Here is a 57,671-nt window from a genome sequence, read left to right on the forward strand (position 1 = left end):
TAGCACCAGCACCGGCGGCTAAAAAGCCAGCGCCAGTGCCACATCATCCACAAGTGGGTCTAACCAATGCGGGTGCTATTTATACTTCACCTTCAATTCGTCGTTTAGCACGTGAATTTGGTGTTGATTTATCATTAGTTAAAGGTACTGGTCGTAAAAAGCGTATTTTAAAAGAAGATGTGCAGTCATATGTTAAATATGAATTGTCTCGTCCAAAAGCAAATGCGGGTAGTTCAGTAGCGGCTGGAGAAGGTGGTTTACAAGTTGTTAGCGCGAAACAAATTGATTTCTCTAAGTTTGGTGAAGTTGAAACAAAAGCACTAACACGTATTCAGAAAATCTCTGGACCATTTTTACATCGTAACTGGGTGACTATTCCACATGTAACCCAATTTGATGAAGCTGATATCACGAATGTTGAAGCCTTCCGCAAAGAGCAAAACGTTATTTGTGAAAAGCAAAAGCTGGGTTTTAAAATTACGCCACTGGTGTTTATTTTAAAAGCGGCGGCAGATGCATTGCGTACTTTCCCAGTATTTAACTCTAGTTTGAGTGCCGATGGTGAAAGCTTGATCCTTAAAAAGTATATTCACATTGGTGTGGCAGTTGATACACCTAATGGCTTGGTTGTGCCCGTGGTACGTGATGTTGATCAAAAAGGTATTCACCAGTTATCACGTGAATTACTTGAAATCAGCATGAAAGCACGTGACGGCAAGCTAAAAGCAAATGATATGCAAGGCGGTTGTTTTACTATTTCAAGCCTTGGCGGTATTGGTGGTACAGCATTTACGCCAATTGTTAACGCGCCAGAAGTAGCAATTTTAGGTGTTTCTAAATCAGAAATGAAACCTAAGTGGAATGGTAAAGACTTTGAGCCTAAGTTAATGTTGCCATTGTCTATGTCCTACGACCATCGTGTAATTGACGGCGCGTTAGCGGCGCGGTTTACTGTGCACCTAGCGGGCGTAATGAGTGACATCAGAAAACTCATTTTATAAGTTACCTGAATAAGTCAGTGAGATAAGATAAAGTGGGTAAAGTAATTAATTTTCACTTTACCCATTTTTTGCACATATTTACTGATTTAAAGATGGCGATCTTTGTGCGCTTTAAGTAAGATCGCAAACAAGTACAATAGAGTAATATGCTGAAAATATTAATGGTTAATGCTGTTAATAAAAGCTCGGCAAATATAGGCTGGCAACACCAGCAATAAACACATAAATTTTTGAGGTTAGCATGAGTAACGATATTAAAACTCAAGTAGTAGTTTTAGGTGCAGGTCCTGGCGGCTATTCAGCAGCATTTCGCGCAGCAGATTTAGGTTTAGACGTAGTGATAGTTGAAAACCGTGAAACGCTTGGTGGCGTGTGTTTGAATGTGGGTTGTATCCCATCAAAAGCACTTTTACACGTAGCTAAAGTTATTGACGATGCAGCAGCAATGGCATCTCATGGCGTTACTTTTGGTGCACCTAAAATTGATTTAGACAAAATTCGTGGCTGGAAAGAAAGTGTTGTTGGTCAATTAACTGGTGGTTTAGGCGGTATGGCTAAAGCACGTAAAGTTAAAACGGTATTTGGTTACGGTAAATTTACTTCAGATAAAACCGTTGAAGTAGAAGGCGCTGATGGCAAAACGACGATCACTTTTGATAATGCGATTATTGCCGCAGGTTCATCAGTAGTTAATTTACCTTTCGTACCTACTGAAGACCCACGTGTTATCGACTCAACCGGTGCTTTAGAGCTGAAAGATATACCCGGTGAAATGTTAGTACTTGGTGGTGGCATTATTGGCCTAGAAATGGGTACAGTTTATAGAGCCTTAGGCTCAAATGTTTCAGTGGTAGAGTTTGCTGATCAGTTAGTCCCAGCTGCCGATAAAGATATTGTTCAAGCTTACACTAAGTTTAACAGTAAAAAATTCAACATCATGTTGTCAACCAAAGTGGTTGCTGTTGACGCGAAAGATGACGGCTTATATGTTACTTTTGAAGGTAAAAATGCCCCGAAAGAACCAGTACGTTACGACAAAATTTTAATGGCTGTTGGCCGTAAGCCAAACGGTCACTTAGTTGCTGCAGATAAAGCGGGTGTTAATGTTGATGAACGTGGCTTTATCAACGTAACTAATGAGTTACGTACTAACGTTGCTCATATCTTCGCTATTGGTGATGTTATTGGCCAACCTATGCTTGCGCATAAAGCGGTACATGAAGGGCATTGCGCTGCTGAAGTTATCTCTGGTAAGAAACATACTTTTGAACCGCGTTGTATTCCATCAGTGGCTTATACCGACCCAGAAATGGCTTGGGCTGGCGTAACAGAGCGTGAAGCAAAAGAGCAAGGTTTAAATGTTGAAGTGTCTAACTTCCCTTGGGCTGCTTCTGGACGTGCTATTGCTTCTGCGCGCACTGAAGGTAAAACTAAGATGATTTTCGACAAAGAAACTGGCCGTGTTTTAGGTGGTGCTATTGTCGGTATCAACGCCGGTGAAATGCTAGGCGAAATTTGTTTAGCGATTGAAATGGGCGCAGATGCTGAAGATGTTGGTTTAACTATTCATGCTCACCCAACCTTAAATGAATCAATCGGCCTAGCGGCAGAGATTTTTGAAGGTTCAATCACTGATTTACCGAATGCGAAAGCAGTGAAAAAGAAAAAATAATTAGTTAATGTAAGCTTTAACTTAACTGTTAAGTGCATTAATTGAAAAGCCAGCAACACTGCTGGCTTTTTTGTGTTTTAATTTTGGCTATAGCCATAGGCTTTATCTGTGATTATACTTACGATGTTTTTACTTAAAAATACACTAGCCTGCATTTTTAAGTGGAACAGGTATTACGGCTGAGGCTAAAATTAATTTTTATTTATAAGGAGATTTAGATGATGAAAAAATCAATGTGCCTATTGTTAGCTCTGTTGTTAACGGCATGTGCGAACAATATTAATACCCCCAACGGCGCCTCTCAGTGGGACTTTGACCATCAAGTACAATTTAAACAAACTGACTTAAAAAATGGTAAATACCACCTACAAGTCATCACCAAACAGAGTACAGAATTTAGTAAATTAGCCACTTTTCTTATGCGCCAATCATTACGACTATGCAAAAGTTATGGTTTTAAAATTGAAGTGCTAGAAGGTGTTGAGCGCTTTGATGATAAATTGTCATTTCCTAATATGATCATGCCGTCTTTATCAGCTAATATTGAATGTCCTGCTTCATAATATAGTCTTACCAATATCACTAATTTTAGGATTATTTTACTGGGTTAAAATAACGCACTACTGCGTTATTTTTTTAATAATTAGAACAACTCGTGAGTACCGTAAATAGCTTATATTGGGTTGTTTTCGCTGCCTATAAAGTAGAGCAGATAATGAATGAAACTGGTGTTAGCAAATAATAATTACTGAATAGACATAAAAAAAGGGCTACTTTACCGCATGGTAAACTAGCCCTTTTGCTTAATCGTTTTTAGCTATTTGCTTTCAGCTCTTAAAAGGTATGAGCCTAGCTAGGATCAGCAATTTTAACAGCAACTGATGCTGGCGTTGTTAATGCTTCAAGCGGCGGAGCAAAGTCTGTTAGGTTAATACCGTCTACAGCGCTTTTGTACTCGGCCAAGGTAGGGAAACGACCCAGCATAGACGACAGTACAACTAACGGCGTAGAACCTAATAATGACTCACCTTTTTTCTCAGTAGTATCGGCTACAACACGACCTTGGAACAAACGTGTTGACGTTGCAATAACGGTATCACCAGGTTCAGCTTTCTCTTGGTTACCCATACATAAGTTACAACCAGGACGTTCTAAGTACATAATGTTTTCATACTTAGTACGGGCGGTATTTTTAGGCACAGCATCGTTAAATTCGAAACCAGAATACTTCTGTAGTATTTCCCAGTCACCTTCCGCTTTAAGCTCATCAACAATGTTGTATGTTGGTGGCGCGATAACTAAAGGTACTTTGAATTCAATTTTGCCATTTTGCTTTTCAATATTACGGAACATTTGCGCGATAATTTGCATATCACCTTTATGTACCATACAAGAACCCACAAAAGCTAAATCAACCGTTTTATCCTTGTAGAACGAAACAGGGCGAATAACGTCATGCGTGTAACGCTTAGACACATCGTCGTTATTTACATCTGGATCGGCAATCATAGGCTCGTCAATCAGGTCTAAATCAACAACGACTTCGGCGTAATATTTAGCATTTTCATCTGGTGTTAATGCTGGTGTTTCGCCAGATTTAATACCAGCAATACGTTGGTCAGCTAAAGCGATTAAACCGTTAAGGGTTTTCGCTGCGTTTTCCATACCTTTGTCGATCATGATTTGGATGCGTTTTTTCGCTAATTCAAGTGAACCAATTAAGGTGTCATCTTGAGAAATACAGATTGAAGCTTTTGCTTTCATTTCTGCAGTCCAATCGGTAAAAGTAAAAGCTTGGTCAGCTAATAAAGTACCAATATGTACTTCAATAACACGACCTTGGAAAACGTTGTCGCCAAATTGCTTAAGCATTTGCGCTTGCGTTGAATGCACAACGTCACGGAAATCCATGTATTTTTTCATGTGACCTTTAAAAGTCACTTTTACTGACTCAGGGATTGGCATAGACGCTTCACCTGTAGCAAGTGCCAGTGCAACAGTACCTGAATCGGCACCGAAGGCTACACCTTTTGACATACGCGTATGTGAGTCACCGCCAATGATAATGGCGCGGTCATCAACCGTGATATCATTTAACACTTTGTGAATAACGTCAGTCATTGCATGGTATTCACCTTTCGGGTCACGCGCAGTGATAAGGCCAAAAGCATTCATAAAGCTCATCAGCTTAGGAATATTAGCTTTTGCTTTACTATCCCAAACAGACGCTGTGTGACAACCTGATTGGTAAGCACCGTCTACGATTGGAGAAATAGTTGACGCTGCCATTGCTTCTAGCTCTTGGCATGTCATTGGGCCTGTTGTGTCTTGAGAGCCAACAATATTGACTTTAACACGAACATCAGAGCCTGCATGTAAGGCATTTTTAGAGGTTACACCGACCGCGTTTCTATTGAATATTTTTTCAACTGCCGTTAAGCCTTGACCTTCAATTGACATTTCTTTGGCAAGTGCAAAAACTGCTGGCGCTGTAATACCTAAGGTTTCAGCGGCGAAAGTTTGAAGTTTTTTACCAAAGACAACGGCGTAAGAACCGCCTGCTTTCATAAATTCTACTTTCTGCGGTGTAAACGCTGAAGATACATCAACAAGCTCTTTGTCGCCGTTGTATAGCTTCATCGCTTTAGTATCGATAGTTAATACCGTGCCGGTCGCTACTGAGTAAGCTTGTTCTAGTACAGAATCGCCATTTTCGTCAACAACAGCTTTGCCACTTGCATCGACTTTCTTAACCCAGTTTTTAAGATCAAGACCAATGCCGCCAGTGACATCTACTGTCGTTAAGAAAATGGGAGAAATACCATTAGTACCAGCAACCACAGGGGCAATATTAATAAAAGGTACGTATGGACTGCCTTGTTTACCTGCCAACAGTGCCACGTTGTTAACACCCGACATACGAGATGAACCAACACCCATAGTGCCTTTTTCTGCGATAAGCATGACTTTCGCGCTAGGGTATTTAGTTTGTAATGCTTTTATTTCTTCTTGAGCTTCTGGAGTGCTCATGCATTGGCCGTGCAATTCACGGTCAGCACGAGAGTGAGCCTGATGGCCAGGAGATAATAAATCTGTTGAGATATCACCTTCACCAGCAATATAAGTCACTAGGTCAATTTTTTCTGCGATTTCTGGTAACTTTGTAAAGAACTCAGCTTTTGCATAGCTTTCAAGAATGTCTTTGGCAATGGCATTATTGGCTTTAAATGCTTCTTCAAGACGAGCAGTATCTGCTTCATATAAAAACACTTGGGTTTTTAATACTTCTGCTGCAGGTTTTGCCACTGATAAGTCGTCAGAAAATGCTAAGCTAAGTAGCACTTCTACTGAAGGACCACCTTTCATGTGAGAAAGTAATTCAAAAGCAAAGGGTACTGAGATTTCAGCAACAACAAATTCACCCAGAATGATTTCTTTTAAGAACTTGGCTTTTTCACCCGCGGCACTTGTGGTACCTGGCAAGGTATTATAGATAAAGAAATTAAGTGAATCAGCTCTGTGCTCATTATCTTGATCTTTAATTTGTTCGATAATTTCAGCTAATAACTCAGCACCATCTATAGGCTTAGGTGCTAGTGCTAATTCGTTTTTACGATTTTCAATCTCTGCTATATATTCTAGATACAGGCTCATTAAATTCTCTCTTCTTTAGCGATATTATTGCTAATAACATTTGTTAATCATTGTTATTAGCAGGACAAATTATACCCCCTAGTTTACCTGATTTTATGCTGACTACGAATCATTAGATTAAATAAGCATTATTCATCACTGTTATAGTTAATAGAAGATATAGTTATATTGCTTATGTTGGTGTTGTTATTAGTTATTATCTGTTGTTAGCAGGATAAAAAAGCACGGCAATTGTATTACTTAGTAGAAAAGTCTAATTTGCTAGCGGCTGATAATTTCCTATATTAGAGGTTAGTTATAGTAAGCATCTATTGACGCTGTTTAATTTTGACCTAACCATCAATAGATAGAACATCAATAGATAGAACATTAAATTTTAATCTCAGATACTTAACAGTGCTGTCCTAGCCTTGATAATCAAATTATCGAGTCCAACCAAAAGTCATATTAAGTATCACTTATCTTATTAGGTGAATATCGTGCTTCAAGAATATCGCAACCATATAGCAGAACGTGCCGCTGAAGGTCTTGTACCTAAAGCGTTAGATGCGGAACAAACCGCAGCATTAGTCGAATTAATTAAAAATCCACCCACAGGTGAAGCCGCATTTCTTATCGACTTATTAACCAACCACATACCCGCCGGTGTTGATGACGCGGCTTATGTCAAGGCCGGTTTTTTAGCGGCGGTTACTCGCGGTGAAGTGACTTCAGCAATTTTAAGCTCTGAACAAGCAACACAATTATTAGGCACCATGTTGGGCGGTTATAATATTCAACCCCTGATTGAGCTTTTAGACCATGATAAATTGTCGGCCACTGCGGCGAAAGGTTTATCCCATACCTTATTAATGTTTGATGCATTTCATGACGTGCAAGAAAAAGCTGAAGCGGGCAATGCGGCGGCCAAGCAAGTGATGCAGTCTTGGGCTGATGCCGAATGGTTTACCAGTAAAGAAAAAGTAGCGGAAAAAATTACCGTTAAAGTTTTTAAAGTCACCGGTGAAACTAACACCGATGATTTGTCACCGGCACCTGATGCTTGGTCTCGCCCTGACATTCCATTACATGCTAAAGCCATGCTTAAAATTGAGCGTGAAGGTATTACACCTGACGAAGATGGTGTGGTGGGTCCTATCGCGCAACTGGCAGAAATGCAAAAAGACGGCATTCCATTGGCTTATGTTGGTGATGTTGTCGGTACGGGCTCTTCACGTAAGTCGGCCGCCAACTCAGTGCTCTGGTTTATGGGCGACGATATCGCCTATATTCCAAACAAGCGCAGTGGTGGTATTTGTTTAGGCGGTAAAATTGCCCCTATTTTTTATAACACCATGGAAGACTCAGGTGCCTTGCCGATTGAATTAGACGTGCAAAAAATGCATATGGGTGATGTGATAGACATTTATCCTTATGAAGGCGTAGTTAAAAATGCCGCTGGTGAGGTAATTTCAACATTTACATTAAGCGCAGTATTGTTAGATGAAGTGCGCGCTGGTGGACGTATTCCTTTGATTATTGGTCGTGGTTTAACCGGCCGTGCGCGTGAAGCATTAGGTTTGGAGATAACAGATTTATTTGCCACACCCGTTGACCCTGCTGTTTCGACTAAAGGTTATACTTTAGCGCAGAAAATGGTTGGCAAAGCGTGTGGTGTTACTGGTGTTCGCGCGGGTCAATACTGTGAGCCTAAAATGACGACCGTAGGCTCGCAAGATACTACTGGGCCAATGACCCGTGATGAGTTAAAAGATTTAGCCTGTTTGGGCTTTGCTGCCGATTTAACCATGCAGTCTTTTTGTCATACCTCGGCTTACCCTAAACCGGTTGATGTGGTGACTCATCACACCTTACCTGATTTTATGATGAATCGTGGTGGTGTCTCGCTTCGCCCGGGTGACGGCGTTATTCACTCGTGGTTAAACCGTATGTTGCTGCCTGATACTGTCGGTACAGGTGGTGATTCTCATACCCGTTTCCCCTTAGGTATTTCATTTCCTGCCGGCTCTGGCTTAGTGGCATTTGCGGCGGCAACCGGTGTTATGCCATTGGATATGCCTGAGTCAGTTTTAGTGCGTTTTAAAGGTGAAATGCAACCTGGTATTACCTTACGTGACTTAGTGCACGCCATTCCTTATTACGGTATTAAAAAGGGGTTATTAACCGTTGCAAAAGCCGGTAAAATTAATGAATTCTCTGGTCGCGTTTTAGAAATTGAAGGGCTTAAAGGCTTATCGGTTGAGCAAGCCTTTGAATTGTCAGATGCCTCAGCTGAGCGTTCAGCGGGCGGTTGTTCTATCAAGCTAGAAGAGGCCGCGGTTAGCGAGTATTTAAACTCTAATATTGTGATGTTGAAGTGGATGATCAGTGAAGGTTACGGTGATGTTCGCACCATTACGCGTCGTATTAAAGGCATGGAAGCTTGGTTAGCTAATCCTTCATTAATGGCAGCAGATAGTGATGCTGAATATGCGCACATTATTGACATTGATTTAGCCGATATTAAAGAGCCTATTGTATGTTGTCCCAATGATCCTGATGATGCGAGATTATTATCAGAAGTGGCGGGAGTTGCCATTGATGAAGTTTTCATCGGCTCATGTATGACCAACATTGGCCATTTTCGCGCGGCAGGTAAACTGATTGAGAAATTTGGCAAAACCTTACCGACCCGTTTATGGGTGGCTCCGCCAACGAAAATGGATAGAGACCAACTTACGGCTGAAGGTTACTATAGTATTTATGGTAAAGCCGGCGCACGGATGGAAACGCCAGGTTGCTCACTGTGTATGGGTAACCAAGCACGGGTTGAAGAAAAATCAACTGTGCTTTCAACCTCGACACGTAACTTCCCTAACCGTTTAGGTAATGGCGCTAATGTTTATTTAACCTCGGCAGAATTAGCCGGTGTGGGGGCAATTTTAGGTAAGCTACCTTCGGTTGAAGAGTACATGCAATACGCGTCACAAATTGATGCAACAGCTGCTGATACTTATCGTTACTTGAACTTTCATCAAATGGAAAGTTATACGAGTAAAGCCGATAAAGTTATTTTACAAGTAGAAGCCTAATTTGATACCTGCTTGTGATATCAATAAATAATGGCGTGAGCAGTGCTTATCTCGTACTCGTACCAATATAAGTAATACCAATTTTATTAATTAGGTGGTCTACTTTATACGCAGGAAAAATGGCCAAATATAAGGTATTTATTTTAATAACTAGTTGTTCTGATTATTAAATAAATAACGCAGTAGTGGGTTATTTTAACCAGTAAAAATGATCAGATAATTAGTGAGATTGGTATAAGCTAGGCTCTACGCTTTTACTGAGTTATTTCACCCATAGCTTATATCTTATAGTAAAAAGCTAATGCAAACCCCTGTTGATGATTATAATCAACAGGGGTTTTTTTATTGATAGCTTAAGTTGATCAGTTGATAGATTTATCGCTAATCTAGGGTCTTTTTAAATCGCAGTACCGCCGCCATTAAGCCTAGCAGGGTAAAGCCCATTAGCCATAACATGTCAAAAGTCATATCTACTACCGCAACATCACGTAAAACTACCCCACGAATTAATCGAATGAAGTGCGTGGCAGGTAAACCCTCAGCGATATATTGCGCTACTTCTGGCATACCTTCGTAAGGAAACATAAAACCGGATAATAATATCGAAGGCAGTAAAATAAACACCGTCATTTGCATCGATTGCAGTTGGTTTTTTGCCAAGGTAGAAATAACTAATCCTAACACCAAGCTAGCGCAAATAAAGAGTAAAGTGGCGAAGGTTAATTGCCATAAACTGCCATTAATAGGCACGTTAAAAAAGAAATGTCCTAAGCCTAAAATAATGCTCACTTGAATAGCGCCAATAAAAATATAAGGAAATATTTTCCCTATCATGAGCTCAATCGAGGCTAAGGGTGTGGTAATTAATAGCTCCATATTACCGCGCTCTCGCTCTCGTACAATCGCGGCTGAGGTGAACATGATCATGGTCATGGTGAGTATAATCGCCACCAAACCAGGCACAGTATTGACCACACTACGTTGTTCAGGATTATATAATAAAGTGACTTCAAAGGTCGGGACATTACGATTCACCGGCTTGTCTAATAACCCGGCTAAGGGCATGTTGCGTAAACTTTTTATGCTGCTAGCAATTGCGGTGTCAGCGCCATCAACTAACCACTGGGCAATAGGGCGGCTGGTTTCTTCATCGCTTGCGGGGGGTAATCCAAAGCCAATGCTAGTATGGCGAACTAAGCGCTGAGCAACATCTTTGGGGATAATTAATACCGCCCGCACATCGCCTCGGTCAATGGCGGCTTGCGCTTGGGGTAACGAATGATAATGGCGGATAAAATTAACCATACTCGTCGCGGCAACGGTTTGTTGTAAGACACGACTTAAGGCAGTTTGGCTTTGATCGACTATGCCGGCGGGGATATGGCGAATATTGGTATTAATGGCAAAAGCAAATAATAACAATTGCACTAAGGGGATCATGATCACCATGCCAAAGGTCATTCGATCACGTCTAAGTTGAATTAATTCTTTGATAACAATGGCTTGAATTCTCAATAAGGACATCATAACTGAGCCTTACTGACCTGTGATGCTGGCATAAGCTTGTTGCTTGTTGATAAGACAAAAACATCTTCAAGACTGGCTCTAACGATGTTGAGTTCTGCCTTGCTAGACATAATACGGCTATGCTTTAAAAAGGCGATAGGGTCAACAATGCTTTTATTGATTAATACCCGTAAATGAGCGCCAATCTGTGATGCAGAAACTACCTCAGGTAAGGCAATTAATTGTTGTTTTAGTTGCCTAAGATTGTCGGTTGATATTTCAATCACATTAGCCGGCATGTCAGCCATTAATTGTGCCGGTGAATCATCAGCGCGTTTAATGCCATTGTCTAAAATAGCTAATTTATGGCAACGTTCAGCTTCATCCATATAATGGGTTGATACTAAAATAGTGATGCCTTGATCGCATAAATCAAATAACTGCTCCCAAAATTCACGACGATTTTCAGGGTCTACCGCAGATGTTGGTTCATCTAAAAATAATAACTTAGGTTTATGCATTACCGCACACGCCAGTGCTAAGCGTTGTTTTTGTCCGCCACTTAAGCTGCCGGCTAATTGCTTTTTAAGTTTTTCTAATTGATAAATACTGATGAGTTCATCGAGGCGAGCTTTTTGTTCTTTGGGGGGTAAACCGTAAACGCGAGCAATAAACTGCATGTTTTCCTTGATGGTTAAATCATCATACAAAGAAAATTTTTGTGTCATGTAGCCTATTTGTCGACGTAAGCTTTCGGTATCTTTAGGTAAATGACAACCTAAGACGTTAACTGTGCCAGCACTAGGTTTCAATAAACCGGTAAATAAACGAATCGCGGTGGTTTTTCCTGAGCCATTGGGACCAAGAAAGCCATAAATACGTTGCTTTTCTACCTGTAAATTCAATGAAGAAACCGCGGTCACAGAGCCAAATTTATGGGTTAAATTATTGGCATCAATCGCTAACTCAGCCATTAGCGCTCACTTAGGGAGGTTTTTTGTCGTGAAACTTTACTGGGTAAGACTACTTGTGCAGGAATGCCACTAGGTAAATCAGCGGCGTTGTCAGGCAGTATAATTTCAGCCAAGTACATTAAGTTAGCGCGCTCGGCTTGATTAAGTGCGTAATAGGGGGTGAATGCTGGCTCAGTAGCTACCCAGCGAACATGACCCAGTAGCGGTTGCGCTAAACCGTCAACGTAGACAGATAATTCATCACCAATATGGACATGAACGCGGTAAGGCTCAGGAATATAAACGCGCGCAAAAGGTGCTTTACCCGCAAGCACAATAGCCACTGGGCTACCTACAGTGACGCGTTCACCTAAGTTCCACGGTAAGTTATCTAAAATACCATCACGTTTTGCGGTAATGGTTAAATTACTGAGATTTTTTTGTTCGCTGGTTAACATCGCAATATTACTTGCTAACACAGCTTCAGCAATGGCTAAATCTTCAATGCGGGTACCATTAACTAATTGTAGTAATTGCTCTTTGGCACTGTTAAGCCTAGCTAAACTTTCATCGCGCAACGCTAGATCATTATCAAGCGTCGCTTGACTGGTTAAATTAGACTTTATCAGGCTTTGTGTTCTGGTGTAATTTGCCTTACTTTGTATTAATGCCGCTTTAGCGCCAGCCACATTAGCTTGTGCCGCAGCAACTTCTTCTGCACGAGCACCATTATGCGCTTTGTTTAAATTTGCTTGTGCTTGTTGCACCTGTGCTTGTGCTTTGGCAACTAACGCTTTTTGTAAGTCATCATCAAGCTTTACCAGTATCATGCCTTTAGTGACCTGACTACCTGCGCTAACAGGTAAGTCGGTGATCACTTCACTAACGGTGGCGGTATGAGCAATGCGGTCGCGTTCTAATGTACCTAATGCGACATTTTTTCGATCGTTGTTACATGCGATTAAAAGTAAAAAAACAAAACTGACTAGTATTTTATTAGACATGGCTATTATCTTCCTGAAACAGCTGATAAATTTGGTGATGGATATTTAGTCTACGCCGTAACCTGCTAAGTTTAAGGACTTATTGTTTAAGGATTTATTTCGGAGCTACTTTTAAGTGTAACTGTGATTAAAAATTGTGCACCATAAAAATTTGGTTTGATTTTTACTGGCTGTGAAAAGTTTTGTTTGGGGGGGAATTCGATTGTGACAGCTAAGTTGATAAAATTACCTAGCTTGCTATCTACCTAGCTTATTTCTTATTTAGTTTAATCCTTAGTTAGCGCTTAGTTAGCGCTTAGTTAGCAATTAGTTAGAAATTAGATAGCCTATTTTTTACCTAGTTTAGCCTTGACTTTTTTCATGTGCTCGCGAAAGCTTGTATCAAATTTTGACTCCCCACAGCTAAAAAACTGTGTTGATGAGCCTTCGCTTAGGCCGTAGGCGCTCAAATCCTGAGTTATCGAGCATCTGCCGTCATCACCCTTGGTAATGGCTATACCTGCGCCCATATTTTTAGTATTTTTTTCACGTGTTTGTGCTTCATCTTTTAACGGTACTGAATGAGGCACCGTCTTTACGTCGTTATTAAAGATAGAAGGCGGTTGCTCGCTTTGATAAGGATTATCGGTATTGGACACTGAGTTTTGATTAAGTTTACTGCGCAGCCTTTGTAATTGCATGAAACTATCTAGCTTGCTTCTCGTTGGCTCTGGTAACGGCTTTGGTTGTGACGTTTTAGGCCGCGCTTTAGGTAATTCGCTTACCTGGCTTATTGTATCGTTAAAGGGTTTTTTGAGTGCTTTATTGAGTGTTTTATCAAGTGCTTTATCGATGAGTTTTTCTGTGTTTTTAGGTTTTGATGCCTGTTTCATTTTCGCATTTTCATGGTTTTTTTTTACCGTAGGCAGGTCTTCAATGGGTATTTCTTTTGCTAGCGGTTTTGTTTTAATGGCCTTTAGCTCGGTTTTGTCTAACTTGGGTGCATAATAGATGAAGCTTTTTATTGGCGCATGCTTCGAGGGTGATTTTACTATTTTTTGTTGGCCGGGCTGGGTTACGAACATAACGAAAAGTATTAAGCTATGCACAATTAGCGATAATAAAACGGCGGTGAAAGTTCCTTTTTTCACAAGGATATAACGATCAGATAAATAGACAGGTAATTTATAGACGTTGTAACCCAATTTAAGTTCAATGGTCATTTACCCGAGTGACTGGTTTCTAATATAGGGGCTAGGTGTATCCGATTGAACCATAGATGATAAAAATATCATTGCTAGCACATGTGTTTTAGCTCATGGCAGCTTTACCAAAGAGATATAGTCGTCTATAGCACTCATCTGTACTAATTATACTGAGTTGAGGTTGGTTGAATTGCCATTTTTAATGTGAGGATAAAAAATAGTAAACAAGTGCGCGTAATCTCGTGTTAAAAACTATGATTTTGCTACAATTAAGCTGCGACAGCAATTCGCTAAACATCGTAAAGCTAAGCTGTAGATTTTCTTGAAAACATGGTGACTATTTTATTAATAGCACTGGTGTTCTAAGCCTAATGTTAAGCCTAATGTTAAGCACTGCTGCTGTCGCAAAGTAACAATTACCCGTCTTAATACTAAATTGGCTTTAATTATTCTCGCTAAGTGGCTAGTGATATAATCCGTTTAGTATAAATAGGGCTTTCCCAAAGATTTTTCAAAATGAGGTATGTATGGAATATCAATTTATAAACGATCCAATAACCGGTGGCGCCATAGCTAAGTTTTCACTTGAGCATGAAGTTATCGGACCTTGGTTAGAGGTTGAAGTGGGCGCTGACCCGGTAAAGTTGGCAAATTTATTATCTGCAATTTCCGAGATTGAACAAGAGAAAAAATTGGAGATCACCATAACGGGTAGTGAATATACCGTGGTTTTTAATCGTGGCGATGTCACAGTGCAAACCAATGCCAGTATGAATGGGGTCGAGGTCTTGCCAGAGGATCTGATGGAAGAAGACATTGATTTTGATCAACATGACTCATCGTCTTGTGGGCGTGAAGATTTTCGTGAAATATTATTGTCTTGGGCAAAGTTTCTTAATAAATAGTTATCACTTAGCCTGGTTGACTTATCAGGCTAAGTGATTATTACTCTCTTATTAAGAGAGTTATTATTATCTTATTAAGAGAGTAATAATTAAGATATAAACGTCCTTGGCATAGCCTTTATTAAGCTTTAATTGAGAATTTATTGAGAATTGATGATGAACTCTGCGCTTGAAAATAACCACAAAAAAAACCAACGCATGATCCCACTACGCTTCGTAGTAGCCCCCATCGCTATCATTTTAGTCGCTGTTATCGGCTTAATTATTTTTACGGTTTTGTCACCTAAACCGGCGAAAAAACCTGTCATTATTAAAGCGCCGCTGGTGGAAGTTAAAAAGATTGCCAGACAAGATGTTGGTTTTGTTATTGCCAGCCAAGGTAGTGTTTTACCTAGTACACAAACTCAGTTAATTTCGGAGGTTTCTGGACAAATAACCTTCGTCAACGAGAAGTTTAATGTCGGTGGTTTTTTTACTCAAGGTGAAGTGTTATTGAGTATTGATGACATTAATTACCAAGTGGCATTATTACAAGCACAGTCGCAATTAGATGCCGCTAAAGCGCTGTTGATTGAAGAGCAAGCGAAAAAAGATCAGGCAGAAGAGCAATGGTTGTTAACCAAAAGAGCTTTGTCTGAAGCGCCAGTACTTGCTTTACGCTTACCGCAATTACAAAAAGCGAAAGCTGATATCAAAGCAGCAAAAGCCAATGTTATTGGTGCAGAAGTCAAGTTAGCGCGTACTAAAATAATCATACCTTATGATGCAATAGTAAAAGAAAAACAAGTAGATATAGGTCAATATGTCTCTATGGGCTCGGCTTTAACAACCATATTTGCCGTTGATTATGCTGAAGTTAGGTTACCCATTAAGCCGCGTGATGTCGGCTTTTTGAATTTACCAAAAATTAATGCTCAGCAAAGCAGTCGCTCAACCGTGGATATTTACACTAAAGTTAATGGCACTGAGCATCGTTGGGCGTCAAACTTAACGCGTTATGAAGGCGAAGTGGACAGTCGAAGTCGTGTGCATTATGTCATTGCTCAAATTGACGACCCCTATAGTGTTTTATCATCGAGTAAACACCAAGAGCTGCGCATTGGCAGTTTTGTTAATGCCAAAATTTCAGGCAAAGAAGTTAAAGATATTGTCATTATCCCCCGTGATGCCTTACATGGCGCCAATAGAGTTTACTTAGTAGACAAAGACAATAAACTGCATATTCAAGAAATTAATATCTTACGCAACGATGCTACTTATGTTTATAGCCATGACAGCTTTGGCGCCGGCTTTCGATTGGTTACCACTCAAATGCAAGCGCCTGTCGAGGGCATGGCGCTACGTGTATTAGGAGAGCTAAAAGATACCCCAAAAGCCCCAAGCGAAAATAGCATTACCAAGGTGCAAGGTGACGACGAATGAGCGAGTTGACTCAAGCCCATAACGACGAAAAACACACAGGTATTATTGCTTGGTTTGCGCACAATAGTGTTGCGGCTAATCTCTTGATGGTGTTTATTTTAGTGGCAGGCTACTTTTCTTATCAGGGCATTAATAAAAAAATGTTTCCTGAGTTTAACGCTAATAGTATTCAGGTCATGGTGCCTCATTTAGGTGCCGCACCAGAAGAAGTTGAACAATCAGTCATTTTAAAAGTTGAAGAAGCATTAGAAGATATTGAAGGTATAAAGCGTATTACAGCAACGGCTAGAGAAGGTGTGGGTATTGTCACTATTGAATTGCAATCAGGCTATTCAATGTCAGAAAAACTTGATGAAGTGCAAATGCAAGTTGACGCCATTACCACTTTCCCCGAGCAAGCTGAAAAACCGATAGTCACTAAACAAGAGTTTAAAGGTCAGGTGATGTGGTTGTCGGTTAGCGGCTCAATGGAGCGACGCGCCCGACAAGTGATGGCGCAAAATATTCGTGATGAAATCATGGCATTACCCAGTGTCAACAGCGCTGAAATTGTTGGCAACCGTGACTATGAAATTAGCATCGAAGTGTCTGAAGAAAAACTACAAGAGTACCAACTGACCTTTGACGACATTACTCAGGCGGTGCGTCTTTCATCGTTAGACATGCCCGGTGGCACGATTAAAGCGCGCGGTGGTGATATTTTGCTGCGCACAGAAGGTCAAGCCTACACCGGACATGAATATGGCGACTTAGTGTTGCGAACCCATGTCGACGGTACGCGCTTAGTGCTGTCAGACATTGCTAACATTAACGATGGCTTTGTTGAGCAAGCAGACTTTGCCACCTTTGATGATGAAAACACGTCAAGCATTATGGTGCAGTCAACCGGTGATCAAAATGATTTAGAGATTGCTGCCCAAGTGCGAGGCTACGTTGATGATAAAAATCAGCAATTACCTAAAGGCGCGAGATTAACCGTTTGGGGAGATAGCTCATATTATCTGTCTGAGCGCTTAGACATGATGATTGACAATATGTTGATTGGGGCGTTTTTAGTCTTTATCGTGTTAACACTGTTTTTAAGAATAAAAATCGCTTTTTGGGTGATGTTAGGCATTCCCATTAGCTTTTTTGGTGCCTTGTTAATGATGCCATTATTAGGTGAATGGTCGGTATCAATTAACATGCTGAGCTTATTCGCCTTTATCATGGTACTGGGGATTGTGGTAGACGATGCCATTGTGATTGGTGAAAGTGCTTATGCCGAAATTGAGAAATATGGTCATTCTCGCGATAATATTATTCGCGGCACCATGCGTGTAGCCATGCCAGCAACTTTTGGTGTGCTTACCACCATAGCGGCATTTACACCGTTATTGTTTATTGATGCCACTTTTGCCGCCTTTTTCCGTTCTATTTCTATTGTGGTGAGTTTTTGCTTAATATTTTCACTGATTGAATCAAAGTGGATATTGCCAGCCCATTTATCGCACATGAAATATGTCCCGTTAAGCGCTGAAAATTCAAATTTTCTTGAGCGTTTTCAAATGCGTTTCAAGGAAAAGCTTGAAAAATTTATTCATACTGTTTACCAGCCTTTTCTTGAAAAGGCCTTAATTGCCCGCTACAACACCATGGCAATATTTGTGGCGATTTTAATCTTGTCGATTAGCCTTATTACCGGAGCGTTTGTTAAGTTAGAAGTGTTCCCTAATATTCCAAGCGACTTTATTCAAGGTAATCTTATTATGGTGGACGGCTCTCCTGCGCATCAACGTAATAAAGCGATAGCACAAGTAGAGAAAGCCGTTAAGACTATAGCGAAACAAAATAAGTATAATGGCGTCAGTTTTATTAAGCATAAAATGATCTTCACTAACGGTAATACCGTTGCCAATGTATTGTTAGAATTAGTCAAACCCGATCAACGTGAGCTCGACGCTTATCAAATAGAGAAACTTTGGCGTGATGAAATTGGTGAAATTCCAGGCGCTAAAGAGTTACGCTTTTTTGCTGGCACTAATGCCGGCGGCGGTGCTGCGATTGAATTTCAGTTAACCGGTCAAAATGATACTGAACTTGAAGCGGCAGCTGAGGCTATTCAGGCGCAACTGAATAGTTATGATGGTGTTTACGATGTACGACATTCTTTTAGCCGAGGCAGCCAAGAAATTAAACTTAGTATCAAGCCAGAAGCAGAAGTACTGGGCTTAACCTTGTCGAACTTAGCCAAACAAGTCAGGCAAGCCTTTTATGGTGATGAAGCACAGCGTATTCAACGTGGCCGTGATGAGTTGAAAGTCATGGTGCGTTATCCTGAAGCTAGCCGTTTATCGGTATCTGATCTAGAAGATATGTGGATTAGAACACCTCAAGGTGAAAAAGTGCCATTTTATCAAGTGGCTGATATTGAAATAGGCCAAGGTTTTTCCACGATTACCCGGATTAACCAGAAGCGTTCAATCACCATTTCAGCAGATATTGACAGCGATAAGGTTGAATCAAGAAAAGTGGTCAGTGAAATGAATGATGATTATATTCCTGAAATTTTAGCGGACTATCCCAGTGTGGAATACGGTGTTGAAGGGGCGAGTAAAGATCAAGCTGATTTTTTATCTCAACTCGGCTTTGCTGCCATTGGTGCGATGTTTTTGATTTATGGTTTAATCGCTATTCCAACTAAATCATATAGCCAACCCTTGGTGATTATGTCGGTTATTCCTTTTGGTATTATCGGTGCCATTATCGGCCATTGGTTGCTGGGCCGCACGATCAACATGATGTCGATGTTTGGCTTTATTGCTTTAACTGGGGTTGTGGTTAACGACAGTTTAATCATGGTCGACTTTATCAATAAAGCGAAAGGGTCAGGTATGCGAATGTTCGACATTGTGAGTCAAGCGGGTACTCAACGATTTAGGGCGATATTACTCACCTCACTAACCACTTTTTTTGGTGTTTTCCCACTATATTTTGAACAAAGCTTACAAGCTCAGTTTATTATACCGATGGCGATTTCATTAGGTTTTGGTATTGTTTTTGCGACTGTGATCACACTGTTTTTGATCCCAGCGCTTTATTTGATTAAAGAAGATATCGCTAGTCTCTTTAGAAAGCGACCAGAGATCGGGGTTGAAACAAGGCCGAATTAAGAGCTTTTAGCGATAAGTTTAAAGCTGTCAGCTGTCAGACAATGCCAACTTGCCGTTGGTGTTTATTTTTACTGACAGCTTTTTTAGTTCTAAGTTTAAAGCTGTCAGTTGTCAGATAATGCCAACATGCAGTGGTGTTTATTTTTACTGACAGCTCATAACTTCAAACTGACAGCTACTTTTAGCGATAAGTTTAAAGCTGTCAGTTGTCAGACAATGCCAACATGCAGTTGGTGTTTATTTTTACTGACAGCTTATAACTTCAAACTGATAGCTGCTTTTAATTACCAACCCATCGCACTTAGCCAACTGATAATAGCTTTGGTTAAGGTTTGTTTCGGATAGTAACCCGTAGCTTGATTACTTAATTGTCTTTGTCGGTAATATATTTTCATGGCTCTTTGGGCAAAATCCTTTCTCATTTTTGCGCTGGCCAGTACTAAACGGTGATCGCGCTGCAAATATAAATCGAGTATAGGATAATCGCTTAGCGCGAGTTGTTGAGCAATTTTATCGTTTTCGGGCAAGGTCGGCATATAACTACTGAGCATCACTAAAGCACTGGGTTCGGCCACCAATGCTTGTTGATAGATATTCAGTAATACGGCGCTATGATTGCCTTCTGCCACCACAATAATGACGCCTGGGTAGCTTTTCGCTTTTGTAATGACTGCTTGCATAACATCAGCAAATTTTTTCTCATAGTTTGTTAAGGTCTCAATATCTTCAGTGCTACGCTCTTGCGCCGTGAAGGCTTGTGAAGGGTAGCTTTGCGGTTTATGCGGGGGATGCAAGGTAATGGTGGTCCAGCCATGTTGTGGCATATTGCTACTTAGCTGATTGAGTGCATTAGGTGTTGCTATGCTTTGTTGCCAATCAGGAATTAACACCATCACGCCTTTATTAATTGCCGTGGTGTGTTCATTAATGACCGTAAGGTAGCTGTCAGTACCTACCAGTAATGGCACTATTTTTTCTTGCGCTAAGTAGTGTTTAATATCTTGCTGCTGCTGCTCAAAAGCATCAACAGGTGCCTTGATCATGACTTTATTTTGCTGGCTATCTTCTGTGGACTTTGTTGGCGCAGTGCTAGCTTCAGTTTCAGTGTTAGTGTCAGCTTCAGTGCTTTTTGGCGCTGTTGAGCTCGTGTTATCCGTTGGCTTTTCAGGCGGAGCAGTCTCCATTGCCCATGAGTGCGCGCTGTTAACTAATAGACTTAAGGTCGTTAACGCGATGAATAAAAATAGTGGGCGTATGTTTAAGCGCATAAAAAGCAAACTTCCTCAAATGGGTGACTGAGCAATAACTGCACATTGAGTATCAGTAACTGATGGTCGATAACGGATCATTAATAACGGATTATTAAGCGCGACAAAACCGGCTCTAGTGATATTATCGACGCTAGTGGGGCTTTCTTTAATTAGCTTTTAACTAGCTTTTAACTAGCTCTCGCCGCTCTTGGTGTTAATCAAACGGACAGGCTTTTGAAAATGTTAAGGTTTGCGCTGTCACTGGATGGCTTATTTGTAGCATTTGGGCATGCAATTGTAAACGGCTACTCATCGCCAAGGCTTGCTCGTGGGCATAAAGTCGATCACCGAGTATTGGGTGGCCAAGCCACAGCATATGCACGCGCAACTGGTGAGAGCGTCCTGTTATGGGTGTCAGCTCAACTAAGGTGCTAGTTTGACCATCAATATCTTTACGATAACTTAATACCTTATAATGCGTTAATGCCGCTTTACCTTGTTGATGATCTATTTTTTGTTTTGGTCTATTAGGCCAATCACCCATTAGGGGTTGCTCAACAGAGCCTTGCGCTTTTTCAATCTTACCAAAGACCCGAGCAATATAGCTTTTTTGCGTTAAGCGTTTTTCAAACTGGCGACTAATAGCCACATGCGCAGGTTTATTAAGTGCCATCACCATAATACCCGATGTCGCCATGTCTAATCGATGCACAATAGTTGCCGTGGGCAATACTTTGTGCACTCTACTTTCTAAACAGTCTTGATGCTCAGGTAAACGGCCAGATACGGTCAATAAACCACTGGATTTATTGACGACCACAATATCATTGTCGTGATAAATAATATCAAGGTAGGGGCGCATTTGAGGCTGATAAATAAAGTCAGGGTTAGCAGCCATTTTATTGTTTTCCTTTTAAACGCTTGTACTGTTGAAGGTTGTACTTTTTGATGTTGGTAAGCTAGCCATCAGGTGACAGAATATGCCCAGCCTGATGGCTTTTATCAAGAGCTTTTAGTGTTTAGCTTTTAGTCTGTATTGACTTAGTTGCTGACCACAATTAAACGTACCGCTTCAAATTGAATTTTTGCTTTTTCAATATATTCAGCCAAAGCCTTTTTTTGCATAAGAATAAAGTCAATTTCTTGCTGACGCACACTTGGGTTGATCGCTTTTAGCGCGGTTAAGCGTTGATGCTCTTCATCCATAGCTAGGTGCATGGCTTTTAGCGCTTTTTGTTGAATCGAATCAACTTGCTGCTCGGCATGGTCTTCTGCTTTGGCGACTAACGGAGCCACTTGGCTTCTAAGTGCTTTAACTAACTGTAATGCCACTTGCTTTTTAACCGGTGATAATTGTTGATCTAATACGGTTTCGCTAACTTTATCAGCAAGGTTATTGCCATTTTTGTCGACTAATATCCGAATAGGCGTAGTGGGCAAATAACGCCCTAGTTGCAAATTACTCGGTGCGATGGCGGCTAAGGTAAATATGCACTCTAAGAAAAATGTGCCGGTAGGTAGTGCGGGATTTTTCAAAACACCAATACTAGCGTTACCAATTTCATCACAAAGTACCAGTTCCATCGCGCCGCGCACCATAGGATGATCCCAAGTGATCAGCTGATAATTTTCAACCGCTAAGGCGGTGTCACGATTAAAGGTAATGGTGGTACCGTCTTCTGGTAAGCACGGAAAGTTGGCACATAACATATGCTCAGAAGGCTGCAGGGCAATGGCGTTATCGGCTTTATCATCTTGTTGAATACCAAAAACGTCTAGCAGCTGAAACATAAATTGTGGCAAATGAATTTGCTGATCTAATTTTGCTATTTTCTCCACTAAAGCATGGGCTTTACCTTGGCCAGAAGAATGTAACTCAAGCAGTTTATCACGACCGGTTTCTAAATCTTGTTTGATGGTCAGATGCTTTTCATGGCTTTGCTCAATCAAGTTTTGTGCTTCGCTAGAGTCCCAGTTGGCACTAAGTGCAAGCTCAAATAAGCTTTCACCAAAAGCTTTAAACACCGAGTGACCGGTAATGCAGGTATGTTCAAAAGCGTTCAACGCTTGTGTATACCAATTAAACAGTAAGCTCTGCGCTGACTCTTCAAAGTAGGGCACATGGATACGAATAATTTCTGTTTGGCCGATACGGTCTAAACGCCCGATACGTTGTTCAAGTAAATCAGGGTTAAGTGGTAAATCAAATAACACTAAATGATGAGCAAATTGGAAGTTACGTCCTTCACTACCAATTTCAGAACACAGTAGCACTTGGGCGCTATCTTCATCTTGAGCAAAATAAGCGGCCGCACGATCGCGTTCAAAAATACTTAAGCCTTGATGAAATACTGCTGCACGCATACCTTCTTTAACACGTAAGGCGTTTTCCAAGTCAATTGCTGTTTGCGCATGTGCACAAATTACCACCACTTTTTCTTTTTTCAACGACTGTAATAGTGCGATTAAATAGTCAACACGTGGGTCAATATCAGCCCAGTCTTCATGGCTATCTAAGCTGAACAATATTTCGGGCGTAAACAAGAGTTTTGCTTGTGCTTGCGACTTTAAATCTTCAGTTGTGCCCGACAATAATAGTTCATTGATCGAGTCTTGATAGGCTTCTGGCATCACCAGTGGTGTGGCATGTAATTCACGACCTGGAAAACCTTTAATGGTGTTGCGACTATTACGAAATAATATACGGCCAGTGCCATGACGGTCTAAAAGCTGGTCAAGAATGTGCTGGCGAGCATTTTTTTTAGCTGCTTCTTCCAGATGATTTATCGCTGCGATATGTGCGCTAACGTCAGCTTCGTGCAATAAGTTGGTCAAGGTGGTTATTTGTTCAGTCGCTAATGGCTCATCGGTAACCAAAGTATTGGCCGCATTGGCGACTTCGGTATAATGCAGCTCTTCTTCGGTGAATTTTTGATAGTCAAAAAAGCGATCAGGATCAAGCAAACGCAAACGGGCAAAGTGACCTTCATGGCCTAATTGATCGGGTGTTGCTGTTAACAATAACACCCCAGGAATAGTTTGCGCTAACTGTTCAATACATTGGTATTCAATGCTGACATTATCTTGCTGCCAGTTTAAATGGTGCGCCTCATCAACCACCATCAAGTCCCATTCTTCATCCATAATAGCTTCATACCAACGAGGGTTTTTGGTAATAAAACCCAGATTGACCAGCACCAGTTGTTCAGAACTAAAGGGATTTTCCTCTTCGCTGTTAGCGGTGATTTCTTCACAGCGACTTTCATCAAAAATACTAAACGACAAATTAAAGCGGCGTAACATTTCAACCAACCATTGATGCATCAATGACTCTGGTACTATGATCAGCACACGTTTAGCACGCCCTGTGACCAATTGTTGATGAATAATTAAACCCGCTTCGATGGTTTTACCTAAGCCGACTTCATCGGCTAATAAAACCCGTGGCGCAAAACGACTACCAACTTCTTCGGCAATATATAATTGGTGTGGGATCAAGCTCACACGGCCACCGCTAAGGCCAGTTAAATCAGATTGTTGTTGGCTAAATTGATGCTGTAAGCAATCTTTGCGTAAGCGAAACCAATCTAGGCGATCAATTTGGCCGTTCAGTAGACGGTCATGAGGTTTATTGAATTTAATGAAATGATCAATCATCATTTCTTTTATCGAGCAGGCTTCACCTGTGTCTTGTCGAGTACCAAAATAAGTCAGTAAGTTTTTGTCTTCTTGAGAAGATTCGACATTAAGTGACCAGCCTTCATGGCTTGGAATACTATCGCCAGTATTAAAAATGACTCGCGTTAGAGGGGCATTATCTATGGCGTATTGTCTTGCATCCCCTGTAGCCGTAAACACGATAGTAACAAAACGACCTTCGACCGCGGTAACCGTACCTAGTCCTTGATCTGACTCACTATCACTAATCCAGCGTTGTCCAGGGTAAAATGACATAGAAAAAAACTCCAACTCAATAACTCGCGCAAAAAATGCACGCCAAAAAAAGGGCGCTATAGTACCGTTAATCATAGAAGTGATCATTAAATAAATCGGTAAAAGGCGACTTTTTTTGCTTTAAATTTATAGAATTTAGTTTTACTTTTAGTAATAGAGCCTTTTCAGTCCAATAATGATGGATATGACTTAGCGCTTAACCCGCAAAAGCGGCTTGCTTGCGGGAAAGTAAGCTGTCAAAGTGGTTATAAGCTTAATAGCATAAGCTTAATAGCATAAGCTTTATTAGGATTATTTTTATAGTGGCTTTTTATGACGGCTTTTTATCATGGCTTTTTATGACGGTAACGCTATGGTAAAAAAGAACAAGTAATGACATTGTTTTGGTTAGATGAATTATCAATTTTTTGGTTTCTAGCAGCAGTTTTAAGCAAGAATACTGTGCAGCCTTCAACTTGGGAAAGGACTTTCATATGACAGCAAATAAAATTATTTATGTTTTAGACACCAATATATTATTACACGAACCCTTCGCTTTCCTCTCTTTTAAAGAACATGATGTGGTGGTGCCGATGACGGTACTAGAAGAATTAGATTCTATCAAAGACCGCCACAAAGATGTCAGTCGTGATGCGCGAGTAGCGATTAGAGCGCTTGAAGATACCTTAGTTAATGCCACGCCAGAACAAGTACTAGCAGGCGTTAAATTACCGCAAAACGATGACCTACACCCCAGTGGTTGTTTATCTATTTTCAACGATTATGCCTTAGACGAGAGTCAGGTGAAGTTGTCTTTTAATGAAAATGACAATCGCATTATTAGTAGCGCGATTTATTTACAAGCCAAACATCCAGATAATAAAGTGGTGCTAGTCACCAAAGATATTAACATGCGCTTAAAGGCAAAAGGCGCTGGACTTGCTTTTGTTGAAGATTACCGCACAGATCAACTCATTGATGATATTAAGTTTTTAACCAAAGGTTATCATCAATTTCCGGGTGATTTCTGGCAACAGGTTCATGACTGTGAAAGTGAAACAGAGGGCTGTAATACCACGCACTATATCAAGCGTGATTTACTGCCTAATGGCTATATCAATGAATACCTGATTGACGAAGGCGAACACTTCGCAGGTAAAATTACCGGGTTGGACGATGAAAACTTAGCGATAACCGATTTGAGTCGTGAGCGTTTAATGGCAAAACAAGCGTGGGGCATTCATCCAAAAAATATCTATCAGGGTATGGCAATGGATGCCTTGCTTGATCCCATGATTGATTTAGTCATTCTTACCGGCCCAGCTGGGTGTGGAAAAACTTTACTTGCCTTGGCAACCGCGCTAGAGCAAGTGATAGAGCGTGGGCTTTATGATAAAATTATTGTCACCCGCAGCACCCCTGAAATCGCAGAGTCAATCGGCTTTTTACCCGGTACGGAAGAAGAAAAAATGGCACCTTGGTTAGCCGCTATCACCGACTCGTTAGAAGTGTTGCACAAACAAGATGAAAATATGAATGGTAGTCTTAACTATATTATTGATAAAGCGAACATTCAGTTTAAATCAGTCAATTTTATGCGCGGTCGCAGCATTCAAAATACTTTGGTGCTACTTGATGAATGTCAAAACCTCACGGCTTCACAATTGAAAACCATTATTACCCGTTGTGGTGAAGGCACAAAAATAGTGTGTTCAGGTAACTTAGCGCAAATAGATAGTAACTATTTAACCGCAGTAACCTCCGGTTTGACCTACATTGTTGAGCGTTTTAAAAATTTTCCAGGTAGCAGTAACATCAACTTAAATGGTGTTGTGCGTAGTCGTTTAGCGTCATTTGCCGAAGAAAATCTATAAAAATTTAGTGCGGCGGTGATATTATCCATTTGTTACAATATCACCGTTAACCTTTTCAGTGCTGTCCTCAGTCAGTACTTTGATTTAATATTAGGTCATAAAGTTAAAGGTAACTTGCCGATGAGCTAAATTTTAGCGCACTTGCCTCTATATCATTATTAGGACTTGTTAGTGTTAGTAGAAAATTCAAAAGAGCAACTTCTTCAACGCTACAATAAATCAGTCATTGTGGTTTTTTCCAGCATTATGCTGCTGACTTTTATTATCATCTCTTATAATTATTATCTCGCCCGCCAAGATTTTCGAGACTATAAATTAGCTAAGCTGAGTGAATATAGTGCGCAGCTTAATAATAAACTGACCGGTACGGTAGAAACCCTCGCGGGCATACGTGATTTAGCTGAATATTATTTGCGTTTCCCGGCAGAATTACCCAGTCAGCCGCCGTCTTTGCGACAAGAAGGTCAGTACTTTTACCTTGATAAAAATCGACAAAATTTAAGCACTAATCATCATATGATGAGCGGCAATATTACCGGCGTTGGTCGTATTGACACTTTCAATCAATCCTTGCTGCATGAGCTAACGATGGCCAATGCTTTAACGCCGGCATTTGTTACTGCAAAAAAGTCAATCAAAGAAGCTAACTGGCTGTATTACATTTCAATGCAACGCTTTGTTAATTTATATCCTTGGGTACCCAGAAGTATCTGGCAATACAATGATCAAAGTTTAAGTAATGAGTTAATGCTGAAGATAAAAACCTCAAAGCACAAGGATGAAAAGCTTTGGGCACGGCCTTATGTTGACTCGGCGAGTAAAGGTTTAAACACCATGCTAGGTATGGGAGTGTATTTAGACCATGAGATGAAAGGGGCGGTGCTCATTGATATGAATACGGCGGGCTTATATAACTATTTGCCTGAGGTAAGCGAAGTAGAGCACGGCTATATTATTGTTGATAAGCAAAGTCATGTTTTGTTGCATAAAAATAACAGCAATCTTCCGCTAAATGCACAAACCGCTTTTAGTGACACTGCACCGTCGCAATTAAACCAGTTCAGTTATCAATCGTTACTCAATATTATGCCAAGTGCTGAAATTGGTGATTGGGTTGTTCAGCAGCAGAAGTTGGTTATTAATGACTGGATTTTATTGGAGTATCATCACAAAGAAAGTTTCTATACTACGATCAATCAGCGTTTTTTGTCGATACTGATCAGTATTTCTTTTGGCTTTTTAAGTTTATTAGTGGTGGTTTATTACGTTACCTATCGCTTATTTATCGGTCCCTCTAAAAAATTCATTAGGCATATTGAACATTGTTCAGCGGGTGATCCCGGTAAAATAAAACCTTCTGCCGAGTGGCGGCACTGGTTTAAAATTGTCGAAGATTTATTTGGCCAAAATCGCAGTTTAATGCAGCGTTTAAAGGATCAAAACATTGAGCTAGATTCGAGAGTAAAAGAAAAAACTCAAGCGTTATCACATAAAAGTGAGCAACATCAGCGTGACTATGCACTGTTACGCTCAGTGATGGATGCGATTCCAGACTACATTCTATTTAACGATCAACAAGGCGCTTTAATTGGCTGTAATCAGGCCGTTGAAAAACGGGTCTTACGAAAAGAAGTTGATATTTTAGGCGATCAAATTAATGATTTTATTGCGGCTGATATCAGCAAAAAAGTGGCGCAGAATATTAGTCAAAGTCAGCGAGGTCATTCATTTGTGGCGCATCATCAAACGGTGCCGACTGAGCATAATACTTATGAAATTTATCAAGCGCCGTTTTATGGGGTGTTTAATGAATTACTTGGCAGTATTATTTTAATTCGCGATGTGACTGAGCAATTTAAGATTAACCAAGCTCTGCAGCGCGCGAAAAATCAAGCCGAAGAAGCTAACCAAATTAAAAGCCAATTTTTGGCGAATATGAGTCATGAAATTCGTACGCCGATAAATGCCATGCAAGGGATGTTTTTTCTCTTACAACAAACGCGTTTAAATAAGGCTCAGGAGCAATATTTAGGTAATGCTCAAACCGCTTCAAATACTTTGCTTTATTTAGTAAACGAATTGCTTGATTCGGCCAAGGTAGAGTCAGGAAATATGTCTGTACATAAAGAACTGACTGGACTGGAAAGTATTGTATCGCAAGCACTTAATCTTAATATTGGGGCACTCGTTGGCAAAGAGCTAAGTTTAAGTGTTGCCATTGATAGCCAAGTGCCATTAGATATTCATACTGACACTATGCGTTTAGTGCAAGTGCTGAGTAATTTACTTAATAATGCGATTAAATTTACTGAGCGCGGCAAAGTTGCGCTTAGCGTGTCATTATCTTGCCCCACCACCGAACCGGTCGATGCAAAAAATATCGCCGTGTTATTTACCGTGAAAGATACCGGCATAGGTATAGAAAAATCAAAACAAACGGGCTTATTTGAAGCATTTAAACAAGCCGATGAGTCGATGACCCGAGTTTATGGTGGCACAGGGCTAGGGTTATCAATATGCCAACATATTGCGCATTTACTGGGTGGCAAAATCACTATTGACAGTGTTTTAGGCCAGGGCGCTGAATTTACCTTAGCTTTACCTATGGACGCACCCAATATGCCGGTTTGCGATACCGGTTACTCTGCACATTGCTTAACTAAGTTTCGACCGCAATTTTCGACCAGTACTGTGCTGAATTTATCGGTAAATATACCCGAAAAATTACGAGAGAACTTTACTGATATTGCGCAATCTGTGATAGACATCTCAAGTTTTTCAGCGCTAAAAACGGTTGATGCTAAAGCAGATAAAATATTACTTATCGATAGTAGCAAGTATCCGCAAGATTTGTTGAAAAGTGAATTGGATATAATAAAGCAAGAGGTCGCTGTACTGGCGTTATGTCAGCCAATAGCCAGTGTTATTTCAGCTGAGCTACTTGAGCAATTAAACCGCAATAGTATTAATTACTTGTTGCTTGAAATGCCGTTATACCGAAATGTTATTGCTAAGTTGGCCGAGGAGCTTTGTCGGCTCTCATCACATGGCGCCATAATGGATAATAAAATGACGACTAACCGTCATGAGCTAGATGCGGTGCAACCAAAAGTAGGCAGCCTAGCTGGATTGAAAGTATTGTTAGTTGAAGACAATCTGGTTAATCAATTGGTGGCGGTTAAATTATTGCAGTCCATGCAGGCGCAAGTGACTGTTGCACAAAATGGTCAAGAGGCGTTAGAGAAATTACCACTGGAAAATATTGATATTGTTTTGATGGACATTCAAATGCCCATCATGGACGGATTAACCGCCACTAAGCACATTCGCGCTCAACCACAATATAACCGCTTACCCATTATCGCCATGACAGCTCACGCCCGTGAAGAAGACAAACAGCAATGCTTAGCGGCGGGTATGAACTTGCATATTGCTAAGCCAATTAGCCTAAAGGTATTACGCGATAGTATTTTGTCGCAACTGGTCAAAACACCAAAGTAATTGCGCTTATATTAAGTGCTAGGGTCGGCAAAAAAAGCTTCGGCATAATAGCGGCCATTGCGTATGGCAAACTCAGCACTTGCTGATAATTCTCCAATGCGCATCATTGCTGGGCCAGTGGGCTCAGCTAAAATGTAGTCTAGGCCATCGATAGTGATGGTGAGCTCATCGCCTTCGCTTGGGATATTTATCGCGAGTAGGGCATGATTATCGATAAAAACCAACTGCATTTTTATACGTGGCATTAGCGCTCTAAAAATAGCAGCGGTCAGGGTTACTTTACTGTCACAATCACCTTGGTTTTGCCACAGTATTTGCAGCGGCGGATTAAACCCCGCGCCGGTTGATGTGACCCTCGACTCTAACGTAGCATAAGGAATACTTTGGATAAATCCGAGCACATAATTACTGACCTTTCTGACACTTTCCTCACCAACACGGTCTAAAATAAGGCCTTTTAGTACGGATAGATCAGTAAATGACTCTTGTGCGAAGCGAACATGGTCGGGCTTAATGGCTAAGCTGTTATCATAAGTAACAAATTGAGTATAATAGTTACGGGTTAAATGCTCATTCATAAAGTCTTGTTCAAGTTGCGCTATGCTTAGATACGCTTGGTCAAGTGCTGTTTTATTTTCACTGTTGAGTTCCATTTGTAAATTATTACCACGACCTAAAAATGTCACTTTTACATCAGTGATAGGGTGTTGTGTCAGTTGTTTTCTCATTTGCTGATCAACGTATTTGCTAGCGTGGTTGGCTTTATAACTTTTAAAGTTTCTAAAGCGATCAAATAAAGCCACTTTATCAATAGCAAAACTTAACGCTTGTGGTTGCTGAGCTTGGTCTAGCCATTGGTAGTTAAATTGTACATGCCCATCGGTTGTTGTTTTATTAAAATCAAGCTGCTTTGCCGACGTCATAGTCGCAAAGCATAATATTAAAATAACTACTGCCCCAAATAATCTCACCACTCACCTTTATCGCTAAATATTAACGCCTCAAGCTTATACCAATTTCACTAACTTTGTGAGCATTTTTGCTGGTTAACATAAGCCACTATTTTGTTGTTTATTTAATAATTATAACAAGCAGTTATTAAGAAAACCCTTGGTGTTGAGTCATTGTTACTGGCTATAAAGTCGTTGTTCTAAGCAATGAAAAGGCTATGAGGTTGATTTTTAATGACCGACGAATTTATCATTTTACTTTTACTTTTACTGTCTTTGCTATATATTCAAACGAGTGTTTTAATTAATTGTTTAAATTACCTGTTTGGAGAATGTGATGGCTGACTATCAAGTACCTTTAAAAGATATGAATTTTTTGTTATATGACGTATTTAATGCTGATAAATTGTGGCAGTCATTACCGGCATTAGCTGATCGGGTTGACCGAGATACCGCCGAAGCAATTTTAGAAGGTTGTGCAAAAATTGCAGAGCAAGAAATAGCACCATTGTCGCGCAATGGCGATGAAGTAGGGGTTAGTTTCGATGCGGGTAAAGTCACGACAGCACCCGGCTATAAAGAAGCGTTTAAAACTTATGCTGAAGGTGGCTGGACCTCATTAGGCGGAGACCCTGACTTTGGCGGCATGGGCATGCCTAAAATGTTGACCGCATTTCATGAAGAAATGTTATGTTCGGCTGATATTTCATTTTCACTTTACCCAGGCTTAACTGCTGGCGCTGGCTTGTCGTTAGCAAAACATGGTAGTGAAGCATTAAAGAATCGCTATTTAACCCGTATTTATGCCGGCGACTGGTGTGCAAGCATGTGCTTAACTGAAGCTCATGCCGGCACTGATCTAGGCATGATCAGAACGAAAGCGGTACCACAAGCTGATGACAGTTATTTAGTGTCAGGGACAAAAATATTTATTACCGCCGGTGAGCATGATCTGACAGAGAATATTATCCATTTAGTGTTAGCTAAATTACCTGATGCGCCCGCTGGACCTCGTGGAATTTCATTATTCTTGGTACCAAAATTCAATGTTAATGATGATGAGTCCATCGGTGAACAAAACAATGTCAGCTGTGGTTCTATCGAACATAAAATGGGTATTCATGCTTCAGCTACTTGTGTGATGAATTTTGATGGTGCTAAAGGTTATTTAGTTGGTGAGCTCAATAAAGGCTTAGCTTGCATGTTTACTATGATGAACTTTGAGCGAGTTGGTGTAGGTATCCAAGGTTTAGGTGCAGCAGAACGCTCGTATCAAAATGCTTTAGAATATGCCAAAGATAGAATTCAAGGGCGTTCTTTATCTGGTGTTAAGTCACCTGATGCCCAAGCTGATTCGTTATTAGTACATGGTGATGTTCGTCGCATGTTGTTAAACATGAAGGCGTTAAATGAAGGTTCACGTGCCTTATCAACTTATACGGCTATGCAATTAGACATTGCGACTTATGGTTCGGGTGAAGCGCAAGTCAAAGCGGATCAACTTGTTGCTATAATGACTCCGATTGCTAAAGCGTTTTTTACTGATCTTGGCTTTGAAAATACCGTTGCTGGTCAACAAGTTTTCGGTGGTCATGGTTACGTCAGAGAATGGGGACAAGAGCAGTTAGTGCGAGATACCCGTATTGCACAAATTTATGAAGGCACTAACGGTATTCAAGCGATGGATTTGTTAGCCCGTAAAGTGGCCGGTAGTAAAGGCAAATTTGTGGCAGTCTTTCTTGAAGAAGTACGTGACTATATGCAAGCGGATAAAGTTGATGCTATGCAAGAGTTTACTCAACCTTTGGCTAAGGCCACAGATGAACTTGAAGAATTAACGCAATACTTGTTAACCGCAGCACAGACTTCGCCAGAAGAACTGGGTTGTGCGGCCAATGACTATTTACACATATTTGGTTATACGGCGATGGCTTATGTTTGGGCTAGAATGGCAGAAGTTTCACTGGCTGCTAGCGATGATAAAACTTTCCATGAAAGTAAAGTCCGTACCGCTCGTTACTACTTTGCCCGATTATTACCCCGTACTCAGTCGTTGATCGCCTCAGCGAAGTCTGGCCAAAGTGCGATGTTTGATATCGCTGAAGAGCTTTTTTAAAGACCCGCTTTAATCGCCATTAAATACCTAATTTAAAAGCCAATTCAATCACCTTGAATTGGCTTTTAATTTTTAATGGCTTAGATCAACCATCCGTAGTTCAAATCCGCATCAGTAATGTGAGACAATAAGCGACTTTATAGCTATTTGGGATATCTATCATGTAAGATATTCAGTAGCATTTAGTGAGTGAATTAACTATTGATCAGTCTGCACAAAATATCACTGAAGAGTTCACTGATAAAATGATAAGACACTTCACAGCGAATGCTCGACTTTCATAGCCCATTCATTATATTAAGTAAGCACTTAGAAACTGATTGGCATGGCTAGGTTTATGCCTAGGTTCATGGCTAGGTTCATGGGTAAGTTATAGGTGTTTGGTAGATATCAAATTTTAAACACACAGGATTAGGGAGAAACCAGTGCATATTTTTAGTGTTTTACTCATCATAATGCTAGCAGCATGTAGCAGTAAACAAGATGAAGTTGTTGTGAGTAAACCGGTATGCGATTTAGCCTATTCGTCTTATCAAGCCACCGTTACCGGCTACTGCCAAGAAGCGGCTGCTGACCTACCAGAGTCATTAGACATTATTAATAAAAGTATAACGATTAAACCGTTAGATGAAATTTCTGAGGTATTTTGGTTTAACAAAAAAATGAAATACTCGTTAATAAAGCAAGAGGCGAGTGCACCCTTGATTTTTATTATTGCCGGTACTGGAGCGAGCTACGATAGTGTGAAAATGCTCAGCCTGCAAAAAAGTTTTTTTCAACAGGGTTATCATGTCATCTCATTGTCATCGCCCACCTTTGCTAATTTTATTGTTAACTCACCTAACACCCAATATATGCCGGGTGATTTAGCGCATGACGCAGAATATTTATATCAGGTGATGAATTTAGTTTGGGCACAAGTTCAAGCTCAAGACGCCGTAGAGGCATTGTCATTTTCTCTTACGGGTTACAGCTTAGGTGGCGCGCACTCAGCATTCATAGCGCTACTTGATGAAGAAAAACAGGCGTTTAACTTTGAAAAAGTGCTTCTGATTAACCCACCGGTTAGTTTATATAACTCAGTCAGTATTTTAGATAATTATTTTGATCTAGGTGAAAATCGACCCGCGGCGGTTGCTATGTTTGATGATATTTTTTCCCGCTTTTCTATTGCTTACTCAGCACAACGGTCTTCAAAATTTGATCAAGGCTCAATATTCAGTTTATTTAAAAATGTTGCCTTAACTGAAGCCGAATTAAAACTGTTAATTGGCGCCTCGTTTAGAATAGCGTCATCAGATATGATATTTGCCATCGATGTTAGTTTTAACACGGGCGCAATCACCTATAAAAACCACAGGATAAGCAAGCTTGAGAGTTTAACGCATTCACTGCAACGTGCCAGTGATATCACCTTTGGTGATTATTTTGACCGTGCCATGTTACCCAGAGCCCAGCGCGAAGATGCCAGCATCACCAAAGCCGATTTGATCGAACGTTACAGCTTACATGCCATTGAAGATTATTTAACCGCATCTGATAAAATTTATTTGGTCACCAATCAAGACGATATTATTTTACAGGCGGGTGAGGTGGAGTATTTACAGAGCATTTTTACCGATAGGGCAAAAATTTTCCCTCGTGGTGGACACTGTGGCAACCTAGATAGACTCAGTTTTGTTGAGCACCTACAGACCACGTTCCAAGGAGGGCTAAATTAATGTCAATGCTTGCCAATAAGTGTTCTAAGTTATTCGCTATCGCCCTGTGTTTTTTATTGTTAGCCTGCTCCTCACAGCCAAAATTAGAGAGTACGGCCATAACACCGATCATTGCGATACCAGATAATCTGGCAGAACTTGGTGTGATGAGTGCTTATTCCGACCCTTGGGAGGGGTTTAATCGTCGTATGTATTATTTTAATGCTAAAGCCGATGAATACGTTTTATTACCCATAGTGACGGGCTATAAGAAAATCACCCCTGATGTTGTTGAAACTGGGCTGAGTAATTTTTTCAATAATATGGCTGAAATATCAACGTTTATCAATTCGTTATTGCAGTTTAAATTATCAGTGGCGGGCGAAACATTAGGTCGTTTTGCTGTTAATACCAGCTTAGGTTTAGCAGGGTTAATCGACGTTGCAACACCTATGGGCTTAGCCGCGCAAGATGAAGACTTTGGTCAAACACTAGGATTTTGGGGCGTTAAGGCCGGACCATATCTCGTTTTACCTCTGTTGGGCCCCTCGTCACTGCGTGATGCCACCGGTCTTGTTTTTGATGGTTTAGCAGATCAACAAGTGATGGATGAGCTGGGGATGAAATCTGAAGAGGAACTTTATCTTTCATTACTGAACAGTATTGATGCTAGAGCCAGATTACCTTTTCGCTACTACGGCTCGGGTTCAGCATTTGAATATGACTACTTTAAATTACTTTATAAGAAGTATCGTGAAATTCAAGTGGCTCGTTAAACCAGTTTACATAAACTGCAGTGACCAAAGTCAGCTGAATCTGCCCAGTGTTAGGTATCTTAATGTAGCTTAGCGATAACAATTAATGGTAGGTTTAGCTATTTTATTAATTACAGGTATAATCACGCCTGGTAAATTTTATAGGAATGTCTTTTGTTAGCAGTTATTCGTGTCATATTGATGACTTTTTCTTTAGTTATCATCTGTATTTGTTCAATTTTATTCTGTTTGATTAGGCCATTTCATCGCGACAATGTTCATCATACAGCTAATTATCTTGGCAAAGTTGCAAAAATTTTAGGTTTAGAGGTTGAGGTTAGAATACCAGAGTCGACAAAAAATATGGGCCCTGTTGTCTATATTTGTAATCATCAAAATAGCTATGATATTTTCACCGTCAGTAATGCTGTTCAACCCGCAACGGTTAGTGTTGGCAAAAAAAGTTTAAAATGGATCCCCTTTTTTGGTCAAATGTATTGGCTAACGGGTAATATTTTAATTGATAGAAAAAATAAAAATAAAGCCATGAATACTATCGATACTACCGCTAGAAAAATTCGTGAAAAAAAGCTGTCTGTTTGGTTATTTCCAGAAGGCACACGCAGTTATGGCCGTGGTTTATTACCTTTTAAATCAGGCGCATTTCGCACGGCGGCAAAAGCTAATGTACCTATCATTCCTGTTTGTGCAAGCAACACTCATAAAACCATAGACTTAAATCGTTGGGATAACGGTAAAATGATTATCGAATTTTTACCACCGGTATATTTATCTAGCGAAGATAAAGATAAAATTCGCAACATAACCAATAAAACCCGCAGTGACATGCTAGCGAAAATTGAACAATTGAATATTGAAACAGACCGTCAGCTACCACAAGTAGATGACCAAAATTCGCCAGATAAGCAAACAAGTGAGATAAAATAATGATTGATGAAGCATTGCAACAATGGCAAGAACATACCGAGCAATTGATCGCTACACTAGTTGAAGATGGCACAAATGAAGAAGTTCACCATACAATTGAACATCATTTTTCTAGTGGAGACTTTGATATTCTAGAAAAAGCGGCGATTACAGCATTTAAAAGCGGCTTTGAAATTGAAGAGCCAGAAGAGGCCGAATTAGAAAACGGAGATAAAGTCTTTGCTTTCGATATTGTGACCGAACAAGCTTTAGATTTTGATATTATTTTTGATGAAACAAAAACGATGTTCGAATTAGCAAAAAAATGTAACGTAGATTATGATGGCTGGGGTACCTACTTCGAAGAATAAGCCAGTAACTATCAGCAGGAAGGATCAGCAGGGAAGGATCAACAAGGAACGAGCTACAAGTAGAAATAAGTAACTCACGATAAAAAGGTTATCCAATGGAATGGTTAAATACTTTATTACGACCTGAAATTTTAGCGCTATTAATTGCAATTGTAGCGATTGTTGCTGTGTTTGTAGTTGCCACACGCAAGGCGCATCATCGGCATCAAGAGCGCATAGAGAATATTAAAAACGGCTTTAATCCTGATTAATAAAAAACGCAAAGTGTGACACTTTGCGTTTTTTTATCACTGATATTTATGGCCAATAAGGCTTTATTAACGATAACGCTAGCCATTTTGTAAAGTGAATTTTATCAAAGCGCATTAAGCTAATACCGGTTGTTTTGTTAATTCAAAGGCATTACGTTGACTTAATAGTGAAAACGCTGCCGGGACAAAGATAAAGGATAACAGTGTGGTTAACACCGTACCACCGGCAACCGCGACAGCAAAAGGTGGCCAGAAGCCACCACCTGCAAGAATTAAAGGCAGAAAGCCACCAACAGTAGTTATGGTCGTTGAACTAATATGACGGGCGCAACTTTGTACGCAGCGAATAATAGCTGCACGGTCACCTTGTATCGCTTGCTCATCCATTTTTAATTCAGCTATGATCACAATAGCCGCATTAATAGCCAGCCCCATTAACCCTAATAAAGCAATGATGACGGTAAAGCCAAAGGGATAATCAAAAATATAAACGCTCAGTAAGCCTAAGCCAATGGATTGAAATGCCGATAAAAATATAATCGCACTGAGTCTAAAAGAATTAAACGACAGCACCACAACTGTAAGTAGCAGGGTTAATATCAAGCCAACACTGGCCATGAGTTTACCCACCGCTTTATTGCGCTCTGCCGATTCACCGCCGAATTCTATTTGATAACCATTAGGTAATTGGTAGTCAGCCTTAGCCATACTTTCTTTAATTCGGTTAAGTACGATAGACGGTAAAACGTCTGCGCGAATATAGCCCTCAATAACATTCACTCGTACGCCATTGCGATGCGGAATGGCGCCGCGACTGGGTTTAATCTCTAAATCTGCGATGGCAGTTAAGGCAATGGCCTGCTTTGAGCTGGGATTAATAATGTTAATGTTGGCTAATGCCGCTAAGTCATCTCGTTGTTCGTTACCAATTCTAACCCTGACAGGAATTGATTCTGTTGCCTCAATAACCGAGCCGTTGGTTTGACCTGACAGTGTGGTATTAAGTTGCTTGGCGACCTGTACTAACGACAAGCCAGCTAAGTTAGCTTTTGCTTCGTCAATATTAACCCAAACTTTTGGCGTGCCAGGTTGTAGTGTTGAACGGCTATGGGTAATGTCTTGGGTTGCTGACATAAAAGCGCGAATATCATCACCAATTGTTTTTAAACGATCAAGATTTGGGCCAAAAATACGCAATTCTACCGGTGCGTTAAAGGGCGGGCCTTGTTCAAGTTTTCTGACTAATATTTGCGCTTCAGGCAACATATCATCAAGTGTTTGTTGAATTTGGGGAATTAAACGATTCGCTGCCGAAAAATTTGTTGCGGTTACCATACCTTGGCCATAATACTGCGCACCATCTTTGGTTGGCATTAAATTATAGTAAAAAGAAGGCGCATTTTTACCGATAAACCAGCGCACCGATTCAATGCCATCGAGTGCTTCAAGGTAGTTGGTAAGTACTTTACTAACCCGCTCAGTATTGATTATGCTGCTTTGTGCGGGTAAAAAAAGTTCAACCTGAAACATGTCACGATCTGAGGAGGGGAAAAATTGCTCTTGCAGCTGTTTAGCGGCAATAAAACCTAATAAAGGCAAACAAACTACCAAGGTGATCACCAGTTTTCTGTGTAGTAGTGACCAGTTAAGCAAGCGCACAAAGCCACGATTTAGCGCCGGTAAACTAATCCCACTTTGATACCAACGAGTCGAATTTTTATGCCTGTGTCGGCTAATAAAACGAGCTGATAAGCCAGCAACAATGGTGTGAGATATAATATAAGAGCCGACTAAAGAAAATATAACACTAAGCGCAATACCGCCAACAAACTCACCGGCAGGCCCTGGCATAAGCACAATCGGCATAAAGGCTAAAATGGTGGTTAATGTTGAACCCAGCAAAGGTAACCATAAGTGATTGACCGCATTGGCTATCGCGTCAAGTCTACGTTGGCCCTTTTCGATATTGGTTTTTACGGTATCAGCCATCACAATGGCATTGTCCACCATAATTCCCAAAGCAACCACTAAACCCGTTACCGACATCTGATGTATGGGGAGGCCATAAAAATTCATCACGGATAAGGTAAACAACACGGTTAATGGCAGCGATAAGGTGACAATCAAAGCGGCTTGCCAGCCTAAGGTAATCAGTAATACTGCGGCAATAATGGCAAATCCTAGTGCGATATTGCCGACTAAGTCGCTTAAACGCGCTTCGGTATAGCTGCTTTGATCGAATATCACCTCCAAAGTGACATTATTAGGTAGCGTTTGTGTAAATGAGGTTAACGCTTTTTGCACCGATGCACTCCATTGGTCGATACGCAAGTTTGGCAACATGCGGGTAGCAACAACTACCGCTTGTTGATTGTTGACCATGGCTATTTCGGTTGGCGGGTAATTGACTGTTTTTCGAATATCAGCAATGTCTCCCAAGCGTACTAAGTTGCCATTATCATCAGCTTTTATTGAGATGTTACTAATTCGGTCGGTGTCCTGTAATGCACCAACCAACTCTATTTGCATTTGATTGAATGCGTTGGTGAGTTTTCCTGCCGATACTTTAGCATCAGCATTAAGAATTTTTTCTGAAATATCATTGATTGAAAGGTTTAATTGGCTGCTAATAACGGGGTCCACCTCGACCAGTACTTCCTCTGAGCCTTGGCCGAATATAGTGACTAAATCTGTACCATGAACCAGTTTTAGCTGATTTTGTAATTCATTAGCATAGCGACCTAAAATAGCAATGTTGGGTGTCTCGCTGCCTTGCCAATTTAGGGCAATTATTTGCGTGTAAGCATAACCTCTGTCGTCTTCTAGTACCGGCGTTAGTGTGCCGTTTGGCAAACTTGGGCTGAGATCGTTCAGTAAATCTCTAACCCGTGACCATATTGGCTTGGGATCGGTAATTTCATCTTGTAATTGCACTTGGACAATTGAAATACCCGCACGAGAATTTGACGTGAGTAGGTTTATTTCTGGTAGTTTTCTAAGGCTTTGTTCTATTTTCTCGCTGATCAGTACTTCAACTCGCTCAGCACTAGCACCCGGTAATTGCGTAATAACGCTAGCGATTCTATTGGTTATTCTTGGATCTTCGGTACGGGGTAAATTGCTTAACGCCCCTAAACCCGCCACCAATAAAAGCGTGATCATCAAGGACATTAAACGACCATTTTTGACAAATGAACGTATCATAAAATTTGCCCTGTGCTAGCCACTCGCTTGATAGCTTCGCTGGCCCGTTTCACTATTTGTCTTGGCACATAGCGATGCACACCACTAGCAATGACTTCGTGTGTCACTAAGGGTAAACCCGTAATATAGGCGGCATCTAGTGTGGCGTATTTTACCTCAACCGTAGTCGCTGTTATGGTCAATAAATCATGGGCGGTTGCCGTGACCTGATAAACATTCCATTGGCCACGAATACCGTCAGTTAAAGCCGACAAAGGTAGCCAGAAACCGGCTTGTTCAACACCTTGTTCAATATTGACTTGTGCTAACTGGCCATTATAAAAAGTTAATGTTTGCTTAAGGCCAAGGCGCAGTTCAATGGTGCGGCTAACCTGATGCACCTGTTTACCAATAGCTAATATTTGTCCGGAGAGCGTTTGTTTATTTAAGGTAACAGAGAGCGTTTGCCCTACCACCAATTGGCTTGCTACTTTAACAGGTACGCCAACAGATACTTCGTGAGCAGCCTGTTGGATCAGGTTAAATGCGTTTTGATTGGGGCTGAAGTTTTCTCCTTCGGCTACGGTACGGCTGCTGATCACTGCCGCGAAAGGAGCATGGAGTTTCGCGTGTGATATTTGATATTCAATACTGGCTATATTTGCTTGTTGACGGGAAATATCAGCATTGATGATTGTTTTTTCAGCTTCAAGCTCATCTACTGCTTGTTTAGAACTATAACCTTTAGTCCTTAAATTATTGATACGAGATAAATTTAGACGATTGAGTTCGGCCCGTGCACGAAATTGCTCAATGGTGGCCACTATTGCTTGGCGTTGAATGGTGAGGAGTTCAGTATCAAATTCTGCCAATAATTGGCCTTTACTAACAAGGTCTCCACTATCAACATAAACTTTAGCAACCTTACCGGCATATTCAAAACTTAATGACGTGAGCTGTTTACTGACCACTTTGCCAATATAGGCGCGTTCAATGTTGTAAGACATACTGGGTGATATGGTGCGAATGTCGGCGCTTTGGTGGTAATTAGCACTTTGTTTGTTTGCTTGTGTCGTTGTTGGCTTAGTTTTTTGACTAGGTTCTTGAGTAGGCTCAGAGCAAGCACTGAGTAAGGCGAAGGAAAGAACTAAGCCATAAACGCGAAAAAACCTTGTAGTACGCTGATCTATTAACACGGAATGCACCTTAAACGTATAACATATAAACTAGACCGAACAGTCTAGTTTAGTCAAACTAGACTGTCTAGTCTAATTTGAGGTATGTTATGTGATATCACAATAGTTTTTAACCGCCACTGAAACCAATATCTTGAGAGGGCCTGCGCATAACAAGATCACAAGTTTAATGGAACTGTTATAATAGTGAATCGAACTGTAGGCGTTTTATGTAATTTTCATTACTGAGTCGTGAGCTAGTGAGCTAAGTATAAAGTAAATGTATAAAGTGAATGTATAAAGTTAACGTATAAAGTTAATATGGGTGATAGGGGTGTATGGCAAATATTCGAAGTAAAAGTGAAAGTAAAAGAAAACAAATTCTTGATGCTGCGACTATGCTGTTTACTGAGCAAGGCTATAGCTCAACTAGTATGGCTGAAATTGCCCAAGATGCTGGGGTTTCAAAACAAACTGTCTATAGCCATTTTGGTAATAAAGATGAATTGTTTGCCGCGTCAATAAAGCAAAAGTGTGATTCATATCATATGACTGAAATTGGCCTAGATACCGCCAATGAGCCGGCAGAAATTTTATTTGTTTTGGCGAAGCGTTTTTTGGCTATGCTGACCTCAAAGGAAGCACTGGCCATTCATAAGATTTGTGCTTATGAGTCAAAATCATACCCCCAGTTGTCAGAGCTATTTTATCAAGAAGGTCCAGAACGTATTGTTAATGACGTGGCAATACTGATGGCCGATTTCGACAGCAAGCAACAATTAGCTATTCCAACCCCTAAATTTGCGGCACTACAGTTTTTAAATATGGTGAAAGGAGAATGTTGGATGCGTGTGGAATTTAATACCAAAAAACAACTATCTGAAGCAGAAATTAATCGCTATTTAACATCGAGTATTGCCATGTTCACTAAGGGCTATTCGCTTTAGTTTTTAACGACTACTGTTAAATTTATCGTATAGGTATTTACATGGCTAATAGTACTGGCAAAGTCAGTAGCGAAAGTAAGTCGGGAAAGCCAGTAGTGAAAGTAAGTAGGTGAAAATAATAGTGTTTATCAAAAAAGAAAGCGAACCTAGAGTGAGTTCGCTTTCTTTGTCGTTCTGCGTTTGTTTGGGCTAGTAAGTTGTTTCTAACAGATTCTTGCTATAACTGGAGTTAACCGGCTTTTCAGTCGCATCGTCAAGCAGCTCTCTAGGCATATAATTTTCATCATGCTTTGCTAATACTTCGCTCGCTTCAATGACATTACCATTGACTAAAATACCATTAGCGACAATACCTTGTCCTTCACGAAACAAGTCAGGCAAAATACCGTCATAGCTTACCGTAACGGTTGGATCAGTCTCAGAGAAGCTAATCGGCATTCTCATATCAGCGAGTTTAAAGCTTACTTTTAAGCTTTCGCTATTACGATGCACACTGCCTGGCACCACTAAACCACCAATACGTAAGCGTTGGCCGTTAATGGCTTTAAGACCGGTATCTTGTTTGCCATTATATATTTCAGAAGGTTTATAGAATAAATCAATATTTTGACTTAACGCGTACAAAACAAGCCCGGCAACAACGCCTAAGCCGATGATTATTGACGTGACTATCGTTAATCGCTTCTTACGACGGGGATTCATACGGTTACCTCTTAAGTTTTATGACTGATGTCAGCACGGGGTTGTGTGTTTTGTAGCTCGGCCGCTTGACGTAATTTTGCTTCGCGTTTTTGACGCTGGGCTATTTGTTGCTTAATTTTTTTATGATCCGTGATACTCGAAAACACTAATAAGGCTAAAGCCAACATACTAACGCCATAGGATAACCAGACATAAAATCCATAGCCGCCCATAGCGATAAAAGCACTGAAACTATCAAACTGCATGCGCTTTCTCCTCAGTAGCCACTAATTCACGTACCCAAGGGCGCATACTGTTACGATTGAGTATTTCGCTGCGAAAACGTAAGCAGATTAACGCTGTGACTAAAAAAGCAAAACCAATAAAACAAACCAAAAATGGCCAAAACATATCTGCAGTCATCGAAGGTTGGCCTAGCTTACTCACGGTTGCCCCTTGATGCAGGGTGTTCCACCACTCGACAGAATATTTAATAATCGGTAAATTAATCACTCCCACTAAGGCAAGAATACCGGCTGCTTTGCCTGCTAAATTTTTATCTTCAAAAGCATTATGTAAAGCAATAACGCCCAAGTATAAAAATAATAATATCAGCTCAGATGTCAGTCGGGCATCCCAAATCCACCACGTACCCCACATAGGCTTGCCCCAGGCCGCACCGGTAATGAGGGCGATAAAAGTAAAAGTCGCGCCGATAGGTGCCATGGCAGCCGCTGTGGCATCAGCAAGTCTTAATTGCCACACTAAGCTAGATAACGCCGCAATGGCCATGCCTAAGTATATACCCATAGACAACATCGCCGCAGGTACATGTAAATAGAAAATTCTAAAGGTATCACCTTGTTGATAATCAGCAGGGGCAAATAGTAAGGCCCAAGTAATACCAATAGCTAAAAAAACAAAGGCTAGGCGCGCGCACCAAGGTAATATTTTACCCGCAAAATGATAGCTAATCTCAGGATTTGCGTAAGGGTGAAGCCACTTCCACATCATATTAATTTGTACTCACTTTCAGCGCTGCACTTACAGCAAATGGGGCCAAGGTTAACGAGGCAAAAAATATTGCCGCGATTATAGCAAGTTGTCCGTTATAAGGTAAGTTCATTGCCGCAGTATCGATTGCGCTAGTGGCAAAAATAAGTACGGGAATGTACAGCGGCAGTACCAACAAGCTGAGTAATACCCCACCTTTTTTAATGCCAACGGTTAAAGCAACGCCAATAGCGCCAAGCAAGCTCAATACCGGCGTGCCCAGCAATAGTGTTAGCATGAGCGCACCATAACTGTGCTCATTTAAATGCAGTAATACCGCGAGCAGTGGCGCAATAAGTATTAATGGTAAGCCAGTAAGCAACCAATGTGCAACAATTTTAGCCAGCACTAATATAAATATTGGCTGCGGACTTAATAGCATTTGTTCTAGTGAGCCGTCTGCGTAATCAGACTTAAATAATCTGTCCAGTGATAGCAAAGTGGCGAGTAAAGCCGCAACCCAAATAATGCCTGGGGCAATGCGTGATAACGTTGTACTTTCTGGGCCAACGCCTAACGGAAATAGCGTGACGACAATAACAAAGAACAATAAAGGATTAATAATGTCGTCGCGATGACGAAAAGCGATCATCAGATCTCTTTTAACAATTAAGCCAAAGGCCGCGCGGTAAGAAACTTGTGTCATAAATGATGACCCTAATAAAAACGATAAGCTAAAGTGACTTTCTTTACTCGCTCTGCGGGTAAAGAGAGATCTTGATGAGTGGTTAATATCACACAGCCACCGTTGTCAGCATGTTGTAAAAATAATTGTTCTAATTTTTCCACGCCTAACTTATCAATAGCGGTGAAGGGTTCATCTAAAATCCAAATTTTAGCTTGGCTTTGCCATAAGCGAGCTAAAGATATTCGACGGTGCTGTCCTGCACTTAAGTGAGCAGCTAGCGCATCCTCAAAGCCAAGTAAGTTAACTTCTGCTAATGTCGCCTCGGCTGTTTCAGTATTTAGGCCATGTAAAGCCAGATTAAACTCGAGATTTTCTTGTGCGGTCATCTCGTCTTTAACACCGGGTAAGTGACCTAAATAAAGTAAATCTTGATGGAATGCTTCACGGTGTTGCGTAATACTTTCATCTTGAAAATAAACCGTACCTTCATAGGGTTGAGAAAGCCCAGAAAGAATACGCAACAAACTGGTTTTTCCAGCACCATTTGGCCCTTCAACTTGCACAATATCGCCTGCGGTAATGTTAATATCAAGCGTTTCAAACAACAGGCGGTCGCCACGTATACAAGCTAATTTACTAGCACTTAGTAAGCTATTGGTGTTCGGCGTAAATACTGTGTTTTCGCTGTGTAATCTGGACAAACTTTTTCACTTAATTGTTACGTGTAGGCATGGGGTCATGGCACTATTGAGATGATAATAACCTAATTAACCGACTAGCTTTTGATTTATGTCATTAGGTTGTAATGCGTGTTTCAGGTTTTATTATAATTGCTGCAAACACATTGCAGGCTACTATATCGTTCAATAAAGCTGAGTAACAGTTTTTCCGCACCGCTTTGTTAATAAGGCTATTTAATTTTTAATAAGTGATCAATTTATTGCTCCAATTCGTATAATAGCGGATACAATACATAGCACATTATCATCAGCACGGATAATTCCTTTGCTGAGATAATTACGATAATATGTCGGCAGAAATAGCCTTAAGAAGGAAGCTCATGAAAAATTTATTGTTGATTAGCATTATTGCTTTAACAAGCTTTACCGTTAAAGCGCAGGCCGAAGTCGATATCACTAAAAACATTAACATCGACCCTTCAGCACAATGTTTAGCATTTATGCAACACAGTGAAAAAAAATTGCATGCTAAAGAATTGCTTGATCTTTGTCAGTTAACGGCGGGTAAGGCAATGTTAATTGTCAATACGGCTAGTCATTGTGGTTTTACTCCACAATTTACAGCGCTCGAAGCTTTGCATAAAGAATACCAAGAGCAAGGATTAGTGGTTATTGGCTTTCCTTCAGATGACTTTTTTCAAGAAGAAGATGACGAAAAAGATACCGCTGATATCTGTTTTGTAAACTATGGCGTAACTTTTACTATGTTATCGCCTGTGCATGTATATGGCAGTGAGGCCCATCCTATTTTTAAAGCATTAGCGGAAAAAACCACTGCACCTAAATGGAATTTTTATAAGTATTTAGTTAGTGCGGATGGTAAAACGGTTAAGCACTTCAACAGCCGCGTAAAGCCTGATTCAGACATTTTTATCAATGCCATTAACGAAATATTATAGAGAGAATTATGTCAAGATATGCAGGCCAAAGTAAAAAAATTCATGATTGCACGACAAAAACGGGCGTATTATTAACTAATTTAGGCACACCCGATAGCCCAACACCAAAGGCACTTAGGCGTTATTTGGGCGAGTTTTTATCTGATCCACGAGTAGTGGAAATTCCTCGCTTGATTTGGTTTGTGATTTTACATGGCATTATTCTTCGAGTGCGGCCAAAGAAATCAGCTAAGTTATATGAAACGGTTTGGACTGAGGAAGGTTCGCCTTTGTTAGTGATTAGTAAGCAACAAAAAGCCAAAGTGGAGAAAGTACTCACAGCAAAGTATGGCGATAACGTAATGGTTGATGTGGCTATGCGTTATGGTAATCCATCGATTGGTGATGCTTTAGAAAATTTTCAAAAAAACGGTGTTAACAATATTATTGTTCTCCCTTTGTATCCACAATATGCGGGTCCAACTATAGGGGCAACCTTTGATGCTGTGTTCAATAAAATTAAAAAATGGCGCTGGATCCCCAGTATCCATTTTCAAAGTGGTTATCACGACAAACCTTTATACATTAAAGCATTAGCGGCCAGCATTAATAACTATATAGCTGAACATGGTAAGCCAGATAAGTTAGTTTTTTCTTATCATGGTATGCCAAAGTATTTTTTAGAGCAGGGCGACCCATACTATTGTTTTAGTCATAAAACCACCCGTTTAGTGGTTGAAGAGCTTGGCTTAAGTAAAGATGATTATGTTATGACCTTTCAATCGCGTTTTGGTAAAGCCGAGTGGCTTAAACCTTATACAGATGAAACCTTGGCAAAACTTGCTGAAGATGGCAATAAGCATGTAGCGATTATTAGCCCGGCATTTAGTGCCGACTGTTTAGAAACTTTAGAAGAATTAGTACACGAAAACAAAGACGTATTTATTGATGCGGGAGGTGAAAAATATCATTATATTCCCGCACTAAATGATGATGATGCCCACATTGACGTTATGCTTGAATTAATAGAACCACATATTAATTAAGTACTCTGCTTCAAAGGCTATAGATAACAAGCCTTATCTTGCTAGCATCATATGGCTTGGTTATTGCTCAGCTAGGCAGCTGTGCTTAAGTAGTTTTTTCTATTGAACTTAACTATTGAATTTAGCTATTGAACTTAAATAGTTGTCGTTTACTTTTCGGCAATTATTTAAATTCTTGTTTATCTTCGTCATTAAAATAAATAATCGATTATTCTGAGGTGGCTTAAGCCGTCTATGCTCGCGTTATCTCCAATCCCAATAATTAATTAATATCGCTGGTCAATATGCGCTTGCATTATTCTACTCGCTTGCACCCATTTCATTATGTTATTACTTAGCTGTGCTGGTTAAAATACACTACGGCTGTTGTGCTCTCAATAACACACGTTAGCTATTGCTAAATCCATCGGCAAGGATTTACTCATGCTGTGAAGCGATCTGTGAAGCGATCTGTGAAGTGATCTGTGAAGCGATCTGTAAAGCGATCTATGAAGCCATGGATAGCGAGTAACGGCCATGTAAGAATTAATCGTGTATCTTGCCTACATAGATGTAGGGACTTATGTTTAGTTTCGAGCAACAACCATGTGCTATTGACTATATCTGCTCATTTATAAGTGCTGATTTACTTATTTCAATGGCCAGAGCTCGTCAGGTTATAAGTTGTATTAATTAGGTTTTTCAAGCGATAAAAACAAAAAAACGAAACATAAGTTTCGTTTTTTATTTAAGCACTAGTTAATACTAAAGCTTATTATGCACTGTAGACTAAGATGCAACTACGTTTTCAGCTTCAGGACCTTTTTGGCCTTGTTTTACGCTGAAAGTTACCGATTGACCATCAGTCAATGTACGGAAACCGTCGCCAGAGATTGCACTAAAATGAACAAAAACGTCAGCGCCGTTTTCTTGCTCTATGAAACCAAATCCTTTAGATTCGTTAAAAAATTTTACTTTACCAGTTACTGTATCAGACATACCAACATTTCTCGCAGGTCAAAAATTAAAGTTTAGCCAAAATGGCCATATACGGAGTAAATGCCCTCTATCTAAAATGTAGATAGAGAAAGGTTTCCAGTAACACATATTAAAGCGTCTAGGCTGATCATAGGTCTTTTGACCAATGGAGCTCTCCTTATCCCGAAACGCAAAAACTCAACGCGAATACATATTAACACATTAGAATTAAGGAATCTCTAAATAATACCAAGATTATTTTACTTTTTTAGCCCAAAAAAAAGCCAGCTAAGAGGCTGGCTTTTATGCTTTATTTTGAATCAGTGATTAAATTTCTGCAATTTGGACTTTCTGGTCAACCATTTTGGCCAGGGTAGACTCAGCATCAGCTAACTTTGCTTTTTCTTTATTGATCACAGCTTCGGGTGCTTTGCTAACAAAACTTTCATTGTTTAACTTAGCACGAACACGGTCTGCGTCTTTTGATAACTTATCAATGGCTTTGTCTAAACGAGCTAATTCAGCGTCTTTATCGATTAAACCTGCCATAGGTATTAATATTGATAAGTCACCAACAACGGCGGTGGCAGACGCTGGACCTTTATCGTCGTCAGACAATAAGGTAATGCTCTCTAATTTTGCTAAGGCACTGATAAATTGCTTATTTTCATTCAGACGACGTTGGTCATCAGCATTAACATGTTTCAGTAGTACCGGTAATGGCTTACTTGGCGTGATATCCATTTCACCCCGAATATTACGAATGGCAACGACAAACTGTTTAACCCACTCTAAATCATCAATGGCGGTTTGGTCACATTGGCTTTGGTCAAACTGTGGAAAGCTTTGTATCATAATGCTATCGCCAGTTTTTTCAAAGTTAGTTAAGGGTACAACGCGCTGCCAAATAGTTTCAGTGATAAATGGCATAATAGGGTGCATTAAACGCAGTAAGCTTTCTAAAACATTAACTAAGGTATGACGAGTGCCACGTTGCTGTGCTTCGCTGCCTTTAAATAATATGGGTTTCGTTAATTCTAAATACCAGTCACAAAATTGATGCCAAGTAAATTCGTATAATGCTTGTGAAGCCAAGTCAAAACGAAAAGCATCAAAGGCTTCATGTACAGTTTTAACTGTTTGTTGTAATTGGCCGATAATCCAACGGTCAGCCAGTGAAAACTCCATTGCAGCACTCGGTTTTTCTGGTGTAGAGCGGCCGCAATCAAATTCTTCAGTATTCATCAGTACATAACGGCTAGCATTCCATAGCTTGTTGGTAAAGTTACGGTAACCCTCAAGACGTTTCATATCCCAGCTAATATCACGGCCAGTGGTTGCCACAGACGTCAAGGTAAAGCGTAAAGCATCAGTACCGTGAGCTTCTATGCCGTTAGGAAATTCTTTTTTGGTCAACTTTTCAATTTTAGCGGCCATTTTAGGCTGCATCATATTACCGGTACGTTTTTGTAGTAAGTCTTCAAGTGAAACGCCATCGATCATGTCTAGGGGATCAATAACATTGCCTTTTGATTTACTCATTTTATCGCCATTTTCATCACGAATAAGGCCGGTCATGTAGATTTTTTTAAACGGTATTTGGGCTTTACCCTTTTCATCTTTGTTGAAATGCATGGTCATCATGATCATACGAGCAACCCAGAAGAAAATAATATCAAAACCAGTAACTAAAACATCAGTAGGATGGAAAGTTTTTAAATCTTCGGTTTCTTTTGGCCAACCTAGGGTTGAGAAAGTCCATAAAGCTGATGAGAACCAGGTATCAAGTACATCATCATCTTGATTTAGTTTCATGTCATCGCCAATCGGGTTATTAGCACGTACTTCTGCTTCTGTACGACCGACATAAACTTTGCCATTTTCATCATACCAAGCCGGAATTCGATGTCCCCACCAAAGTTGGCGTGAAATACACCAGTCTTGAATGTTGTTCATCCAAGCAAAGTACATGTTTTCATATTGCTTAGGGACAAACTCTATTTGGCCATCTTTTACCGCGTCAACGGCAGGGCCCACAAGTTTTTCTACACGTACGTACCACTGGTCGGTAAGTAAGGGCTCAATAATAACGCCAGATCTATCACCGTAAGGGGCAACTAAATCATGTTCTTTTACTTCAACTAACAAACCTAATTCGTCAAACTTAGCTACGATAGCTTTACGGGCGACAAAACGGTCCATACCGGCAAATTCAGCAGGTAATTGTGCATCATATACGTCACACACTTCACCTTTAGTATCATAAACTTCAGCAGTGGCTAATACCGCGGCGTCTTTATCAAAAATATTGATTTGTGGTAATTGATGACGCTTACCGACTTCATTATCATTGAAGTCATGGGCTGGAGTGATTTTTACGCAACCTGTGCCTTTGTCCATATCGGCATGGTCATCACCAACAATGGGAATTAAACGATTAACTAAGGGTAATAAAACCTCTTGACCAATTAAATCTTTATAACGAGGATCTTCTGGGTTTACCGCAATACCGGTATCGCCCAACATAGTTTCAGGTCGTGTGGTGGCAACCACTAAATAATCAAGACCTTCTGCTGTTTTTGCTCCATTAGCTAACGGGTAGCGTAAATGCCACATGTGGCCTTTTTTGTCTTTATTTTCGACTTCTAAATCAGAGATTGCCGTGTGGAATTTTGGATCCCAATTAACGAGGCGTTTACCGCGATAAATTAAGTTGTCTTCATATAAGCGAACAAAGACTTCTTGCACAGCTTCAGACATGCCTTCATCCATGGTGAAGCGTTCACGAGACCAGTCAATAGAGTTGCCTAAACGGCGCATTTGCTTACCGATAGTGCCGCCAGATTCTTCTTTCCATTGCCAGATTTTATCAATGAAGGCTTCGCGGCCATAGTCATGACGGGTTTTGTCTTCTTCTGCGGCAATTTTACGCTCAACCACCATTTGTGTTGCAATACCGGCATGGTCACAGCCTGTTTGCCATAAGGTATTTTTACCTTGCATGCGCTGATAACGAATTAAGGTATCCATAATGGTTTGCTGAAAAGCATGGCCCATATGCAAACTACCCGTCACATTGGGTGGTGGAATGGCAATGCTGTAGCTATCGCCTTCACCTGTCGGGCTAAAGTAACCTTGTTCTTCCCAACTTTTATAAAGGGATTGTTCAATATCAGCGGGGGTAAATGTTTTTTCCATCAGAGTTTCCGTCAGAAGAATTTTAACTTGTTGTATCGATAGTTTGCGGTGCGCTTGCCACTTGGTGAGCGACCTGAAAACCCCATTGACGACAAGTTCGAAAACGATCTCGAGCTTGTTGTTTAAGTGTTTCATCACGGGGTACAAAATCTATCAAATGCGAAAATTGGTGAGCAAAGTTAGGCACCTTGCTGGTTAAATTGATTAAAACCGCACGCCGGTTTGTTGGGGGCTGCCAGCTAATTTCCACGGCAGCACCTTGTTTTGGACCTTCACCAATTAAATTATGTGGTACAAAACTTGTTGGATCAAAGGCCCATAACATTTCATCAATATCATGAGCACTTTGTTGATCTTGAGTATAAATAAATACTCGCTGATTTTGCCGGTAAAAGTGAGCTGCTTGCAGGCAGGCATAATGCAGGTGCAGCTGTGCTTCAGTGACACCTACAATACTACTTTGTTCTTCAATACTGTAGAACATTGCTTGGGTTAGCATGACTTTATTCCGGCTATAAATTCAGTGAAAACTATTCGCCTTGCTCAGCGCCAGAACGATTTAATAAGAACTGCGTTAGCATGCTTACCGGTCGGCCAGTTGAACCTTTGTTTTTACCACCGCGCCATGCCGTACCGGCAATGTCTAAATGCGCCCAATTATATTTTTTGGTAAAGCGTGATAAGAAACAGGCGGCAGTGATTGCGCCGGCTTCTTTACCACCTAAATTGGTAAAATCAGCAAATGGGCTTTCAAGTTGATCTTGATAGTCGTCCCATAAAGGCATGCGCCATGCTCTGTCACCACTTTGCTCAGAAGCGTTTAATAACTCATGCGCGAGTGGATTATGACTACTGAATAAGGCGGTTGCATGAGCACCTAAAGCCACAACACAAGCGCCTGTTAAGGTGGCAACATCAATAACCAGTTCGGGATCAAAGCGCTCAATATAGGTCAAGGCATCACATAAAACTAAACGGCCTTCAGCATCTGTGTTTAATACTTCAACGGTTTGACCCGACATAGTGGTTAAGATGTCGCCTGGGCGATAAGCGTTACTGCTTGGCATGTTTTCACAACCCGCTAAAACACCAATCACGTTGATCGGTAGAGCAAGTTCTGCCAGTGCATGCATAGCACCTAAAACACCGGCTGCACCGCCCATATCATATTTCATTTCATCCATGCCTGCGCCTGGTTTTAATGAAATACCACCACTGTCAAAGGTCAAACCTTTACCGACTAACACTAGCGGCTTTGAATCATCACCAGCGCCATCATATTTAATAATGCTCATCAGTGACTCATTAACCGAACCACGACCTACGGCCAAATATGAGCCCATGCCCAATTCAGCCATTTCCTCTTCGTTAACTATTTTAGTACTGACATTGTCATAGTTGCTATCCAGCATTTGAGCTTGTTCAGCCAAGTAGGCAGGATTACAAATATTAGGTGGCATGTTCGCCACGTTTTTACAGCTTGTTATACCTTTTGCAATAGCCAATGCATGGTTAATAGCACGTTCACCAATCGGTAACTCACGGCGAGTGGGGACGTTAAATACTATTTTACGTAAAGGGCGGCGAGGCTCTTCTTTACGGGTTTTCAAACTGTTAAAGCTGTAGAGGCAATCTTGTGTTGCTTCAATCGCTTGACGTACTTTCCAGTAGGTATCGCGGCCTTTAACATGTAATTCAGACAAAAAGCACACTGCTTCCATTGAACCGGTTTCATTTAAGGTACTGATCGTTTTGCTGATAATTTGGCGATACTGACGTTCGTCTAACTCACGTTCTTTACCACAGCCCACTAATAATACGCGTTCACTAAGAATATTTGGCACATGATGTAATAACAACATTTGCCCTGATTTTCCCTCTAGATCGCCACGGCGTAATAGATTGCTAATATAGCCTTCACTAATTTCATCTAGTTGTTCTGCGATAGCTGACAAACGACGAGGTTCGAAAACACCGACAACAATACAGGCGCTACGTTGTTTTTCCGGACTGCCACTCTTTACACTGAACTCCATGATGTCTCCTAATTTGACTCAAATGCGTATATTTTATTGAAAATATACTATTTATCTTGCTAAAAACAGTAAATAATCGCTAAGCTTGCTTTTAAATGTATTCGGCTAAAGGCTATAATTATAGCCGTATTGCACAGCGTTACCTAGCAAGCTTAAATTTAGTTTAATGCTAAAAATAACAAGTTTACTGAAAAAATGGCTGTATGTCAGAAAAAACTAAGTTTTTATAGGATCACTTTGTGATTATATTTCGTTATTTGCTCAAAGAAGTTGCCAAAACCCAACTTGCGGTATTTCTTGTCATTATGACAATATTTATCAGCAATAAATTCGTTCGTGTGCTTGATGATGCTTCAGAAGGTGGCATTCCAGGTCATTTAGTGATGACATTTATTGGTCTCAAAATTCCTGATCTTGCCGGCATGATTTTACCCTTAAGTTTTTTTCTTGGGGTTTTATTGGCTTATGGTCGTATTTACGCTGAAAATGAAATGACGGTATTGCATGCCTGTGGTGTCAGTGAGTGGTATGTGGTGCGCGTTACCTTAATTCTAGGTTTTGTTACCGCGATTATTACAGGCATATTTACGCTTTATTTGTCGCCCATGGCAGCAGAGTATGAACATCAAGTTAAAGATCAAATTGCGTCTGATTCAGGTTTAAGTTCTTTGATTGCTGGACGTTTTCAAACTACAGGTAATAAAAAAGCAGTCATCTTTATTCATGATAAAAATCGTAATGACAATACTTTTGAAAAGGTTTTTGTTGCGCAGTTGCCTAATGAAAGTACACCAAACGCTAGTGTTATCGACTCTAGCCTAGTTTATGCCGCAACCGGCCAAGTTGTTGAAGAAGAAACTGGCTCGCAGCGTTTAATACTATCAGCCGGTACCCGTTATCAAAATGACATCAAAAATAAAGAGTTTCGACAAGTTTCCTTTGATAAATATTATATTCAAATTCAAGATCAAAAGGTGGCCCACAAACGCCGCAAGCTCAGCGCAATACCAACCGCGGAGCTTTATCAAGCACAAACGCCAGAAACAAGTGCAGAAAGCCAATGGCGGATCGCCTTTCCATTGGCTTGTATCATTATGACCTTGGTGGCCGTGCCATTAAGCGTTGTCAATCCGCGCCAAGGTAAATTTGGTAAAATGCTACCGGCATTGTTACTGTTTTTAAGTTACTTTTTATTACTAACCGCGATTCGTTCAGGGATAGAAAGAGGCTCAGTGCCACAATATATTGGTTTGTGGCCAGTGCACTTTACGGTGCTGGTATTAGGCTTAAGTTTATTGGTTAAAGGCCGAAAAGGTGGTAGGAAATTTAAAGTGAAGAACGCTAAAAATAAGGTTGCTGCTTAATGCGTATTTTAGATATGTACATAGGTCGCGTTATTACCTCTACAACTTTCACCACCTTAGCGGTATTTGTCAGTTTGAGCAGCATTATTAAATTTGTTGAGCAAATGAAGTCAGTTGGCAGAGGTAATTATGATTTGGCCCACGCTGCGCTTTACGTGCTTTATGCTATTCCACAAGACGTCTCGTTATTTTTTCCTATGTCTGCATTAATCGGTGGCTTAATTGGCATGGGGATGATGGCAAGCAGTAGTGAACTTATTGTCATGCAGGCGGCAGGGCTTTCACGTCTTGATATTATTAAATCAGTAATGAAATCAGCATTGTTATTGATCATTGTTAGTATGGCGATTGGTGAATGGCTAGCACCTCAAGGCGAAGCCGCAGCTCGACAAGTGCGAGCTCAAGCCATTTCGGGTGGGAGTTTAATTTCATCAAGCGGCGGCACGTGGGCAAAAGATGGTGACTACTTTGTTCATATAGGTGAAGTACAAGATAAGGGTTCCCTAAAAAACATCCAAATATATCGCTTTAACGAGCAGCTTAAGCTGTCGAGTTGGGTATCAGCAGCTAGCGCCGTTTATCAAAAAAATGCTTGGCAATTACGTGACGTTGTTGAAACCAAAATCGGCGCAACAGAAATTAGTAAAGAAAGCCAAGCCGTGATGTCTTGGCGTTCAACATTAACACCCGATAAACTAGGTGTTGTAACCGTTAAGCCTGAGTCATTATCACTAAGGGGCTTAAGTGATTACTTAGAGTACCTTGAGGCCAACAAACAAGATCAAAGTCGATATTTGCTAGCTTTTTGGCGAAAAATAGCACAGCCCTTTACTTTGGCTGTCATGTTATTGGTGGCACTATCTTTTATTTTTGGTCCATTACGTTCAGTATCTATGGGGGCAAGAATTATGATGGGCGTGGCCACGGGAATTTTATTCTTTATTGTCAATGAAGTGCTAGGATCACTCAGTTTGGTTTACCAGCTACCCGCTGTTTTTGGTGCTTTTATGCCTAGTCTGATTTTTGTCAGTATTGCTTTGTATTTAATGAACAGACGCGCAAGTTAGCAAGATCAAACCCAACAAAGGCTTTGAAAGCTTAGGTTGGCCACCAGAGGTGAAAGCGTTACTGCATTCACCTCGGTTTTTATATTAGTTACAGCCTCAAAATAGTTATAGCCTGCCCCGATTTGCCTCAAGCGTTAAAAGTACCACTTCAGTATCAGTTAAACGGTCTTGTAGACTCAATTTATCTTTTCTATCAAGCAAGAGCGTAAAATTGCCCAAACCTAATAATGTTGGCAATAAGCGTTTTAAAGCGGTGGTTTTAGTGATTAAGCTACCATCTTGATTTTGAACTTTTAAACGCCACGCCTTCATACCTAAAGTTTGGCCGCTTTTAGACCAAAACCAGATAAAGAAAAATGCCACCCAGCTCAGCTTCCAAAGTTCATTGGGCCACAGCAACCAATAAGTATTTGTGATGGTATCGCTTAAGTGCTGATAACCTTGCAAATCAAAAATGCCAAAATGAATCATTAATGAAATAATTAAAAAAGAAGCTGCACCAGCGCTCATGTAAACAGCGATTGTAATTAAAGCATCATACAACCATGAAGCCAAACGACGTCGAAAGCCTGCACGAGGAAAAGGTGAGTTAGAAGTTAAAGACATAGCCACATCAATAGAAAAATTTGTACTAGTTTAACAAAAGGCCTATAAAAGTATAAGTAAGAGAGCGACATTTTTAATTTCCAGACAGAACTTAAACAAAAACAGATGAAATATTAAGTGCTTAGAATATAAAACAGGAGCTTTAATAATAACCACTATTTGTACCCAATAGCGGGTTGGAACTGACGATAGCAGACAACTGGATATTAGTTGCAACCCAAGGACAGTGATATAGTGAGTACTTAAAAAATTTACACCAAGCTTTGTATCTGGCCGTTACAAAAGTTGATCAGAGAAATTTTGGAGTTTTACTCACATCTAAAAGCAAAGCGATTAGTGTTGAAACAGCTCTTGAATATCATATAAACTTTATTCGCTAGAGCAAAACTAAAGCGGTGGCGGTAAATCTAGCGCATTGCACAAGACCACAGTTAAGCGAAAATCTATTTAACAAAATTTACCGAGCCGCAGGTATCAAGCATACTTTTTTTGATAATATCTTCGAGACCAGAATTTGGTTGGAAAAACAGCTAAAATTGGTACAGATTGTAGCTTGATGAACAAATAATCAGCACTTAAGTAATAATGAAAGAAAAACTATTGCTAACAGGATTATTTTTCGTATAATGCTGTTGTCTTCAATAAGGCTTTATATTATTGAAGTTATAGAAAAGAAATGCCAGCGTGATGAAATTGGTATACATGGGGGATTCAAAATCCCCTGTCGAAAGACGTGTCGGTTCGAGTCCGACCGCTGGTACCATTCTTCCCTTTTCTTAAAGGGCTATAACACAAACAACCGACAATAAATGTCGGTTTTTTTGTGCCTAAAATTTGATGAAATTACGCTGTATTTTAGTGTTTTCTTGTCTTACCACTTTATCAAAACTAAATGTTCCATGCGTTGAGCTTGCCTTAAACAGCATTTTAGCTTTTGCCTCGTTACAATTGGATTGTCAA

At 40.4% G+C, this 57,671-nt stretch carries 41 protein-coding genes and 1 tRNA gene (1 of these 42 cut by a window edge); 21 read left to right on the forward strand and 21 right to left on the reverse strand.

Translation table 11 applies throughout. From position 1 onward, the window contains the following. The 3 genes from aceF to H4J61_RS04505 form a co-directional block, all read left to right on the forward strand. On the forward strand, nucleotides 1-1,001 hold the 3' portion of the coding sequence (aceF, locus tag H4J61_RS04495; protein ID WP_182184007.1) for a dihydrolipoyllysine-residue acetyltransferase. 670 nt of this gene lie to the left of the window's left edge; the window shows 1,001 of its 1,671 coding nt (coding positions 671-1,671); its start codon lies off the left edge, out of view; the stop codon is at nucleotides 999-1,001. 241 nt (nucleotides 1,002-1,242) lie between these two features. Then, nucleotides 1,243-2,673, forward strand: coding sequence for a dihydrolipoyl dehydrogenase (gene lpdA, locus H4J61_RS04500; RefSeq protein ID WP_182184010.1), 1,431 nt, complete (start codon nucleotides 1,243-1,245; stop codon nucleotides 2,671-2,673). Between the two features lie 218 nt (nucleotides 2,674-2,891). Beyond that, on the forward strand, nucleotides 2,892-3,236 hold the full coding sequence (locus H4J61_RS04505; protein WP_182184012.1) for a hypothetical protein: 345 nt from the start codon (nucleotides 2,892-2,894) through the stop codon (nucleotides 3,234-3,236). Between the two features lie 286 nt (nucleotides 3,237-3,522). Here H4J61_RS04505 and H4J61_RS04510 read toward each other — a convergent pair whose 3' ends face one another. Beyond that, the gene (locus tag H4J61_RS04510) at nucleotides 3,523-6,327 is read right to left on the reverse strand and encodes a bifunctional aconitate hydratase 2/2-methylisocitrate dehydratase (RefSeq protein WP_182184014.1); all 2,805 of its coding nucleotides are present in this window, start codon (nucleotides 6,325-6,327) and stop codon (nucleotides 3,523-3,525) included. A gap of 479 nt (nucleotides 6,328-6,806) precedes the next feature. Between H4J61_RS04510 and acnB the strand changes: the two genes are divergently transcribed. Beyond that, nucleotides 6,807-9,398 (forward strand): bifunctional aconitate hydratase 2/2-methylisocitrate dehydratase, encoded by a 2,592-nt coding sequence (acnB, locus tag H4J61_RS04515; RefSeq protein WP_182184016.1) that lies wholly within the window; start codon nucleotides 6,807-6,809, stop codon nucleotides 9,396-9,398. 381 nt (nucleotides 9,399-9,779) lie between these two features. On the opposite strand, the gene H4J61_RS04520 is transcribed toward acnB, so the two are convergent. The 4 genes from H4J61_RS04520 to H4J61_RS04535 form a co-directional block, all read right to left on the reverse strand. Continuing rightward, the gene (locus H4J61_RS04520) at nucleotides 9,780-10,925 is read right to left on the reverse strand and encodes an ABC transporter permease (RefSeq protein ID WP_182184019.1); all 1,146 of its coding nucleotides are present in this window, start codon (nucleotides 10,923-10,925) and stop codon (nucleotides 9,780-9,782) included. Further along, on the reverse strand, nucleotides 10,922-11,878 hold the full coding sequence (locus tag H4J61_RS04525; protein WP_182136452.1) for an ABC transporter ATP-binding protein: 957 nt from the start codon (nucleotides 11,876-11,878) through the stop codon (nucleotides 10,922-10,924). Before H4J61_RS04525 ends, H4J61_RS04520 begins: the two co-directional genes overlap by 4 nt. Beyond that, complete coding sequence (locus H4J61_RS04530) at nucleotides 11,878-12,861, reverse strand: HlyD family secretion protein (RefSeq protein WP_182184021.1); 984 nt, start codon at nucleotides 12,859-12,861, stop codon at nucleotides 11,878-11,880. The genes H4J61_RS04525 and H4J61_RS04530 overlap by 1 nt, the downstream gene beginning before the upstream one ends. 326 nt (nucleotides 12,862-13,187) lie before the next feature. After that, nucleotides 13,188-14,063 (reverse strand): hypothetical protein, encoded by an 876-nt coding sequence (locus H4J61_RS04535; RefSeq protein WP_182184024.1) that lies wholly within the window; start codon nucleotides 14,061-14,063, stop codon nucleotides 13,188-13,190. Between the two features lie 509 nt (nucleotides 14,064-14,572). Here H4J61_RS04535 and H4J61_RS04540 point away from each other — a divergent pair. The 3 genes from H4J61_RS04540 to H4J61_RS04550 all read left to right on the forward strand — a co-directional run bounded on the left by H4J61_RS04540 (nucleotide 14,573) and on the right by H4J61_RS04550 (nucleotide 19,524). After that, the gene (locus H4J61_RS04540; protein ID WP_182184026.1) at nucleotides 14,573-14,950 is read left to right on the forward strand and encodes a YacL family protein; all 378 of its coding nucleotides are present in this window, start codon (nucleotides 14,573-14,575) and stop codon (nucleotides 14,948-14,950) included. A gap of 153 nt (nucleotides 14,951-15,103) precedes the next feature. Beyond that, the gene (locus H4J61_RS04545) at nucleotides 15,104-16,372 is read left to right on the forward strand and encodes an efflux RND transporter periplasmic adaptor subunit (RefSeq protein WP_182184028.1); all 1,269 of its coding nucleotides are present in this window, start codon (nucleotides 15,104-15,106) and stop codon (nucleotides 16,370-16,372) included. Beyond that, nucleotides 16,369-19,524, forward strand: a complete 3,156-nt coding sequence (locus tag H4J61_RS04550; protein ID WP_182184031.1) for an efflux RND transporter permease subunit — start codon at nucleotides 16,369-16,371, stop codon at nucleotides 19,522-19,524. Before H4J61_RS04545 ends, H4J61_RS04550 begins: the two co-directional genes overlap by 4 nt. Nucleotides 19,525-19,808: 284 nt before the next feature. Here the strand turns inward: H4J61_RS04550 and H4J61_RS04555 are convergent, their stop codons facing one another. The 3 genes from H4J61_RS04555 to rapA all read right to left on the reverse strand — a co-directional run bounded on the left by H4J61_RS04555 (nucleotide 19,809) and on the right by rapA (nucleotide 24,728). After that, nucleotides 19,809-20,792, reverse strand: coding sequence for a DUF3530 family protein (locus tag H4J61_RS04555; RefSeq protein WP_182184033.1), 984 nt, complete (start codon nucleotides 20,790-20,792; stop codon nucleotides 19,809-19,811). Nucleotides 20,793-20,988: 196 nt separating this feature from the next. Next, entirely contained in the window at nucleotides 20,989-21,672 is a 684-nt protein-coding gene (locus tag H4J61_RS04560; protein ID WP_182184035.1) for a pseudouridine synthase, read from the reverse strand. Between the two features lie 143 nt (nucleotides 21,673-21,815). Continuing rightward, entirely contained in the window at nucleotides 21,816-24,728 is a 2,913-nt protein-coding gene (rapA, locus tag H4J61_RS04565; protein WP_182184037.1) for an RNA polymerase-associated protein RapA, read from the reverse strand. A 473-nt stretch (nucleotides 24,729-25,201) separates the two neighbouring features. On the opposite strand from rapA, the gene H4J61_RS04570 reads away from it, so the two are divergent. Together H4J61_RS04570 and H4J61_RS18060 are read left to right on the forward strand one after the other, a co-directional pair. After that, nucleotides 25,202-26,581, forward strand: coding sequence for a PhoH family protein (locus tag H4J61_RS04570; RefSeq protein WP_182184039.1), 1,380 nt, complete (start codon nucleotides 25,202-25,204; stop codon nucleotides 26,579-26,581). A gap of 171 nt (nucleotides 26,582-26,752) precedes the next feature. Next, entirely contained in the window at nucleotides 26,753-30,082 is a 3,330-nt protein-coding gene (locus tag H4J61_RS18060; protein WP_182184041.1) for a response regulator, read from the forward strand. A gap of 11 nt (nucleotides 30,083-30,093) precedes the next feature. Here H4J61_RS18060 and H4J61_RS04580 read toward each other — a convergent pair whose 3' ends face one another. Beyond that, nucleotides 30,094-31,005: a hypothetical protein gene (locus tag H4J61_RS04580; protein ID WP_182136442.1), complete on the reverse strand. Its 912-nt coding sequence runs from the start codon at nucleotides 31,003-31,005 to the stop codon at nucleotides 30,094-30,096. A 364-nt stretch (nucleotides 31,006-31,369) separates the two neighbouring features. On the opposite strand from H4J61_RS04580, the gene H4J61_RS04585 reads away from it, so the two are divergent. From H4J61_RS04585 to H4J61_RS04610, 6 genes are all read left to right on the forward strand, one after another. Then, entirely contained in the window at nucleotides 31,370-33,148 is a 1,779-nt protein-coding gene (locus H4J61_RS04585; protein WP_182184044.1) for an acyl-CoA dehydrogenase C-terminal domain-containing protein, read from the forward strand. 425 nt (nucleotides 33,149-33,573) lie between these two features. After that, nucleotides 33,574-34,869, forward strand: a complete 1,296-nt coding sequence (locus H4J61_RS04590; RefSeq protein ID WP_182184047.1) for an alpha/beta hydrolase — start codon at nucleotides 33,574-33,576, stop codon at nucleotides 34,867-34,869. Further along, complete coding sequence (locus H4J61_RS04595; protein WP_182184049.1) at nucleotides 34,869-35,624, forward strand: VacJ family lipoprotein; 756 nt, start codon at nucleotides 34,869-34,871, stop codon at nucleotides 35,622-35,624. Before H4J61_RS04590 ends, H4J61_RS04595 begins: the two co-directional genes overlap by 1 nt. A gap of 153 nt (nucleotides 35,625-35,777) precedes the next feature. Next, a complete protein-coding gene (locus H4J61_RS04600; protein ID WP_182136438.1) occupies nucleotides 35,778-36,551 on the forward strand; it encodes a 1-acylglycerol-3-phosphate O-acyltransferase in 774 nt (257 codons plus the stop codon). Continuing rightward, a complete protein-coding gene (gene rraB / locus H4J61_RS04605) occupies nucleotides 36,551-36,901 on the forward strand; it encodes a ribonuclease E inhibitor RraB (protein WP_182136437.1) in 351 nt (116 codons plus the stop codon). The genes H4J61_RS04600 and rraB overlap by 1 nt, the downstream gene beginning before the upstream one ends. A gap of 95 nt (nucleotides 36,902-36,996) precedes the next feature. Further along, nucleotides 36,997-37,152, forward strand: coding sequence for a hypothetical protein (locus H4J61_RS04610; RefSeq protein ID WP_182136436.1), 156 nt, complete (start codon nucleotides 36,997-36,999; stop codon nucleotides 37,150-37,152). 114 nt (nucleotides 37,153-37,266) lie between these two features. On the opposite strand, the gene H4J61_RS04615 is transcribed toward H4J61_RS04610, so the two are convergent. Together H4J61_RS04615 and H4J61_RS04620 are read right to left on the reverse strand one after the other, a co-directional pair. Then, nucleotides 37,267-40,356: an efflux RND transporter permease subunit gene (locus tag H4J61_RS04615; RefSeq protein WP_182184051.1), complete on the reverse strand. Its 3,090-nt coding sequence runs from the start codon at nucleotides 40,354-40,356 to the stop codon at nucleotides 37,267-37,269. Further along, entirely contained in the window at nucleotides 40,353-41,531 is a 1,179-nt protein-coding gene (locus H4J61_RS04620) for an efflux RND transporter periplasmic adaptor subunit (protein ID WP_182184054.1), read from the reverse strand. The genes H4J61_RS04615 and H4J61_RS04620 overlap by 4 nt, the downstream gene beginning before the upstream one ends. Before the next feature lie 317 nt (nucleotides 41,532-41,848). Here H4J61_RS04620 and H4J61_RS04625 point away from each other — a divergent pair, with 317 nt between their 5' ends. Further along, on the forward strand, nucleotides 41,849-42,457 hold the full coding sequence (locus H4J61_RS04625; protein ID WP_182184056.1) for a TetR/AcrR family transcriptional regulator: 609 nt from the start codon (nucleotides 41,849-41,851) through the stop codon (nucleotides 42,455-42,457). A gap of 189 nt (nucleotides 42,458-42,646) precedes the next feature. Here H4J61_RS04625 and ccmE read toward each other — a convergent pair whose 3' ends face one another. From ccmE to ccmA, 5 genes are read right to left on the reverse strand one after another with little or no spacing between them, the layout of a single operon-like run. Next, nucleotides 42,647-43,159, reverse strand: a complete 513-nt coding sequence (gene ccmE / locus H4J61_RS04630) for a cytochrome c maturation protein CcmE (RefSeq protein ID WP_182136432.1) — start codon at nucleotides 43,157-43,159, stop codon at nucleotides 42,647-42,649. A gap of 11 nt (nucleotides 43,160-43,170) precedes the next feature. After that, the gene (ccmD, locus tag H4J61_RS04635; protein ID WP_182184059.1) at nucleotides 43,171-43,404 is read right to left on the reverse strand and encodes a heme exporter protein CcmD; all 234 of its coding nucleotides are present in this window, start codon (nucleotides 43,402-43,404) and stop codon (nucleotides 43,171-43,173) included. Next, the gene (locus tag H4J61_RS04640; protein ID WP_182136563.1) at nucleotides 43,394-44,149 is read right to left on the reverse strand and encodes a heme ABC transporter permease; all 756 of its coding nucleotides are present in this window, start codon (nucleotides 44,147-44,149) and stop codon (nucleotides 43,394-43,396) included. The genes ccmD and H4J61_RS04640 overlap by 11 nt, the downstream gene beginning before the upstream one ends. Before the next feature lie 4 nt (nucleotides 44,150-44,153). Beyond that, nucleotides 44,154-44,837, reverse strand: coding sequence for a heme exporter protein CcmB (gene ccmB, locus H4J61_RS04645; RefSeq protein ID WP_182136430.1), 684 nt, complete (start codon nucleotides 44,835-44,837; stop codon nucleotides 44,154-44,156). A gap of 11 nt (nucleotides 44,838-44,848) precedes the next feature. Then, nucleotides 44,849-45,520 carry a cytochrome c biogenesis heme-transporting ATPase CcmA gene (gene ccmA, locus H4J61_RS04650; protein WP_182184061.1) on the reverse strand — a complete coding sequence of 224 codons (672 nt, stop codon included), beginning with the start codon at nucleotides 45,518-45,520 and terminating at the stop codon, nucleotides 44,849-44,851. A gap of 359 nt (nucleotides 45,521-45,879) precedes the next feature. Here ccmA and H4J61_RS04655 point away from each other — a divergent pair, with 359 nt between their 5' ends. Both H4J61_RS04655 and hemH read left to right on the forward strand, forming a co-directional pair. Next, nucleotides 45,880-46,458: a glutathione peroxidase gene (locus tag H4J61_RS04655; protein WP_182184064.1), complete on the forward strand. Its 579-nt coding sequence runs from the start codon at nucleotides 45,880-45,882 to the stop codon at nucleotides 46,456-46,458. A gap of 8 nt (nucleotides 46,459-46,466) precedes the next feature. Next, nucleotides 46,467-47,483: a ferrochelatase gene (hemH, locus tag H4J61_RS04660; RefSeq protein ID WP_182136427.1), complete on the forward strand. Its 1,017-nt coding sequence runs from the start codon at nucleotides 46,467-46,469 to the stop codon at nucleotides 47,481-47,483. A 768-nt stretch (nucleotides 47,484-48,251) separates the two neighbouring features. Here the strand turns inward: hemH and H4J61_RS04665 are convergent. The 4 genes from H4J61_RS04665 to pepA all read right to left on the reverse strand — a co-directional run bounded on the left by H4J61_RS04665 (nucleotide 48,252) and on the right by pepA (nucleotide 53,674). Next, complete coding sequence (locus H4J61_RS04665) at nucleotides 48,252-48,461, reverse strand: cold-shock protein (RefSeq protein ID WP_146879877.1); 210 nt, start codon at nucleotides 48,459-48,461, stop codon at nucleotides 48,252-48,254. Between the two features lie 306 nt (nucleotides 48,462-48,767). Then, on the reverse strand, nucleotides 48,768-51,638 hold the full coding sequence (locus H4J61_RS04670; RefSeq protein ID WP_182184066.1) for a valine--tRNA ligase: 2,871 nt from the start codon (nucleotides 51,636-51,638) through the stop codon (nucleotides 48,768-48,770). A 22-nt stretch (nucleotides 51,639-51,660) separates the two neighbouring features. Beyond that, nucleotides 51,661-52,137, reverse strand: a complete 477-nt coding sequence (locus tag H4J61_RS04675; protein ID WP_182184069.1) for a DNA polymerase III subunit chi — start codon at nucleotides 52,135-52,137, stop codon at nucleotides 51,661-51,663. Between the two features lie 31 nt (nucleotides 52,138-52,168). After that, nucleotides 52,169-53,674 carry a leucyl aminopeptidase gene (pepA, locus tag H4J61_RS04680; RefSeq protein WP_182136424.1) on the reverse strand — a complete coding sequence of 502 codons (1,506 nt, stop codon included), beginning with the start codon at nucleotides 53,672-53,674 and terminating at the stop codon, nucleotides 52,169-52,171. 239 nt (nucleotides 53,675-53,913) lie between these two features. Here pepA and lptF point away from each other — a divergent pair, with 239 nt between their 5' ends. Both lptF and lptG read left to right on the forward strand, forming a co-directional pair. Next, nucleotides 53,914-55,038, forward strand: a complete 1,125-nt coding sequence (lptF, locus tag H4J61_RS04685; protein ID WP_182184071.1) for an LPS export ABC transporter permease LptF — start codon at nucleotides 53,914-53,916, stop codon at nucleotides 55,036-55,038. Then, nucleotides 55,038-56,105: an LPS export ABC transporter permease LptG gene (gene lptG / locus H4J61_RS04690; RefSeq protein WP_182184074.1), complete on the forward strand. Its 1,068-nt coding sequence runs from the start codon at nucleotides 55,038-55,040 to the stop codon at nucleotides 56,103-56,105. The genes lptF and lptG overlap by 1 nt, the downstream gene beginning before the upstream one ends. Before the next feature lie 105 nt (nucleotides 56,106-56,210). Here lptG and H4J61_RS04695 read toward each other — a convergent pair whose 3' ends face one another. Then, on the reverse strand, nucleotides 56,211-56,711 hold the full coding sequence (locus H4J61_RS04695) for an RDD family protein (RefSeq protein WP_182184076.1): 501 nt from the start codon (nucleotides 56,709-56,711) through the stop codon (nucleotides 56,211-56,213). Nucleotides 56,712-57,389: 678 nt separating this feature from the next. On the opposite strand from H4J61_RS04695, the gene H4J61_RS04700 reads away from it, so the two are divergent. Then, a tRNA-Leu gene (locus tag H4J61_RS04700) sits at nucleotides 57,390-57,474 on the forward strand. Nucleotides 57,475-57,671 lie beyond the last annotated feature (197 nt).

It is taken from the genome of Colwellia sp. MB3u-4 (assembly GCF_014077065.1).
In the GTDB taxonomy this organism is placed as follows: domain Bacteria; phylum Pseudomonadota; class Gammaproteobacteria; order Enterobacterales; family Alteromonadaceae; genus Cognaticolwellia.

Coding starts and splice junctions, on each gene's coding strand:
- lpdA (WP_182184010.1), top strand. CDS start 1,243: ATGAGTAACGATATTAAAACTCAAGTAGTAGTTTTAGGTGCAGGTCCT.
- H4J61_RS04505 (WP_182184012.1), top strand. CDS start 2,892: ATGATGAAAAAATCAATGTGCCTATTGTTAGCTCTGTTGTTAACGGCA.
- H4J61_RS04510 (WP_182184014.1), bottom strand. CDS start 6,327: ATGAGCCTGTATCTAGAATATATAGCAGAGATTGAAAATCGTAAAAAC.
- H4J61_RS04520 (WP_182184019.1), bottom strand. CDS start 10,925: ATGATGTCCTTATTGAGAATTCAAGCCATTGTTATCAAAGAATTAATT.
- H4J61_RS04525 (WP_182136452.1), bottom strand. CDS start 11,878: ATGGCTGAGTTAGCGATTGATGCCAATAATTTAACCCATAAATTTGGC.
- H4J61_RS04530 (WP_182184021.1), bottom strand. CDS start 12,861: ATGTCTAATAAAATACTAGTCAGTTTTGTTTTTTTACTTTTAATCGCA.
- H4J61_RS04535 (WP_182184024.1), bottom strand. CDS start 14,063: ATGACCATTGAACTTAAATTGGGTTACAACGTCTATAAATTACCTGTC.
- H4J61_RS04540 (WP_182184026.1), top strand. CDS start 14,573: ATGGAATATCAATTTATAAACGATCCAATAACCGGTGGCGCCATAGCT.
- H4J61_RS04545 (WP_182184028.1), top strand. CDS start 15,104: ATGATGAACTCTGCGCTTGAAAATAACCACAAAAAAAACCAACGCATG.
- H4J61_RS04550 (WP_182184031.1), top strand. CDS start 16,369: ATGAGCGAGTTGACTCAAGCCCATAACGACGAAAAACACACAGGTATT.
- H4J61_RS04555 (WP_182184033.1), bottom strand. CDS start 20,792: ATGCGCTTAAACATACGCCCACTATTTTTATTCATCGCGTTAACGACC.
- H4J61_RS04560 (WP_182184035.1), bottom strand. CDS start 21,672: ATGGCTGCTAACCCTGACTTTATTTATCAGCCTCAAATGCGCCCCTAC.
- rapA (WP_182184037.1), bottom strand. CDS start 24,728: ATGTCATTTTACCCTGGACAACGCTGGATTAGTGATAGTGAGTCAGAT.
- H4J61_RS04570 (WP_182184039.1), top strand. CDS start 25,202: ATGACAGCAAATAAAATTATTTATGTTTTAGACACCAATATATTATTA.
- H4J61_RS04580 (WP_182136442.1), bottom strand. CDS start 31,005: ATGACGTCGGCAAAGCAGCTTGATTTTAATAAAACAACAACCGATGGG.
- H4J61_RS04585 (WP_182184044.1), top strand. CDS start 31,370: ATGGCTGACTATCAAGTACCTTTAAAAGATATGAATTTTTTGTTATAT.
- H4J61_RS04595 (WP_182184049.1), top strand. CDS start 34,869: ATGTCAATGCTTGCCAATAAGTGTTCTAAGTTATTCGCTATCGCCCTG.
- rraB (WP_182136437.1), top strand. CDS start 36,551: ATGATTGATGAAGCATTGCAACAATGGCAAGAACATACCGAGCAATTG.
- H4J61_RS04610 (WP_182136436.1), top strand. CDS start 36,997: ATGGAATGGTTAAATACTTTATTACGACCTGAAATTTTAGCGCTATTA.
- H4J61_RS04615 (WP_182184051.1), bottom strand. CDS start 40,356: ATGATACGTTCATTTGTCAAAAATGGTCGTTTAATGTCCTTGATGATC.
- H4J61_RS04625 (WP_182184056.1), top strand. CDS start 41,849: ATGGCAAATATTCGAAGTAAAAGTGAAAGTAAAAGAAAACAAATTCTT.
- ccmE (WP_182136432.1), bottom strand. CDS start 43,159: ATGAATCCCCGTCGTAAGAAGCGATTAACGATAGTCACGTCAATAATC.
- ccmD (WP_182184059.1), bottom strand. CDS start 43,404: ATGCAGTTTGATAGTTTCAGTGCTTTTATCGCTATGGGCGGCTATGGA.
- H4J61_RS04640 (WP_182136563.1), bottom strand. CDS start 44,149: ATGTGGAAGTGGCTTCACCCTTACGCAAATCCTGAGATTAGCTATCAT.
- ccmB (WP_182136430.1), bottom strand. CDS start 44,837: ATGACACAAGTTTCTTACCGCGCGGCCTTTGGCTTAATTGTTAAAAGA.
- H4J61_RS04655 (WP_182184064.1), top strand. CDS start 45,880: ATGAAAAATTTATTGTTGATTAGCATTATTGCTTTAACAAGCTTTACC.
- hemH (WP_182136427.1), top strand. CDS start 46,467: ATGTCAAGATATGCAGGCCAAAGTAAAAAAATTCATGATTGCACGACA.
- H4J61_RS04665 (WP_146879877.1), bottom strand. CDS start 48,461: ATGTCTGATACAGTAACTGGTAAAGTAAAATTTTTTAACGAATCTAAA.
- H4J61_RS04670 (WP_182184066.1), bottom strand. CDS start 51,638: ATGGAAAAAACATTTACCCCCGCTGATATTGAACAATCCCTTTATAAA.
- H4J61_RS04675 (WP_182184069.1), bottom strand. CDS start 52,137: ATGCTAACCCAAGCAATGTTCTACAGTATTGAAGAACAAAGTAGTATT.
- pepA (WP_182136424.1), bottom strand. CDS start 53,674: ATGGAGTTCAGTGTAAAGAGTGGCAGTCCGGAAAAACAACGTAGCGCC.
- lptG (WP_182184074.1), top strand. CDS start 55,038: ATGCGTATTTTAGATATGTACATAGGTCGCGTTATTACCTCTACAACT.
- H4J61_RS04695 (WP_182184076.1), bottom strand. CDS start 56,711: ATGTCTTTAACTTCTAACTCACCTTTTCCTCGTGCAGGCTTTCGACGT.